The following is a 41,893-nucleotide window of genomic DNA, read 5'->3' as shown; positions in this document are numbered from 1 at the left end:
CCCACCCTGCGCGGCGGGTCGGGGGGGGGGGGGGGGCGCCCCCCCGCCCCCCCCCCCCCCGCCCCTCGCGCGTTCTTCAGGGCCGGTGTACGGCCGGGTGCGGGCTCAGCCGGCCAGGCAGGACGGGCCGAGCAGCTGCTTCAGGTCGCCGAAGAGCGCCGGGTCCGGGGTGACCCGGTGCCGGTCCAGGCGCAGGACGGTGGTCTTCCGCGGGCCCTGGAGCTTGATCCGCACCTCGGTGGAGCCGCGGTGGTGGGTGAGGACCTGGCCGAGCCGCTCGACCATCGGCGGGGTGACCTTCACGGTGGGGATGGTGATGATCACGGGCGCGTTGGTGCCGGCGTTGGACAGGTCGGGGACCATCAGCTCCATGGCGACCAGACGGGGGATGTCCTCGCGCTTGTCGAGCCGGCCCTTGACGAAGACGACGGCGTCCTCGACGAGCTGGGTGGAGACCAGCTGGTAGGTGGCGGGGAAGAACATGCAGTCGATGGAGCCGGCGAGGTCCTCGACGGTGGCGATGGCCCAGGCGTTGCCCTGCTTGGTCATCTTGCGCTGCAGGCCGGAGATGATGCCGCCGATGGTGACGATCGCGCCGTCGGCGTGCTCACCGCCGGTGAGCTGGGAGATCGCGGCGTCGGCCTTGTCGTTCAGGACGTGCTCGATGCCGAAGAGCGGGTGGTCGGAGACGTAGAGGCCGAGCATCTCGCGCTCCTGGGCGAGCAGGTAGGACTTCTCCCACTCGAGGTCGGAGAACTCCACGTCGAGCCCGAAGCCCGGCTCGCTGCTGTCCTCCTCGCCCATGCCGCCGAAGAGGTCGAACTGTCCCTCGGCCTCCTTGCGCTTGACCTGCACCACGTTGTCGATCATCGGCTCGTAGTGCGCGGTGAGGCCCTTGCGGGTGTGCCCCATCTCGTCGAAGGCGCCGGCCTTGATCAGCGATTCGACGGTGCGCTTGTTGCAGACGACGGCCTCGACCTTGTCGAGGAAGTCGGGGAAGGAGGTGTACTTCCCCTTGGACTTGCGGCAGCGGATGATCGAGTCGACGACGTTGGCGCCGACGTTGCGGACGGCGGTGAGGCCGAAGAGGATCACGTCGTCGCCCTGGGCGGCGAAGTTGGACTCCGACTCGTTGACGTTCGGCGGGAGCACCTTGATGCCCATGCGGCGGCACTCGTTGAGGTAGGTCGCGGACTTGTCCTTGTCGTCCTTGACCGAGGTCAGCAGGGCGGCCATGTACTCGGCGGGGTGGTTGGCCTTGAGGTAGGCCGTCCAGTACGAGACCAGGCCGTACGCGGCGGAGTGGGCCTTGTTGAAGGCGTAGCCGGCGAAGGGGACCAGGACGTCCCACAGGGCCTGGATGGCCTCGTCGGTGTAGCCCTTCTTGCGGGCGCCCTCCTGGAAGAGGACGAAGTTCTTCGCCAGCTCCTCGGGCTTCTTCTTGCCCATGACGCGGCGGAGGATGTCGGCCTCGCCGAGCGAGTACCCGGCGATGATCTGGGCGGCCTTCTGGACCTGCTCCTGGTAGACGATCAGGCCGTAGGTGACGGCCAGGACCTCCTCGAGGGGCTTCTCCAGCTCCGGGTGGATCGGGGTGATCTCCTGCTGCTTGTTCTTGCGCAGGGCGTAGTTCGTGTGCGAGTTCATGCCCATCGGGCCCGGCCGGTACAGGGCGGACACGGCGGAGATGTCTTCGAAGTTGTCGGGCTTCATCAGCCGCAGCAGGGACCGCATGGGCCCGCCGTCGAACTGGAAGACGCCGAGGGTGTCGCCGCGCTGGAGCAGCTCGAAGGTCGTGGGGTCGTCGAGCGGCAGGCTCAGGAGGTCGATGTCGATCCCCTTGTTGGCCTTCACCATCTTGACGGCGTCGTCCATGATCGTGAGGTTGCGCAGGCCGAGGAAGTCCATCTTCAGCAGGCCGAGCGACTCACAGCTCGGATAATCCCACTGCGTGATGGTCACGCCGTCGGAGTGGCGGACCCAGACGGGGACGTGGTCGGTGATCGTCTCGCTGGACATGATCACGCCGGCCGCGTGCACGCCCATCTGCCGGACCAGGCCCTCGACGCCCATCGCGGTGTCGATGACCTTCTTCACGTCCGGCTCGTTCTCGTACATCCCCCGGATCTCGCCGGCCTCGCTGTAGCGCGGGTGCTTGGGGTCGAGGATGCCGGAGAGCGGGATGCCCTTGCCGAGGACGTCGGCGGGCATCGCCTTGGTGAGGCGGTCGCCCATCGCGTAGGGGTAGCCCAGGACGCGGGCGGAGTCCTTGATGGCGTTCTTGGCCTTGATGGTGCCGTAGGTGCCGATCATGGCGACCTTGTCGGCGCCGTACTTCTCGGTGACGTACCGGATCACCTCGGCGCGCCTGCGCTCGTCGAAGTCGATGTCGACATCGGGCATCGAGATGCGCTCGGGGTTCAGGAACCGCTCGAAGATCAGGCCGTGCGGGATGGGGTCGAGGTCGGTGATGCCCATGGCGTACGCGACGATCGAGCCGGCCGCGGAGCCACGGCCGGGGCCGACCGCGATGCCCTGGTTCTTGGCCCACATGATGAAGTCGGCGACCACGAGGAAGTAGCCCGGGAAGCCCATCGAGATGATGGTGTCCATCTCGTACTCGACCTGCTTCATGCGGTCGTCGGGGATGCCTCCGGGGAAGCGGCGGTGCATGCCCCGCATGGTCTCCTCGCGGAACCAGGTGACCTCGGTGTAGCCCTCGGGGATGTCGAACTTGGGCATCAGGTTCCGGAACTGGAACATGCCCTCGGTGTCGATCTGCTCCGCGACCAGCTGGGTGTTGGCGCACCCCTCCTGCCAGGCGTCCGAGGCGTCGATGGCGTACATCTCGTCCGTGGACTTCAGGTAATAGCCCGAGCCGTCGAAGCGGAAGCGGTCGGGGTCGGAGAGGTTCTTGCCGGTCTGGATGCACAGCAGGGCGTCGTGGGCGGTCGCCTCGTGCGCGTAGGTGTAGTGCGAGTCGTTGGTGACCAGGGGCGGGATGCCGAGCTTCTTGCCGATCTCCAGCAGTCCGTCGCGGACCCGGCGCTCGATCTCGATGCCGTGGTCCATCAGCTCCAGGAAGTACCGGTCCTTGCCGAAGATGTCCTGGTACTCGGAGGCGGACTTCAGGGCCTCGTCGAACTGGCCGAGGCGCAGCCTGGTCTGCAGCTCGCCGGAGGGGCAGCCGGTGGAGGCGATCAGCCCCTCGGACCACTGGCTGATGGTCTCCTTGTCCATCCGGGGCCACTTGGTCAGCCAGCCCTCGGCGTAGGCGTCGGAGGACAGCCGGAAGAGGTTGTGCAGACCGGTGGCGTTGGCCGCCCAGATCGTCTTGTGGGTGTAACCACCCGAACCGGAGACGTCGTCCCGCTTCTGGTGCGGCTGGCCCCACTGGATCCTGCGCTTGTTGCGCCGGGACTCGGGGGCCACGTACGCCTCGATGCCGATGATCGGGGTGATCCCGGCCTTCTGGGCGGAGTGGAAGAAGTCGTAGGCGCCGTGGAGGTTGCCGTGGTCGGACATGGCGATGTGTGTCATGCCCATCTCATTGCAGGCATTGAACATGTCCTTGAGCCGCGCGGCACCGTCCAGCAGCGAGTACTGGGTGTGGACGTGCAGGTGCGTGAACGGCGTCTTGGCCACGGTGGACGACCTCCGGGGGATGGGGCAGCGGGTCGGCGGGGACAGCTTCGAAGGTTACCGGCCCCCACCGACAGCCGCGGGCACGCGCCGGTACCCTCACGCGTTGAGCACGACAGCACTCACGTTCGTTCCATGCCCCACCCCAGGAGGACCCCGCGATGGCGACCGAGCACGACCGGGCCACGCAGCGAGGCGAGGAGATCCTCGCCGTCTTCGACACCGCTTTCGGGGAGCTGCTCGCGGCCGACCCGGCCGCCTTCCGGGTCAAATTCCGGAAGATGGCCGCGTCCGCCTTCGCGTTCTACCGGGGCACGGCCTGCCTGTTCTACTCCGACCTGGAGCACGGGCGCGACGCCGGTCCCTACCTGGACGACCGCACGAGCCGGGTGTGGATCCACGGCGATCTGCACGCCGAGAACTTCGGCACGTACATGGACGCCAACGGCCGGCTGGTCTTCAACGTCAACGATTTCGACGAAGCCTATGTGGGCCCTTTCACCTGGGACCTCAAGCGCTTCGCGGCCTCCGTGGCCCTGCTCGGCTACACCAAGGCGCTGAGCGACGGGAAGATCGGCGAGCTGGTGCGGATCTACGCCGCCGCCTACCGCGAGCGCATCCACGCCCTGGCCACCGGCGCCAGGAGCTCCAATTTGTCTGACCTGCCGCCGTTCACCCTGGACACCGCCGGCGGCCCGCTGCTGGACGCGCTGCGCGAGGCCCGGTCGATGACCCGCTTCGGGCTGCTCGCCACGATGACGGAGATCCGGGACTTCGACCGCCGCTTCCTCCCCGACGACGGCTCCATCGAGCTCGACGCGGCCACCCGCTACAAGATCCTCGCGGCCTTCGACGGCTACCTGGAGACCCTGCCGGACACCAGCCTGGCCCGCCCCGACTCCTACCGCGTCAAGGACGTCGTCGGCCGCCGCGGCATCGGCATCGGCAGCGCCGGGCTGCCCTCGTACAACATCCTCCTGGAGGGCAACAGCGACGCCCTGGAGAACGACGTCGTCATCTACATGAAGCAGGCGCAGACCCCGGCGGTCTCCCGGCACATCACCGACCCCCGGGTGCGCGGCTACTTCCAGCACGAGGGCCACCGCACGGTCATCTCCCAGCGGGCCCTGCAGGCGCACGCCGACCCGTGGCTGGGCTGGACGGAGCTCCAGGAGGACGGCAGGAGCTACGGACAGCTGGTCGCCGAGGTCTCCCCGTACGCGGTCGACCTCGACTGGTCGGACATCGACGACCCCGCCCAGATCGCGGCCGTCGTCGCCGACCTGGGCCGCGCCACCGCCACCATGCACGCCGCGGCGGACGACCAGAGCGGCCACTCGCTGGTGCCCTTCTCCACCGAGCGGGCCATCGACGCCGTGATCGCCGCCGACGAGGAGGGCTTCGCCGAGCTCCTGGTGGACTTCGCCCACACCTACGGCGCCCGGGCCCGCGCGGACCACCAGATCTTCGTGGACCTCTTCCGCAACGGCAGGATCCCGGGCCTTTAGCCGGGGCTCACCGCACGGCATGGCAGACTCGGCCCTCATGGACATATCGGCGGCACGGCTGCGGGCACTGCGCGCGGCGCTGTTCTCAGCGCTGTGCGTCCTGCTGTCCGCCGCCTCGCATGTGCTGCTGTCCGGCCGGTCCCTGCCCGCCTCCGCCGTCGCCGCGGCCGGCGCCGCCGTCTTCGCGCTCGCCTACGCCCTGGCGGGCGAGGAGCGCGGCTACTGGCGCATCGCGGCCCTGCTGGTGCCCCTGGAGCTGGCCTCCGGGGCGCTCTTCACCACCGGCCAGGACACCTGCTACGGCTCCGGGGGGCACCCGGCCCCGGGGGCGCTGACCTGGCTGTGCAGCGGAAGCATGGGCGGCCCCCTGGCGGGGGTCGCCACCCCGGGCGCGGCCCCCTGGCTGCTGCTCGCCGGGCACGTCACGGTGGGCCTCGCGGCCGCCGCCTGGCTGCGCCGCGGCGAGGCGGCGCTCGGCAGGCTGCTGCGGGCGGCCGCCGCGTGTGCCTTCCGCCCGCTGCTGCTGGCCGCCGCCGCGCTCGGCGCGTACGCCCGCCCCGAGGGGGCGCCCGTACGGCCCCCGCGCCCCGCGCGCACGGCCCGGCCCCGCACTCCGCTTCTCCACTCCGTCGTCCGGCGCGGTCCTCCGCTTCGCCCCGCCCTCGGCTGAGCAGTAGAGAACACACCGCACAGAGCACCACGGAGAAGCATCACCATGAGCAAGCGCAACACCTGGGAGAACAAGCAGACCGCGCGCGAGCGGCTGCGTGCCGAGCGCGAGGCCCAGGCCAAGAAGGAGAAGACCCGCCGCCAGCTCGTCGTCGGCGGCGCGGTCGTCGGCATCCTCGCCATAGCCGGCGGCATCGCCTACGGCGTGAGCCAGCTGGGCGGCAGCGGCAGCAGCGGCAAGTCCACCAACGCCGCCTGGAAGGCCGCGGCGGACAGCAGCCTCGTCAAGCCCGCCAACACCGCCGGCGACAAGGGCACCGAGATCGTCATCGGCAAGAAGGACGCCAAGCACACCCTGGAGATCTACCAGGACATGCGCTGCCCGATCTGCTCGGTCTTCGAGCAGAACGTCGGCGAGACGATCGACAAGGACGTCAAGGACGGCAAGTACAAGCTGTCGTACCACGTCGGGACCTTCCTCGACCGGAACCCGCAGATCGCCGGCACCGGTTCGAAGAACGCCCTCAGCGCGCTCGGCGCCGCCCTGAACGTGAGCCCCGAGGCCTTCTCGGCCTACAACAAGGCGCTGTACTCCAAGGCCAACCACCCCGAGGAGACCAAGGACGACTACGCCGAGGACGACGCCCTGCTGAAGGTCGCCCGGCAGGTCCCCGCCCTCAAGGGCAACGCCACGTTCGAGAAGAACGTCAAGGACGGCACCTTCGACAAGTGGGCGCTGGAGGTGTCCGACTCCTTCGACAAGGCCAAGGACGTCACCGGCACCCCCACCCTGAAGGTCGACGGCAAGAAGCTCGAGGTCGAGACCGTGAACGGCAAGGGCGTCCCGATGACCCCGCAGCAGTTCACTCCGGCGATCGAGAAGATGCTGAAGTAGCCGCCCCCGCCGCCGGCGGCACCGGCGACCGTCCCCTCAACGATGCCGAATCTTGACACGACACCTCCCTGATGCCGTGGCAGACTTCGGCGTCATGGAGGGGACGGGAGTTCGGTACAGGACGCTGCGCGCAGCGCTGTTCACCGCGCTGTGCGTCACCCTGTCCTCGGCCTCCCATGTGCTGTTGTCGCGGATGCCGTTGCCGCTGTCCACGGTCGCCGTGCTGTCGGCGGCGGTCTTCGCGATCGCCTACGCGCTGGCCGGCCGCGAGCGCGGCTACTGGTCGATAGCCGCCCTGCTGGTCCCGCTGGAGCTGGCCGCGGACACCGTCTTCACCACCGGCCAGCACGCCTGTTACGGCCAGGCCGGCGGCCCCGTCGCCGGCCCGCTGCGCTCGATGGGCGTCGATCTGGTCTGCCGCGGCGGCGACTTCGGCACCCCGCTGGCCCGCATGGCCGCCCGGAGCGGCGCCGACCCGCTCGCGAGCGGCGCCGCCACCCACTCCGCCACCCCCTGGCTGCTGCTGGCCGCGCACGTCGCCGTCGGCCTGCTGGCCGCCGCCTGGCTGCGACGCGGCGAGGTGGCGCTGGGCCGGCTGCTGCGCGCGGTGGCCTCGTTCGCCTTCCGGCCCCTGCTGCTGGCCGTCGCCGCGCTCGGCGCCTGCGCCCGTCCGCACGGGGCGCGCCCGCGGCCCGTACGCGACACCCTCCCCTCCCGTGCGCTGCCCCTGCTCGTCCACTCCGTCGTCCGGCGGGGACCGCCGCTGTGCCCGGCATCCGTCTGAGCACACCACCGGTCCCTTTCCCGTACCTTCACGGAGCGACATCATGAGCAACCGCAACACTCCGCAGAACAAGGCCGCCGCACGTGAGCGGCTGCGCGCCGAGCGCGAACGCCAGGCGAAGAAGGACAAGACGCGCCGTCAGCTCCTGGTCGGCGGCGCCATCGTGGCCGTCCTCGCGATAGCCGCCGGCGCCGGCGTGGCCCTGACCAAGGCCACCGACGGCAGCAAGAACAACAAGGTCAGCAGCGAGGACTGGGAGAGCGCGGCCAAGGAGCGCGAGTTCAAGAAGCCCGCCAACTCCACCGGCGACAAGGGCGCCTCGGTCGTCCTCGGCAAGCAGGACGCGAAGAACACCCTCGAGGTCTTCGAGGACATGCGCTGCCCCGTCTGCTCGGGCTTCGAGCAGACCGTCGGCGAGACGGTGCTGAAGGACCTCAAGGACGGCAAGTACAAGGTGCAGTACCGGATGGGCACCTTCCTTGACCGCAACCCGATGATCAAGGGCTCGGGCTCGAAGAACGCGCTGAGCGCGCTCGGCGCGGCGCTCAACGTCGGCCCGCAGGCGTTCCTGGACTACAAGAAGGCCCTCTTCGACAAGAAGAACCACCCCGACGAGCGGGACGACGCCTTCTCCGACGACTCCAAGCTCCTGTCGATCGCCGGGGAGGTCAAGGAGCTCAAGGGCAACGCCGCGTTCGAGAAGGACGTCAAGGACGGCACCTACGACAAGTGGGCGCTGGAGATGTCCGCCAGCTTCGACACGTTCGTCGGCCAGGGCAAGGACCTCCAGGGCACCCCGGGCCTCAAGCTCAACGGCAAGGTCCTGGCCAACGAGCAGGGCCAGGCGCCGCGGGCCCCCGAGGAGTTCACCGCCCTGGTCGACAAGTCGCTCCAGAAGTAGGGGCCGCCGGGGCGCGTCGCCGTCACCGGGGCGACGGGCGGGCGAACACTTGGGTTTCCGCCCGCCCGCGGCCTTACCGCCGGTCGTACCGGCCAGTAAAGTGACGGCTCGTGACATCCCACGACATATCGCGACGCTCTGCCGTCTCGGCCGCCGCGGTCACCGCGACGGCCGCCCTGCTGCCGCTGGCCTCCGCGCCGGCCGCCCTGGCCGACTCCACCACTCCGACCGCCCCGGCCGGCCTCCGCCCCGCCTTCCTGCACGGCGTCGCCTCCGGCGACCCGCTGCCCGACGGCGTCCTGCTGTGGACCCGCGTCACGCCCACCCCCGACGCCGTGCCCGGCTCGGGGCGCGGGCCGGCCGTCGAGGTCACCTGGCAGGTGGCCGAGGACGCCGCCTTCGCGCGCGTCGTCGCCCACGGCACGGTCACCGCGTCCGCCGCCACCGACCACACCGTCAAGGCGGACGTGCGCGGCCTGCGCCCCGCCACCGGCTACCACTTCAGATTCTCGGTCGCCGCCGACGGCGGTGACCGCATCCACTCCCCCGCCGCCCGCACCCGCACCACGCCCGCCCACGACGCGGCCACGGCGGGCGTCCGCTTCGGCGTGGTCTCCTGCGCCAACTGGGAGTCGGGCCACTTCTCCGCCTACCGCCACCTCGCCGAACGCCGCGACCTGGACGCGGTGTTCCACCTCGGCGACTACATCTACGAGTACGCCTCCGGCGAGTACCCGAAGGCCAAGTACACCGTCCGGCCGCACGCCCCGGCGCACGAGATCGTCACCCTCGCCGACTACCGCACCCGCCACGGCCGCTACAAGACCGACCCCGCCCTGCAGGCCCTGCACCACGCGCACCCGATCGTGGCCATCTGGGACGACCACGAGTTCGCCAACGACGCCTGGACCGGCGGCGCGGAGAACCACACTCCGGGCGCCGAGGGCGACTGGGCGGCCCGCTTCGCCGCGGCCAAGCAGGCCTACTTCGAGTGGATGCCCGTGCGCCCGTCCGTCCAGGGCACCACCTACCGCCGGCTGCGCTTCGGCCGCCTGGCCGACCTCCACCTGCTGGACCTGCGGTCCTTCCGCTCGCAGCAGGTCAAGGCCGGCAGCGGCAAGGTGGACGACCCCGAGCGCACGATCACCGGCCGCGCCCAGCTGGACTGGCTCAAGGCGGGCCTGGCCTCCTCCGACACCACCTGGCGGCTGGTCGGCAACCCGGTGATGATCTCCCCCGTCGCCTTCGGCGCCCTGCCCTCCCACCTGCTGGAGCCGATAGCCGAGCTGCTGGGGCTGCCCTCGGGCGGCATCACCATCAACGCCGACCAGTGGGACGGCTACACCGACGACCGGCGTGAGCTGATCGCCCACCTCGCCGACCGGGCCATCCGCAACACCGTCTTCCTGACCGGCGACATCCACATGGCCTGGGCCAACGACGTGCCGAAGAAGGCCGCGACCTATCCGCTGTCGTCGTCGGTGGCCACGGAGTTCGTGGTCACCTCCGTCTCCTCCGACAACCTCGACGACATCCTGCACGTCGCACAGCACACGGTGTCCCTGGCCGCCGCCACCGCCATCAAGGCGGCCAACCGCCATGTGAAGTGGCTCGACATGGACTCGCACGGCTACGGCGTCCTCGACGTCACCGCCGAGCGGGCGCAGATGGACTACTACGTCCTGTCCGACAAGACCGACCCGGCCGCGACGTCGTCCTGGACCCGCTCCTACCGCACCCGTTCCGGAACCCAGCAGGTGGAGCGCGTACACAACCCGGTGTACTGACCGGCTCCCCGATCGCGGGGGTCCGGGGCGGAGCCCCGGTTCAGGCCCAGGCCTCCGCGATCTCCTCCAGGAACCCGAGCGCCACCTTCCACGTGGTCTCCGCGGCCTCCGCGTCGTAGTCCGCCAGGTCCGGGTCCGTGAAGAGGTGCCCGGCACCGGCGTAGCGGTGGACCTCCACGTCCGCACCCGCCCGCTGCATCCGCAGGTACCACGCGGTGAGCCAGTCGTGCGGCTCGAACGGGTCCGGGTCCGCCACGTGCAGCTGCACCGGCAGCTCGTCCACGGACGCGTCCTCGGCCAGGTCGGACGTGCCGTGCAGGAGCAGCAGGCCGCGCGCCTTCTCGTCGCCCAGCGCCAGGTTCTGCGCGATGGACCCGCCGAGGGAGAACCCCGCGTAGACCAGCCCCCGGTCGGACAGCGGCGCGACGGCGGTCACGGCGCGGCGCAGCAGCTCCTCATGGCCGATCTCGTCCTTGATGGCCATGCCGTCCTCGACGGTCTCGGCCGTGCGTCCCTCGTAGAGGTCCGGTACGTGCACCTCGTGCCCGGCGGCGCGCAGGCGGTCGGCGGCGGCGTGGACGGCGGGCCGCAGTCCGTAGGCCGAATGAAAAAGGACGATCGTGGTAGGGGACGCCACTGGAGGTCACTTCCTTACAGCTGTGGGGGCACCCCCGGCATCGGGCTGGGGGAGCGTGCCCCCATCGTGCCAGCTACGTTCGGAAGGAGCGGAGGTGCCCATGGAGCACATACTGCGTCCCCTCGCGGTGGTCGGCGCGGCGGTGGTGATCACACTGCTGGCGGGCTGGGTCGTGGACCAGGTGGTGCGCCGGATCGGGCAGCGCCACCCGGAGACGCCGCTGTGGGGGCTGCTGGGCCGCTGCCGGGTGCCGGTGCGGGTGGTGCTGTGCGCGGCGCTGCTGCGGGCGGGCTATCCCTCGGCGGAGCTGTCCCCGTGGCACGCGGCGGTCGCGGAGCAGGTGCTGACGCTGGTGCTCATCGGGGCCTGCGCCTGGCTGGCCGTCCGGGTGGCCACGGCCGTGGTCGAGGCCACCTACGCGCGCTACGCCGCTGGCGCCCAGGACCCGGCGCGGGTGCGACGGGTGCGGACGCAGGTCACGCTGATCCAGCGGGTGGTGGCCGCCGCCGTGATGGTGGTCGCGGTGGCCGCCATGCTGCTGACCTTCCCGGCCATGCGGACGGCGGGCGCGTCCCTGCTGGCCTCGGCCGGGGTCATCGGCATCGTCGCCGGCATCGCCGCCCAGTCGACGCTGGGCAACCTCTTCGCCGGGCTGCAGATCGCCTTCGGCGACATGGTGCGCATCGGCGACACGGTCGTGGTCGAGGGGCAGTGGGGCACCGTCGAGGAGATCACGCTGACCTATCTGGTGGTGCGCACCTGGGACGAGCGGCGCCTGACCATGCCGGTGTCGTACTTCACCAGCAAGCCGTTCGAGAACTGGTCGCGGGGCGATCCCCGGATGACGGGCACCGTCTTCTTCCACCTGGACCACGCCGCCCCCGTCGATCTGATGCGCGAACACCTGCACGACATACTCAAGGCGTCCCTCGAGTGGGACGAGCGGGCCTGGAACCTGGTGGTCACGGACACCACGCCCACCACGGTCGAGGTACGGGCGCTGCTGACGGCCTGCAACGCCGAAGACATCTGGGCCCTGCGCTGCATGGTGCGCGAGGAGATGATCGCCTGGTTGCGCCGCGAGCACCCCTACGCGCTGCCGCGGATCAGCACCGCGCCCGCGCCCGGACGCGCCGGGGTGCCCGACCGTCCGCAGGCGCTACCGGCCGCCGAGGACATGGGACCGGGCCCGGGGACGACGTGAGGGCGCCGGCCGGGAGGCCCACCGTCTCAGATCCCGCGCAGCGTGCGGTCGTCCAGGTGCCGCAGCACCCTGTCGACCACCTCGGGGTCCATTCCCGGCTCGCTGCGTGCCGCCAGCACCTCGTGCCGGGCAGCCGACAGCAGCTGCCCCTGCACCCGGTGGAGCGTCCGCAGCCGTTCCACGCGCTGCGCGTGGGCGTCGCGGCGCTCCTCGTCGACCATGTCGGGGCTGATGCGGGCGCCCATGTCGTAGGCGCGCCGGCCGAGCATCTCCATCATGTCCTCGGGGAGGTCCTCGTCCTCGACGATCTCCAGCAGGCGGTGCCGGGCCGCCTTCGCCGCCCGGGCGGCCAGCTGCCGCTCCAGTTCCCGGCTCGCGTCGGTGTCGGCGCGCACCCCCAGCAGCCGGACCAGCCAGGGCAGGGTCAGGCCCTGGACGACGAGGGTGGCGATGATGACGGCGAAGGCGATGAAGAGGATCTCGTCGCGGGCCGGGAAGGGGGTCTTGTCCTCCATGGTCAAGGGGATGGCCAGGGCGAGCGCCACGGTGGCCACGCCGCGCATCCCCGACCACCACGTCACCACCGTCTCGCGCCAGCTCAGCAGGACCTCCTCCTCGGTGTCCCGGCGCTTGTGCAGCTTCTTGGTCAGCCACGCGGCGGGCAGCAGCCACAGCAGCCGTACGCCCACCACCACGGCCACGACGGCGCCGCCGATGCCCAGCATCTCGCCCCAGCGGCCGGAGGCGGTACTGACGGCGTTGTGCAGCTCCAGGCCGACGAGGCCGAAGGCCGCGCCGGTGACGAGGGTGTCGACGACCTCCCAGAAGGTGTGGCCGGCCAGCCGGCCGAGGACGTCGTCGGGGTCATGGGCGTACTCGGCCAGGAAGAGGGCGGTGGTGAGGACCGCGAGGACGCCGGAGCCCTTGAGCTCCTCGGCCAGGACGTAGGAGACGAACGGCACCAGCAGGGTGAGGCCGATCTGGAGGGTGGCGTCCCCGAGGACGTCCATCAGCCGTTTGGTCGCCCAGCCGAGCCCGAGGCCGACGGCGACGGCCACCACAGCGGACAGCACCAGCTCGGCGAGCGCGCTGGGCAGCGAGAAGTGGCCGCTGACGGCGGCCGCGATGGCCACGTGGTAGAGCACGATGGCCGTGACGTCGTTGAAGAGCCCCTCGCCCTCCAGGATGGAGACCAGGCGGCGCGGCAGTCCGAGGGAGCCCGCGACGGCGGTGGCGGCGACCGGGTCCGGCGGGGCCACGAGCGCGCCCAGCGCCACGGCGGCGGCCAGCGAGAGACCGGGCACGATCGCATCGGCGACGGCGGCGACGGCCGCGGTGGTGACGAAGACGAGCGCGACCGCCAGCAGGAAGATCGGCCGCTTGTTGGCCGCGAACTGCCGCCACGAGGTGCGCTGGGCGGTGGCGTAGAGCAGGGGCGGCAGCACCAGCGGGAGGATGAACTCCGGCGGGATGTCCACGCTGGGCACGAACGGCAGCAGAGCGAGGACGATCCCACCGATCGTCATCAGGACCGGGGAGGGAACCCCCAGCCGGTCCCCCAGCGGAACCGTGACCAGCGCCCCCAGCAGCAGGACGAACAGCAGGGCGAGCTGGTCCACGGATTACCCCCGGGCCGGGTCGGTGCGGTGGAACTGGGCTTCCAGCCTGCCGCACCGGCCCGGAGGCCGCCTTACGAGCTCTCGGCGCGCACCGTGTCCAGGGCGTGCTGCAGGTCCTCGGGGTAGGCGCTCTCGAACTCGACCCAACGGCCGTCCGAGGGGTGCTCGAAGCCGAGCCGCATGGCGTGCAGCCACTGGCGGGTGAGCCCCAGCCGCTTGGCGAGCGTGGGGTCGGCGCCGTAGGTGAGGTCGCCGACGCAGGGGTGCCGGTGCGCGGACATGTGCACGCGGATCTGGTGCGTACGGCCGGTCTCCAGCTTGATGTCGAGGAGGCTGGCGGCGCGGAACGCCTCGATGAGGTCGTAGTGGGTCACCGACGGCTTGCCCTCGGCCGTGACCGCCCACTTGTAGTCGTGGTTGGGGTGGCGGCCGATGGGGGCGTCGATCGTGCCGCTCATCGGGTCCGGGTGGCCCTGGACCAGCGCGTGGTAGCGCTTGTCGACCGTGCGCTCGCGGAACTGCTGCTTGAGCAGGGTGTAGGCGCGCTCGGACTTGGCGACCACCATCAGGCCGGACGTGCCGACGTCGAGGCGGTGCACGATGCCCTGGCGCTCGGCGGCACCGGAGGTGGAGATGCGGTACCCGGCGGCGGCGAGCCCGCCGATGACGGTGGGGCCCGTCCAGCCGGGGCTGGGGTGGGCGGCCACGCCGACGGGCTTGACGATCACGACGATGTCGTCGTCGTCGTGGACGATCTCCATGCCCTCGACGGGCTCGGCGACGATCTGCACCGGCGCGGGCGGCGCGGGCATCTCGACCTCGAGCCAGGCGCCGCCGGTGACGCGGTCGGACTTCCCGGCCTCGGCCCCGTCGAGCTGGACCTTGCCCGCGGCCGCCAGCTCGGCCGCCTTGGTGCGGGAGAAGCCGAACATACGGGCGATCGCAGCGTCGACGCGCTCGCCCTCGAGGCCGTCGGGAACGGGCAGGGCGCGGATCTCGGGAATGGTGCTCACCCGTCGAGTATGACGGACGGCTGTGACAGGCCCGCACGCGCGGGCCCGCCGCGGCCTCCCGGGGACTGCCCCGGGTTCCCTCCCGGGTCAGTCCTCGTGGACGGTCCCGTCCGGGTCCAGGCCCCGGAAGGAGAGGATGACGATCAAGAAGCCGCCGCAGACGATCGCGGAGTCGGCGAGGTTGAAGACCGCGAAGTGAGCGGGGGCGATGAAGTCCACCACCCCGCCCTCGAAGCCGCCGGGCGCGCGGAAGAGCCGGTCGGTGAGGTTGCCGAAGGCGCCGCCCAGCAGCAGGCCGAGCGCGATCGCCCACGGCAGGCTGTAGAGCTTGCGGGCGATGCGGGCGATCGCCACGATCACGGCGGTGGCGATGACCGTGAAGACGATCGTCATCGCCTCGCCGATACCGAAGGCCGCGCCGCGGTTGCGGACGACCTCGAACTGGAGCCACTCGCCGATCACCTGGACCGGGTCGTGGTGCTCCAGCTGGGCCACGACGAGCAGCTTGCTGCCCAGGTCGAGGAGGTAGGCGAAGGCGGCCACCGCGAGCAGCACCGCGATGCGCCGCTTGCCCGCGGGCGCGCTCGCCCCGTCGGCCCCGGTGGGCTGGGCCGGGCCGGTGGGCTCGGTGGGCCGTCCGGCCTGTTCCGCCTCAGTCACGTGAGTCCCTGGATGTCGTCCCTGCTGACTGAGGACGAGGGTACGGCACGTGGTGCCGGGCCGGTCAGCGACGTTCCTGGCGCTGTTTGCACTCCACGCAGAGGGTGGCCCGGGGGAAGGCCTGCATGCGGGCCTTGCCGATGGGTTTCCCGCAGTTCTCGCAGAGGCCGTACGTTCCGGCGTCCAGGCGTTCCAGCGCCCGCTCGGTCTGCTGCAGCATCTCGCGAGCGTTGGCGGCCAGGGCCAGCTCGTGCTCCCGGGTGATGTTCTTGGTGCCGGTGTCGGCCTGGTCGTCGCCGGCGCCGTCGCCCGAGTCGCGCATCAGGCCGCTGATCGCCTCCTCGGAGGCCTGGATCTCCGCCCGCAGCCGCATCACCTCGCTCTGCAGCTCGGTGCGGGCCTCCGCCACCTCCTCCGGCGACCAGGGCTCCTCGCCCGGCCGTACGGCCAGCGCCCCCGGCCCGGCGGCGGCCGTGCGCGCTCCCGGCACCTTGTTCGCGGTCTTCTTCGCAGCCACCGTCCTGGCTCCCGTCTCCTCAGCGGGCACCGCCGTGGGGGCCGGTGCGGACTTGTTGGCCCTGGCGGCCGTATCGGCCGGGGCGGCCTTGCCTGCCGCCCCGGCCGTACCGGCCGAGGTGGCTCTCTTCCCTGAAGCGCCCTTCCCTGCGGGTGCGGTGCCCTTTCCGGCGGACGCAGCCCTCACCACGGCGGCCTCCGCCCCCACGGCATCGGCCACCGTGGCAGTCTTCCCCGCCGGCACGCTTTTCCCCGCCGATGCGGCCTTTTTGGCTGGCGCCGACTTTTTGGCCGGTGCGGTGCCCTTGGCGGGGCCGGCCTTCCCGACGCCGCCGGCCCCCTTGCCGGAGCCGGCCTCCTGGGGCGGAGCGGCCTTCTTGGCCGAGGCGGTCTTTTTGACCGGGGCGGCCTTCTTGGACGAGGCAGCCGTTGCGGCCGGGACGGCCTTCGCCGCAGGCGCAGCTTCGGCCGCGGCGGCCGAGTGCGCGGCAGCGGACTTCTTCGCGGGGGTGGTCTTCGCAGCCTTCTTCGCCGGGGCGGTCTTGGCAGTCGCCTTCTTCCCCGACCCGGCCTTCTTGGCCGGGGCGGTCCTCGCCGCAGGCGCAGCTTCGGCCGCGGCGGCCGAGTGCGCGGCAGCGGACCTCTTCGCGGGGGCGGACTTCGCCGCCTTCTTCGCCGAGGCCTGCCCCTCACCAGCGGACTTCCCCGCGGAGGCGGCTTCGGCGGCCTTGCCGGACGGCGTGGCCTTGGCCGCCGTCTTCTTCGCGGCCGCGGTCTTCTTCACGTTCGCGGACGCCGACTTCTCCGCCATGGCCGCGACCCCTTCACATTTTATGATCTTGCGCGCAAATCGTGCGGGAACGATAAATCGCCTCAGGGCACGCGGCAACGGGGCACGCCGGTCTCCACCGTTGTGCCCCGCCTCCGGCCCCGTAATCGGTGGGCCGCCGCACGCGCGGCCCCGTACACTGGGCGGCAGCGAAAGGCGTGGAAGGGACGAGTAGCGCCGCACGCAGCCATGAGCGACCCGGGGACGGTGTGAGCCCGGGGGTGTGCGCGGACGTGAAGATCAGCCCGGAGCCGCCGGAAGAACGCCCCGAGGGGTCAGTAGAGCCGGCATCGCGATCCCAATGAGGGGGCCGGAGGCGTGACACGCCTGCGGCCAAGGAGGGTGGTACCGCGGGAAGCGCAGCGGACAGCGCGTTCTCGTCCCTCCGACGGACAGCGCAATGACGTCCCGCCGGAGGAAGCCGATGACGCAGTACCGCCAGGTACCCGCACAAGTGGATCTGCCCGCCCTCGAGCACGCCGTGCTCGAATTCTGGCGCGAGAGCAAGACCTTCGCCCGCACCCTCGAACAGTCCGAGGGCCGCCCCGAGTGGGTCTTCTACGAGGGCCCCCCGACCGCCAACGGCATGCCCGGTGCGCACCACATCGAAGCGCGCGTCTTCAAGGACGTCTTCCCGCGCTTCCGCACCATGCAGGGCTACCACGTCGGCCGCAAGGCCGGCTGGGACTGCCACGGCCTGCCGGTCGAGCTCGCGGTCGAGAAGGAACTCGGCTTCAACGGCAAGCAGGACATCGAGAAGTACGGCATCGCCGAGTTCAACGCGAAGTGCCGCGAGTCCGTGACCCGCCACACCGACGCGTTCGCCGAGCTCACCACCCGCATGGGCTACTGGGTCGACCTGGACGACGCGTACCGGACCATGGACCCCGAGTACGTCCAGTCGGTCTGGTGGTCGCTGAAGGAGATCTTCAACAAGGGCCTGCTGGTCCAGGACCACCGCGTCGCCCCCTGGTGCCCCCGCTGCGGCACCGGCCTGTCCGACCACGAGCTGGCGCAGGGCTACGAGACGGTCGTCGACCCGTCCGTCTTCGTGCGCTTCCCGCTGACCTCCGGCCCGCTCGCGGGCGAGGCGGCGCTGCTGGTGTGGACGACCACCCCCTGGACGCTCGTCTCCAACACCGCCGCCGCCGCGCACCCGGACGTCACGTACGTCGTGGCCACCGACGGCAACGAGAAGCTGGTCGTCGCCGAGCCGCTGCTGGAGAAGGCCCTCGGCGAGGGCTGGACCGCGACGGGGCAGTCCTTCACCGGCCGCGAGATGGAGCGCTGGGCCTACCGCCGCCCCTTCGACCTGGTCGAGCTGGAGGGCGCCAACTTCGTCGTCAACGCCGAGTACGTCACCACCGAGGACGGCACCGGTCTGGTCCACCAGGCCCCGGCCTTCGGTGAGGACGACCTCAGGACCTGCCGCGCCTACGGCCTCCCGGTCGTCAACCCGGTCCGCCCCGACGGCACCTTCGAGGAGGGCCTCGACCTCGTCGGCGGCCAGTTCTTCAAGAAGGCCGACGAGAAGCTCGTCGCCGACCTCACCGAGCGCGGCCTGCTGTTCAAGCACATCGCGTACGAGCACAGCTACCCGCACTGCTGGCGCTGCCACACCGCACTGCTGTACTACGCACAGCCGTCCTGGTACATCCGTACCACCGCGATCAAGGACCGGCTGCTCGAGGAGAACGAGAAGACCAACTGGTTCCCCGAGTCGGTCAAGCACGGCCGCTTCGGCGACTGGCTGAACAACAACATCGACTGGGCGCTCTCCCGCAACCGCTACTGGGGCACCCCGCTGCCCATCTGGCGCTGCGAGGACAACCACCTCACCTGCGTCGGCTCACTGGCCGAGCTCTCCGAGCTGACCGGCACCGACCAGAGCGGCCTCGACCCCCACCGCCCGTACATCGACGACGTCACCTTCACCTGCACCGCCGAGGGCTGCGCCCACCCGGCCGTCCGGGTGCCCGAGGTCATCGACGCCTGGTACGACTCGGGCTCCATGCCGTTCGCCCAGTGGGGCTACCCCTACAAGAACAAGGAGCTCTTCGAGCAGCGCTACCCGGCGCAGTTCATCTCCGAGGCGATCGACCAGACGCGCGGCTGGTTCTACACCCTGATGGCCGTCGGCACGCTCGTCTTCGACAAGTCGAGTTACGAGAACGTCGTCTGCCTGGGCCACATCCTCGCCGAGGACGGCCGGAAGATGTCCAAGCACCTGGGCAACATCCTCCAGCCGATCCCCCTGATGGACCAGCACGGCGCCGACGCCGTCCGCTGGTTCATGGCCGCCGGCGGCTCCCCGTGGGCCGCGCGCCGCGTCGGCCACGGCACGATCCAGGAGGTCGTCCGCAAGACGCTCCTCACCTACTGGAACACGGTCGCCTTCCAGGCCCTGTACGCCCGGACCTCCGGCTGGGCCCCCTCGGCCGCCGACCCGGCCGCGGCCGACCGCCCGCTGATCGACCGCTGGCTGCTCAGCGAGCTGAACGCGCTGACCGACCAGGTCACGCAGGCCATGGAGGCCTACGACACCCAGCGCGCCGGCAAGCTGCTGTCGTCCTTCGTGGACGACCTGTCCAACTGGTACGTGCGCCGCTCGCGCCGCCGGTTCTGGCAGGGCGACGCGGCCGCGCTGCGCACGCTGCACGAGGTCATCGAGACCGTGACCCGGCTGATGGCGCCCCTGGTGCCGTTCATCACCGAGCGCGTGTGGCAGGACCTCGTCGTCCCGGTCGACCCGCAGGCCCCGGAGTCGGTGCACCTGGCCACCTGGCCGAAGGCCGACACCTCGCTGATCGACCCGACGCTGTCCCAGCAGATGCTGCTGGTGCGGCGCCTGGTCGAGCTGGGCCGCGCCACGCGCGCCGAGTCCGGCGTCAAGACGCGCCAGCCGCTGTCGCGCGCGCTGGTCGCGGCGGCCGGCTTCGAGGCGCTCGGCGAGGAGCTGCGCGCCCAGATCGCCGAGGAGCTCAACGTCTCCTCGCTCGCCTCCCTCTCGGAGGTCGGCGGCTCGCTGGTCGACACCACCGCCAAGGCGAACTTCCGTGCCCTGGGCAAGCGCTTCGGCAAGGGCGTCCAGGCCGTGGCCAAGGCGGTCGCCGCCGCCGACGCCGCCGCGCTGTCGCTCGCGCTGCGCGAGGGCACGGCCTCGGTGGTCGTCGACGGGGAGACCGTCACGCTCGGCCCGGACGAGGTCATCATCACCGAGACCCCGCGCGAGGGCTGGTCGGTCGCCTCCGACTCGGGTGCCACCGTGGCGCTCGACCTCGAGATCACCCCGGAGCTGCGGCGCGCGGGCCTGGCCCGCGACGCCATCCGGCTGATCCAGGAGGCCCGCAAGAACAGCGGCCTGGACGTCGCGGACCGGATCGCCCTTCGGTGGACCTCCACCGATGAGGAGACGGTGACCGCGCTGACCGAGCACGCGTCGCTCATCGCGGACGAGGTCCTGGCGACGGACTTCGCCGGCGGCGAGGGTGACGATGCGTTCGGCGCCCCCTTCACGGACGAGGGCCTCGGACTGGCGTTCCGCCTCCGTAAGGCGTAAGCAATCGGGTGATGGCCCCCGGCGCTGACGCGCCGGGGGTTTCGTCCACCCGCCGATGCGGGCGCACAAATGGGCCGGGCCCCTGGGGAATCCCAGGGGCCCGGCCCATTGATGCCGACGACTACGCGGCCGTCAGTTGTCGTCCTCGTCGATCAGGAAGCCCCGCATCGGCGAGGGAGCCTGCATCGGCTGCTGGCCCTGCGGCCGCACCGGTGCCATCGGCTGCGTCATCGCCGGCGACATCTGCTGCTGACCGCCGTACGACGGGGCACCGGTCGACGGACCGCCGTGGCCGCCCATGGACTGGTTGCCACCCATGGAGTTGCCGCCCATGGAGTGACCGCCCATGCCCGCACCGGCCGGAGCCATCGACCCGCTCATCGAGGGGGCCGGCGGCAGCGACGCGGTCGCCGGGGTCCGCGGCGGGGCCAGCGAGTCGTCCGCCTGGTTCTCCAGCTGACGCAGCTGGCTCTCCAGGTAGGACTTCAGTCGCGTGCGGTACTCGCGCTCGAAGCCGCGCAGGTCCTCGACCTTGCGCTCCAGCGTGGCGCGCGCGGACTCCAGGGAGCCCATCGCCACGCGGTGCTTCTCCTGCGCGTCCCGCTCCAGGGCGTCCGCCTTGGCACGGGCGTCCCGCTCCAGACCCTCGGCGCGGCTGCGGGCCTCGCCGACAATCTTGTTGGCCTCGGAACGGGCCTCCGCGATCGCCTGGTCGGCCGTCTGCTGCGCGAGCGAGAGAACACGGGCCGCGCTGTCACCGCCGGGACCCTGCCCCGGCTGCGGCAGCTGCGGACCACCCATGGGGCCGTTCTGCTGCATCGGGTTCTGGCCCATCGGACCGTTCTGCTGCATGGGGTTCTGCCCCATAGGTCCGTTCTGCCCCATGGGTCCGCCCATCGGGCCACCCATCGGACCGTTCTGTCCCATCGGGCCGGGACCGTGCGGACCCTGGGGACCGTGGCCGTGTCCGCCTGGGCCGGCCGGCAGCTGCGGGGCACCGCCCGGAAGCTGCGGCGGGCCACCCATCTGCTGCTGGTTCGGCGGCACCGGCTGCGGGCCGGATATGGCAGCGGGCACCGGAGCGCCGGGTCGCTGCTGCTCCTGCGGCTCGGGCTTGCGCATGGCCTGCTGCTGGTTCTGCGCGGCGGCACGCGTCGCGGCGGCCAGCTTGGCGCGCAGGTCCTCGTTCTCCCTGAGCAGGCGGGTCAGTTCGGCCTCGACCTCGTCGAGGAAGGCATCGACCTCGTCCTCGTCATAGCCTTCTCGGAGGCGGACGGTCGTGAACTGCTTGTTCCGCACGTCCTCGGGGCTCAGCGGCATCTCTTCTTCACCTCAACGTAGTCGTCGGCAATCGGCAAGACCGTATCGTTCACAGCCGCGTTCACAGCCGGCTCACGACGGTGATCAGGATGTAGACGATGATCATCAGTACGAAGAAGGACAGGTCGAGCGCCACGCCCCCGAGACGCAGCGGCGGGATGACCCGCCGCAGAAGCTTGAGTGGCGGATCGGTGACAGTGTAGGTGGCCTCCAGGACCACCACCATCGCCTTACCGGGTTGCCATGAGCGGGCGAACTGGAAGACGTAGTCCATCACCAGCCGGAAGATCAGCACGATCAGAAAGCAGTACAGCGCGATGTAGATCACCTGCTGTGCGATGCCCATCTCGCGCTTCCCTCTCCCCTTGCTCGTACTCGGCCTGACTGGCCGTTGTCCGGATTGCCCGGTGTTGCGTCTCAGCTCTGGTTGAAGAACCCACCCTCTGCGATACGGGCCTTGTCCTCCGCCGTGACATCGACGTTAGCAGGAGACAGCAGGAACACCTTCTGCGTCACCCGCTCGATGCTGCCGTGGAGTCCGAAGACCAGACCCGCCGCGAAGTCGACAAGGCGCTTCGCGTCGGTGTCGTCCATCTCGGTGAGATTCATGATCACCGGAGTACCTTCGCGGAAGTGTTCCCCGATGGTACGGGCCTCGTTGTAGGTCCGGGGGTGCAATGTCGTGATGCGGTAGGGCTCCCGCTCGGACACAACCTTGGGCATGATCACCGGTGCGTTCTTCTCCAGAGAGTGGCGTTCGGGTGTGATGGACGACACGGGGGCGATTCGGGCGGGTCGTCCCGGTTCCGCTACGAGCGGAGCGGGTTCGCGCTGCGCGGGCGGCTGGGCGACTCGAACCGGTTCGTCCGATTGCGTCTGTTGTGCTTGATGTGTCTGGTGCTGCCGGCGCCGGTCCGGCTCGGGCTCGGGCTCGAACTCGTCGTCGGGGTCGAACCCCGGGCCGTCATACCCATCGTCCTCCACGAGGCCGAGGTAGACCGCCATCTTGCGCATCGCGCCGGCCATTCTCTGCGTCCTCCGCTCTGTGGTGGATCGGCTCCGTCAACGGCGCCCGGATCCACGTGGTCCGCCCGCCTTTTGACGGGAATGACCATATTTTCTGCTGTGGTCCGACTTCTTGGCGACGTTACCCGAGCCGGGGTCGGACTCCGAGTACCGCTGAGCCGACACGTACATGTGTCGCACCGGCCGCAACCGCGTCCTCGAGGTCCGCGCTCATCCCTGCTGACACCATGTTCGCAGCCGGATGGGCCGCGCGCAGGTCCGTTGCGATTTCCATCAGCCGGTCGAATGCGGCCCGAGGCCTTCCCGCGTAAGGCCCCTCGAGCGGAGCGACCGTCATGAGACCGGCGGGCCGCAGCCCTTCCGCCTCCGCGATCGCGTCCGCCAGGGCCACCACCGCGTCGGGCGCGACGCCGCCCCTCTCTCCCCGGGCTCCGGACTCCGCGTCAAGGGCCACCTGGATCAGGCAGTCCAGCTCCCGGCCGGCCCGGACGGCCGCGGTCGACAACGCCGTGACCAGTCTGTTCCGGTCAACGGAGTGCACCAGACCGGCGTAATTCACCACCGACCGGACCTTGTTTGTCTGCAACTGACCGACGAAGTGCCAGGTAAGGGGCAGATCCGAGCACTCGGCGGCCTTGGGGGCGGCGTCCTGGTCGCGGTTCTCCGCGACATGACGCACCCCCAGCTCCGCGAGGAGGCGGACGTCGCTCGCCGGGTAGGTCTTGGTGACCACGATGAGCGTCACCTCCTCCCGCTTGCGCCCCGCCGCGGCGCATGCGGCGGAGATACGTTCCTCCACCTGGGCGAGGTTGTCCGCCAACTGGGTTCTACGGTCCGTCACAGCTCAGCCGTCCAGCCACACGTAGCTTGCGAGCCGCCCGGTGGTGCGCTCGCGCCGGTAGGAGAAGTGGTCCGCCGACTCCAGCGTGCAGATGTGAGATTTGCCGCTGACGGTGACACCCATGCGGTCCAGCTGCGCCGCGACCCCTGCCGCGACGTCCACGGCCGGGGTGCCCTGGCGGGTGGTGGCCCAGGACTCGGGCACCGCCGCGGCGACCTCGGCACGCATGGCCTCGGGCACCTCGTAGCACAGGCCGCAGACCGAAGGGCCGATGTGGGCGAGGATCCGGGCCGGGTCGGCGCCCAGCCGGAGCATCTCCCCGACGACCGCGGGGACGACCCCGGCCAGCAGCCCGGGCCGCCCGGCGTGGGCGGCGCCCGCGATCCCGGCGACCGGGTCGGCGAGCAGAACCGGGGTGCAGTCCGCGGTCAGCACCGCGAGGGCCAGGCCGCGACGGGTCGTCACCACGGCGTCGACCGCCGGGATCTCACCCGTTCGCCCGGCTTGCCAGGGTTCGTCCACCACGGCGACGTCCTTGCCGTGCACCTGGTTCATCCAGACGACCGCGGCCGGGTCGAGGCCGAGCGCGCCGGCCGCCCGTTCCCGGTTGGCCAGTACGGCGGCCGGGTCGTCGCCGACCGCGCCGCCGAGGTTGAGCTCCGCATACGGAGCGGCGCTCACCCCGCCCCACCTGTCGGTGAAGGCGAAGTGCGCGCCGCTCGCGTGTGCCACGTGCTCTACGGGAGGCACTGTGTGCTGTTGCCCTATCACTGGGAGCCGCTCACCGGTTCCTTGAGGTCACTTCAGGAAGTCGGGAACGTCCAGTTCCTCGGCGGTCGAGTCCTGGTAGGGACGCGCCGGCGGGACCTGGGGGGAGGCGACCGGGGGCGGCGGGACCTCGGCGACGGGCGACGGGTCCGGCACGGGCTCCTCGGTGCGCGGGGTCACGCTGCCGAGGCTGCCGAAGGACGGCCGGGACGGCTCGGACGGAGCGGCCGGACGGCTCGCGGCCGAACCGGCCGAGCCGCTCTCCTCACGGCCGGAGCCGTAGGAGGAGGAGCCGCCGAGCACCTTGTCGCGGCTGCCCTTCGCCGGCGGCTGGCCGCCGTCGAAGCCGGCCGCGATGACCGTGACCCGGACCTCGTCACCGAGGGCGTCGTCGATGACGGCACCGAAGATGATGTTGGCCTCGGGGTGGGCCGCCTCGCTGACCAGCTGCGCCGCCTCGTTGATCTCGAAGAGACCGAGGTCGGAGCCGCCGGAGATGGAGAGCAGGACGCCACGGGCGCCGTCGATGGACGCCTCCAGCAGCGGCGAGGAGATCGCCATCTCGGCGGCGGCCACCGCGCGGTCGTCGCCGCGGGCCGAGCCGATGCCCATGAGGGCCGAGCCCGCCTCGGACATCACGGACTTGACGTCGGCGAAGTCGAGGTTGATCAGGCCCGGGGTGGTGATGAGGTCGGTGATGCCCTGGACGCCGGACAGCAGTACCTGGTCGGCCGACTTGAACGCGTCGAGCACGCTCACCTGGCGGTCCGAGATGGACAGCAGCCGGTCGTTGGGGATGACGATGAGGGTGTCGACCTCGTCGCGCAGACCCGCGATGCCGTCCTCCGCCTGGTTCGCGCGGCGGCGACCCTCGAAGGTGAACGGGCGGGTGACCACACCGATCGTCAGGGCGCCCAGCGAGCGGGCGATGTTGGCCACGACGGGCGCGCCGCCGGTGCCGGTGCCGCCGCCCTCGCCGGCGGTGACGAAGACCATGTCGGCCCCCTTGAGGACCTCCTCGATCTCCTCGCGGTGGTCCTCGGCGGCCTTGCGGCCGACGTCGGGGTTGGCGCCGGCGCCGAGGCCGCGGGTGAGCTCACGGCCGACGTCGAGCTTGACGTCGGCGTCGCTCATCAGCAGGGCCTGCGCATCGGTGTTGATCGCGATGAACTCGACGCCCTTGAGACCGACCTCGATCATCCGGTTGATGGCGTTCACGCCACCGCCGCCGATACCGACGACCTTGATGACTGCGAGGTAGTTCTGCGGTGCTGCCACGTCGAAGGCCTCTCGCCTCGAGTTACGTATGCCTGGGGGCGGTTCTCAATGCCGACCCGAACCCTAACGTTGAAGTTTAGGGTTACCGGTGTCACTGTTCCGTGGGTTCTCTGAAGCAGGACACTAAGTCGACAAGCGGCGCGGCTTCAACGAACACGCCGAACCTCCCGTTTTTCTTTTCACCCTATGTGATCACCCATAGCCGTAGCCAACCAGGGTGCTGGCAGGCCGGGAAGGACGTCAACTCCCGGACACCGCCGGGGCGCCCGGGGCGCTCACGTCGTAGCGCTTCGCGCCCCCCGCCGCCTTGAGCAGCGCGGTGAGCGTACGGGCCTTCGCGTCGCTCCGCTCACCACTGCCCCAGACGATGGTCCGACCGCCCGTCAGTTCCACGGTGATGGAGTCGTATGAGCGTACGCGGATGACGTGGGTGTCCCCCCGAACGGGTGGGGGCAGCGCCGCCGCCACCCGGACCGCCTCGCGTTCGAGCTGTTCGGTGCCGAAGCGCCGGTGGCTGGGCGAGCCGTCGGGCTCCACCACGAGCCGGGGCACCCCCTGGAGCGGGTGATCGACTGTGGCGAACCGCACGCCCGCGCCATCGATTTCGATAAATTTCCCACCCTTTTCGAGCAGGGCTTTGGGCTGTCGTTCGGTCACTTTCAGACCGATTCCGTGCGGCCAGGATCGTTCGACGTCCACCGCCTCGATCCGCCGCAGCCGGTTGCGCAGCCGCTCGGCGATGGCGTCGGTGTCCACGGAGGCGAGGGGGTCGCCGAGCGGGACCTCGGCCGCCTCGCGCACCTCCTCGGGCGTCAGCACGGTGGTGCCGCTGACGTCCACTCGGGTGACGCGCAGCCAGGTGGAGCCGTAGAGGGCCCACCAGACGGCCGTGCCGAGGAGCACGGCCGCCAGCGACCCCAGGAGCAGCCTGCGCCGTCGCAGGGACCGGGGACGGGGCCTGGAGCCGCGTGGGGCGCCCTTGCGGGGCTTGCCGCCCCGCCGGGGCGGGCGGGGCGGCAGCAGGGCGGCCCGGGACCGCTTGGGCGACCTGGCCGAGCCGGCCGCCTTGGACTTGGTGTTCTTCTGACCACCGCGCCGGGCGGTCGTCGGTCCGGCCACGCTCCCCAGCCTCCTGCTCCTACGGGCCGTCAGCCCGCTCTGCGTGCGGCAATCGCCTCGTACACCATGCCGACGAGCAGTTCGTCGGCGTCGCGCCGGCCGAACTCGGCGGCCGAACGGGACATCTCGTACAGCCGGTGCGGGTTGGAGAGCACCGGGACCACCTGGCTGAGCACCCACTCGGGAGTGAGCTCGGCGTCGTCGACCAGCAGGCCGCCGCCCGCCTTGACCACGGGCTGGGCGTTGAGCCGCTGCTCGCCGTTGCCGATGGGCAGCGGGACGTAGGCCGCCGGGAGGCCGACGGCGGAGAGTTCGGCGACGGTCATCGCGCCCGCGCGGCAGAGCATCATGTCGGCCGCGGCGTACGCGAGGTCCATCCGGTCTACATACGATACCGGGATATAGGGCGGCATTCCGGGCATGTTGTCCGCATGCGGCAGTTCGTTCTTCGGACCGACCGCGTGCAGGATCTGGATGCCGGAGCGCTGCAGCGCCGGGGCGACGGCCTGGACGACCTCGTTGAGCCGGCGGGCGCCCTGCGAACCGCCGGAGACCAGCAGCGTCGGCAGGTTGGGGTCGAGCCCGAAGGCGGCCCGCGCCTCGGGGCGGACGGCCGCCCGGTCCAGCGTGGCGATGGTGCGGCGCAGCGGGATGCCGACGTAGCGGGCGTTGCGCAGCTTGCTGTCCGGGGTGGACACCGCGACCCCGGCGGCGTAGCGCGAGCCGATCTTGTTGGCCAGGCCGGGGCGCGCGTTGGCCTCGTGGACGATGATCGGCACGCCGAGCCGCTTGGCGGCCAGGTAGCCGGGCAGCGCCACGTAGCCGCCGAAGCCGACCACGCAATCCGCCTTGGTGCGCTCCAGGATCTGCTCGGCGGCCTTGATGGTGCCGCGCAGCCGTCCGGGGACGGTGATCAGTTCCGGGGTGGGCTTGCGGGGCAGCGGTACGGCCGGGATCAGCCCCAGCTCATAGCCCCGCTCGGGCACGAGCCGGGTCTCCAGACCCCGCTCCGTGCCGAGCGCCGTGATCCCCACGGTCGGGTCCTGCCTGCGCAGGGCGTCCGCGAGGGCGAGCGCGGGCTCGATGTGGCCGGCGGTCCCCCCGCCGGCGAGTACGACATGCACCGAAATTCACCGCTCTCCGGACGGTCGCTTCTTGACGCGCCGTCTCATCGTCTTCCATCTCACCCCAGGCTGCCGCATGGCCAGCGCCGCCCGTGCACCGGGTTCGTCGCGCGCGAAGGCGATCAGGAGCCCGATGGCGAACATGGTCGGCAGCAGGGCGGACCCTCCGTAGGAGAACAGCGGGAGCGGGACACCGGCGATCGGCAGCAGGCCGAGCACCGCACCGATGTTGACCACGGCCTGGGCCGTGATCCAGGTGGTCACACCTCCCGCGGCGTACCTCACGAAGGGGTCCTCCGTGCGTCCGGCCACGCGGATACCCGCATAGCCTAGAGCCGCGAACAGGGCGAGTACCGACAGCGTCCCCGCCAGACCCAGTTCCTCGCCGGTGATGGCGAAGATGAAGTCGGTGTGGGGTTCGGGGAGTTCGCCCCATTTCTCCACACTGGCTCCGAGACCGGCACCGAACCATCCGCCGTTGGCCAGCGCGTAGATGCCGTGCACGGCCTGCCAGCACTGGTCGTTCGCACCGGGGTCGGTGGCGCCGATGCACTCCAGTCGGGACATGCGGTTGGCGCTGGTCTTGATGAAGAGTATGGCCAGGGCGGCCGTGACGCCGAACACTCCGGAGAAGAGCCTGGTGGGGGCGCCCGCCACCCACAGCAGGCCGAGCAGCACGGCGGTCAGGACGACGGTGGTGCCCATGTCGCCGCCCAGCATGATCAGGCCGAGCAGCAGGAAGCTCACCGGCACCAGCGGCACCAGCAGGTGCTTCCACTGGGTGAGCAGCTTCTTGGACTGCTTGCGGGCCAGCAGGTCGGCGCCCCACAGGACGAGCGCGAGCTTGCCGAACTCGCTGGGCTGGAGCTGGAAGGGGCCGCCCAGGGAGATCCAGTTGGTGTTGCCGTTGATGGTCTCGCCGACGCCGGGCACCTGGACCATGCAGAGCAGGAAGACCGAGACCGCGAGCAGCGGGTAGGCCAGGGCGCGCAGCAGCCTGACCGGGGTGCGGGCCGCCGCGAGCAGCAGCACGGTGCCGATGGCGGCGGCAAGCAGCTGCTTGCGGAAGAAGTAGCTGGGCGCCAGGCCGTTCTGCAGCGCCTTGATCTGGGAGGCGGAGTAGACCATCACCAGGCCGAGGACGGTGATCAGCAGGGAGCCGCCGAGGACCAGGTAGTACGCGGTCAGCGGGCGGTCCCAGGCGCGCCTGGCGCGGGCGTGCAGTCCCCGCAGGCCGCCGGGGCCGCCCCGGGGGCGCCGCGGGCCGCCGGGGGCGGCTCGCGGGGCCGGACGGGGCGCCCGGGCGGGCCGGGTGCGCGCGGTGGGGCCCCGCAGGGCCGTCCACGCGCCGCTCGCGGCGGTGTCGTCGGCGTGCATCCGGGGTGTCCCCTCCGCTGGTGTCCCACGCCGCCGGCCCGCGCCGTGGGGACCAGCGGCTACTTCTGTGCGTCGCGGCCGTCGGCCAGGGCCCGTACCGCCTCGGCGAAGGCCTCGCCGCGCTCGTTGTAGTTGGTGAACATGTCCATCGACGCACACGCCGGGGCCATGAGGACGGTGTCCCCCGGACCGGCGATCCGGGCCGCCTCGCGCACCGCCGCGGCCATCGCCCCAGTGTCGGTCCGCTCGAGGTCCACCACCGGGACATCCGGGGCGTGTCGCGCCAGTGCTTCCCTGATCAGCGCCCGGTCGGCCCCGATGAGGACGACGCCGCGCAGCCGCTTCGCCGAGGCGGTGACCAGCTCGTCGAACGTGGCGCCCTTGGCCAGGCCGCCCGCGATCCACACGATCGACTCGTACGCCGCCAGCGACGCCCGGGCGGCGTGGGTGTTGGTGGCCTTGGAGTCGTCCACGTAGGCGACGCCGTCGACGTCGGCGACGTGGGCGATGCGGTGGGCGTCGGGCCGGAAGGCGCGCAGCCCGTCGCGTACCGCCGCGGCCTCCACGCCGAAGGCGCGGGCGAGGGCGGCGGCGGCGAGGGCGTTGGCGATGTTGTGCGGGGCCGCCGGCTTGATGTCGGAGACCTCGGCGAGCTCCTGCGCCTGCTGGTGGCGGTTCTCCACGAAGGCCCGGTCGACGAGCAGTCCGTCGACCACGCCGAGCATGGACGGGCCGGGGGCGCCGAGGGTGAAGCCGATGGCCCGGCAGCCCTCCTCGACGTCGGCCTCGCGGACCAGGTGTTCGGTGCGCGGGTCCTCGACGTTGTAGACGCAGGCGACCTGGTTGCCCTCGTAGATGCGGCCCTTGTCGGTGGCGTACGCCGCCATGGAGCCGTGCCAGTCGAGGTGGTCGGGCGCGAGGTTGAGGACGGCCGCGGAGTGGGCGCGCAGCGAGGGCGCCCAGTGCAGCTGGTAGCTGGAGAGCTCGACGGCGAGCACGTCGTAGGGCTCGTCGCCCAGCACCACGTCGATGATCGGGGTGCCGATGTTGCCGACGGCGGCGGTGCGCAGCCCGGCGGCCTCCAGGATGGAGGCCAGCATCTGGACGGTGGTGGTCTTGCCGTTGGTGCCGGTGATCGCCAGCCACGGCGCGGAGGTCTCGTCGCGCAGCTGCCAGGCGATCTCGACGTCGCCCACCACGTCCACGCCCGCCTCGGCGGCGGCCGCGAAGAGCGGGCTGTCCGGCTTCCAGCCCGGCGAGGTGACGACCAGGTCGGTGCCCTCGGGCAGGGTGGCGGCGTCGGCCAGGCGCACCGCGATGCCCTGGGCCTCGAGGCCGGCGGCGCGCTCGCGCAGCGCCGGGCCGTCGCCGCCGTCGACCACGGTGACCCGCGCGCCGAGGCCGGCCAGGGCGCGAGCGGCGCTGATGCCGCTCACGCCGAGACCGGCGACGGTGATGTGCTTGCCGTTGTAGCTCGTGCGGCTCACTTGATGGCCAACCATCCGGCGTAGAAGATTCCGAGTCCGACGGCCACGCACAGGCCCTGGATGATCCAGAACCGGACCACCACAAGGACCTCGCTCCACCCCTTGAGTTCGAAGTGGTGCTGCAGCGGGGCCATCCGGAAGACGCGCTTCCCGGTGAGGCGGAAGGAGCCGACCTGGATGACCACGGACATGGTGATCAGGACGAACAGGCCGCCGAGGAGGGCGATCAGCAGCTCGGTGCGCGAGCAGATGGCCAGACCCGCCAGCGCGCCGCCGAGGGCCAGCGAGCCGGTGTCACCCATGAAGATCTTGGCCGGGGAGGTGTTCCACCACAGGAAGCCGAAGCAGGAGCCCATCAGCGCCGAGGCGACCACGGCGAGGTCGAGCGGGTCCCGTACCTCGTAGCAGGCGGCGCCCGCGGTCAGCGGGTTGGCGCAGGACTGGCCGTGCTGCCAGGTGCCGATGAAGACGTACGCGCCGAAGACCATCACGGAGGCGCCGGTGGCGAGGCCGTCGAGGCCGTCGGTGAGGTTCACGCCGTTCGACATCGCGAGGATCATGAACAGCGCCCAGACCACGAAGATCACGGGGCCGACGGACCAGCCGAAGTCCTGGGTGAAGGACAGCCGCATGGAGGCCGGGGTCTGGCCCCGGGTGTCGGCGAACTGCAGCGCGAGGACGGCGAAGGCGATGCCGACGATCAGCTGGCCGGCCATCTTCGCCTTGGCGCGCAGGCCCAGGCTCCGCTGCTTGACGATCTTGATGTAGTCGTCGAGGAAGCCGACCAGGCCCATGCCGGCGGTCAGGAACAGCACCAGCAGGCCCGAGGTCGTCGGCTCCTTGCTGGTGATCACCTTCGTCACGGCGTACGCGATGAGCGTGGCCAGGATGAAGGCGATGCCGCCCATGGTGGGCGTGCCCTTCTTCCCGGCGTGGCCGCGGGGGCCGTCGTCGCGGATGAACTGGCCGTAGCCCTTGCGGGCCAGGAACTTGATCAGCAGCGGGGTGCCGATGAGGGTCAGGAACAGACCGATGACACCCGCGAAGAGGATCTGGTTCATCAGCCGGCGACCTCACCGTCGACCGCGAGCAGCGCTTCGGCCACCCGTTCCAGCCCCACCGACCGGGACGCCTTCACCAGCACGACGTCACCCGGGCGCAGCTCGCTGCGCAACAGGTCGACCGCCGCCTGCGCGTCGGACACGTGCACCGACTCCTCACCCCACGAACCCTCGTTATAGGCGCCCATCTGCAGCCAGGCCGCTTCCCTGCCCCCGACTGCCACGAGCTTGCTGACGTTGAGCCGGACGGCGAGCCGTCCGACAGCGTCGTGCTCGGCGAGTGACTCCCCGCCGAGCTCGGCCATCTGACCGAGTACTGCCCACGTACGTCCGCCCCTAGCCCGTGCGGCTTCGCCCATCGCGGCCAGCGCGCGCAGCGCGGCTCGCATGGACTCGGGGTTCGCGTTGTAGGCGTCGTTGACGATCGTCACGCCGTCCGTGCGCTCGGTGACCTCCATCCGCCAGCGGGAGAGCTGGCCCGCACCGGAGAGCGCGTCGGCGATCCCGGACACAGGCATGCCCAGCTCATGGGCGACGGCGGCGGCGGCGAGCGCGTTCGACACGTGGTGCTCACCGTACAGCCGCATGGTCACGTCGGCGCACCCGGTGGGTGTGTGGAGCGTGAAGCAGGGCTGCCCGGTCCCGGTGAGGCGGACGTTCTCGGCGCGGATCTGCGCGTCGGGGGCCTCGCCGAACAGGACCGTACGGGCCTTGGTGCGCGCGCTCATGGCGCGGACCAGGGGGTCGTCGGCGTTGAGCACCGCGATGCCGCCCTCGGCGGCGGCGGGCAGCGCCTCGACCAGCTCGCCCTTGGCCTGGGCGATCTGCTCGCGGCCGCCGAACTCGCCGATGTGCGCGGTGCCGACGTTGAGGACGACGCCGATGCGCGGCGGGGTGAGCTCGGTGAGGTAGCGGATGTGGCCGATGCCGCGGGCGCCCATCTCCAGGACGAGGTTGGCGGTGCCGGCGTCGGCGCGCAGCGCGGTCAGCGGCAGGCCGATCTCGTTGTTCAGGGAGCCGGGGGTCCACACCGTGGGGGCGAGCCGCTGCAGGAGCTGAGCGATCAGGTCCTTGGTGCTGGTCTTGCCGGCCGAGCCGGTGAGGGCGACGACGGTGGTGCCCAGCCGCTCCACGACGGCCCGGGCGAGGGCGCCCAGGGCGCGCTCGACGTCGTCGACCACGATGGCGGGGACGCCCACGGGGCGGGCGGCCAGCACGGCTGCCGCGCCCGCCTCGACGGCGCGCTGCGCGTAGTCGTGGCCGTCGACGTGTTCGCCGGCGAAGGCGGCGAAGAGGCTGCCCGGCTTCACCTCACGGGAGTCGATGACGACCGGACCGCCGACGGTTGCCAGCGGGTCCGGTATGTCGTGCTGCTGCCCGCCGGTGATGGCGGCGATCTCGGCGAGGGTCAGTGCGATCACCGGTGGTCACCTCCTGCCGTTCGGGAGAGCTGCCGGGGGGAGGGTTGTACGCGCATGGCGGTCTGTCATCCCTGGTCGTTCCGGTGCTTGGTGGCCGCGTGACGGTGCTCGATGGCCTCGCGCAGCACCCGGCGGTCGTCGAAGGGGCGTACCACTCCGGCGATGTCCTGGCCCTGTTCGTGGCCCTTGCCCAGCACCAGGACGGTGTCGCCGGGTTCGGCGCGGGCGACGGCGGCGGCGATGGCCGCGGCGCGGTCCTCCAGCAGGAGGACGGTGCCGCGCTCGGCGGCGGGCACCTCGGCGGCGCCCGCGAGCATGGTGGCGAGGATCGCGAGGGGGTCCTCGGAGCGGGGGTTGTCGGAGGTCAGTACGGCCGTGTCGGCACCGCGGGCGAGCGCGGCGCCCATGGGGGCGCGCTTGGTGGTGTCGCGGTCGCCGCCGCAGCCGAGGACGGCGTGGATGCGGCCCGTGCCGACCTTGCGCAGGGCGCGGAGAACCGATTCGACGGCATCCGTCTTGTGCGCGTAGTCGACGACCGCGAGGTAGGGCTGGCCCGCGTCCACGCGCTCCAGGCGGCCGGGGACGCCGGGCACGGCCGCGACGCCGTCGGCGGCGGTCTGCGGGTCGGCGCCGGCGGCGACGAGCGCGACGATGGCGGCGAGCGCGTTGGCGACGTTGAACGGGCCGGCGAGCGGCGCTCTGGCGGTCACGGACCGGCCCTCGGGGCCCAGGACCGTGAAGGTGGAGTCGAACGGGCCGATCTCCACGTCGACCGCGCGCCAGTCGGCGTCCTCGCGGCCCTCGGCGGAGAAGGTGATCACCGGGACCTCGGACTCGCCGCGGGCGAGGCGGCGCCCGTACTCGTCGTCGGCGTTGACCACGCCGACGCGGCTGCGCTGCTTGGTGAACAGCTCCGCCTTGGCGGCGAAGTAGTCCTCCATGCCCGTGTGGAACTCCATGTGCTCCGGGCTGAGGTTGTTGAAGACGGCGACGTCGAAGACGCAGCCGTCGACGCGGCCGAGGCGCAGGGCGTGGCTGGAGACCTCCATGGCCACCGAGCGCACGCCGCGCTCGCGCATGACCGCGAAGAGCGCCTGCAGGTCCGTGGCCTCGGGGGTGGTGCGCTCGGACTTGACCCGCTCGTCGCCGATGCGGGACTCCACCGTGCCGATCAGGCCCGTCGGGCCGCCCAGGGCCCGCAGCCCGCCCTCGATGAGGTAGGCGGTGGTGGTCTTGCCGGAGGTGCCGGTGATGCCGATCTGCAGCAGGTCGCCGCCGGGCTCGCCGTAGATCGTGGCGGCCAGGGCGCCCATGCGGGCGCGCGGGTCCTCGACGCCGAGGACCGGCAGGCCCGTGGCGGCGGCGCGCTCCGCGCCCGCCGGGTCGGTCAGCACGGCCACCGCGCCCAGGCCCGCGGCCTGGGCGGCGAAGTCCGCGCCGTGGAAGCGGGCGCCGGGCAGGGCGGCGTAGACGTCGCCCGGGCGCACGGCCCGCGAGTCGTGGGTGATGCCGGTGGCCTCGACGGCCTCCGCGCCCGCGGGGACGGGAATGCCCAGCTGACCGGCCAGCTCCGCGAGGGGCACGGGGCGGACCTGGGTGGGGCGGGGCGCTCCCGGGGCCATGGCGGGGGCGTCCTGGTGCGTGGTGTGGGACTGATCAGCGTGGGGCACGGCGGTGAGCGTACCGGGCGACCCCGCCTCGTCGCGAAGCGAGGGGCGCACCGGGCCGCGGTTCCCCGGATCGGGAGTGATCGTCGTCACGGCCGGCCCGGCTCACTGCTCGTCGTAGCTCACCGGCAGCCGGGGCGGCTGCGAGCCCGACGGCGGCACCTGGAGGGTCTTCAGGGCGAACTCCATGACCTGCTTGAAGACCGGACCGCAGATCTGCCCGCCGAAGTAACTGCCCTTGGTGGGGTTCTGGATGGCGCAGTAGACCGTCAGCCGGGGCTGGTCCGCGGGGGCGAAGCCGGCGAAGGAGGCGGTGTAGCCGTGGTAGCGGCCGGTGAGCGGGTCCACCCGGTTGGACGTGCCGGTCTTACCGGCGACGCGGTAGCCGGGGATCTTGGCCTTGGTGCCGGTGCCCTCCTGGTCGTCGACCACCGACTCCAGCATCGCGGAGAGCTCCTTGGCGGTCTTCTCGCTGATCACGCGGGTGCGCGGCGGGGCCTGGGCGGGCTCGAAGCGGCCGTCGGGGCCCTTGGCGCCGCGGACCAGCGAGGGCTGTACGCGCTCGCCGCCGCCGGCGATGGTGGAGTACACCGAGGCGGCCTGGACGGCGTTGAGGGACAGGCCCTGGCCGAAGGGGATGGTGAAGGGCCGGGAGGACTTCCAGTCCTTGGGCTTGGCGAGGATGCCGGGGGTCTCGCCGGGGAAGTTCAGGCCGGTGGGGCGGCCGACGCCGAACTTCCGGAGATAGGTGTAGAGGACCTGGTTGGCCTCCTCGCGGCTCTTGCCGAGCTGCTCGCTGGCCAGGATGGTGCCGATGTTGCTGGACTTGGCGAGGACGCCGTTGAGGGTCAGGTGCCAGGTGGGGTGGTCGACGTCGTCGGCGAAGGCCCGGTCGGCGCGCGGCAGCCGGTTGGGCACCTCGACGTGCGTGGCGGGCGTGGCGACGCCCTCCTCCAGGACCGCGGCCATGGTCATGACCTTGCTGACGCTGCCCGGTTCGTAGGCGTCCTGCAGCGCGAAGTTGCCCAGGGCGGCCCGGTCGGCCTTGTCGAGCTCATTGGGGTTGTAGCCGGGGGCGTTGGCCATGGCCAGGACCTCGCCGGTGCGGGTGTCCTGGACGACGACGTAGCCGCGGTCCGCCTGCGAGTCCTTCACCTGGCGGGCGATGGCGCTCTGGGCCGCCCACTGGATGTCGCGGTCGATGGTCAGCTCGACGTCGGAGCCGGGCACGGCGGCCTGCTCCTTGACGTCCCCGGTGGGCACCTGGCGGCCGCCGGACTGGGCGTACACGCGCCGGCCGTTCTTGCCCGCGAGGGTCTCGTTGAGCTGGGCCTCCAGGCCCCCGGCGCCCTGGCCGTCGCTGTTGACGAAGCCCAGCATGCCGGCGGCGAGCTCGCCGTTGGGGTAAACGCGCTTGCTGTGGGACTCGCGGTTGACGCCCGCGAGGACGTTCGCGCCCCTGCCGCGGGCGGCCCGGTCGGCCTGCGTCTTCTTCAGCTCGGTGATCTTCTTCCAGACCTGGGGGCTCTGGCGCCGGGCGAGGACGACGTACTTCGACTTGGGGTTGGCGGTGAGCTTCTCCTCCAGCACGTCGCTCTCCTCGTGCAGCACGGGTGCCAGGAGCTCGGCGGCCAGCCGGGCGGCGCCCTCGGCCTTGATCCGCTCGGGGGTGAGCAGGTCGGGGGCGGCGGTGATGTCGTAGGCGTCGACGGTGGTGGCCAGGGCCACGCCGCCGCGGTCGGTGATGGACCCGCGCTCGGCGGCCAGCGTGACCGGGATGTAGCGGTTGACGTTGGCCCGGGCCGCGTAGGCGTCGGCGTCGACGGCCTGCACCTGCAGCAGCCGCACGGTGAAGACGAGCAGGACGAGCGTGAGCCCGACCCCGATCATGCGCAGCCGGGGCCGGGGGCTGCCCAGCCGCAGGGCCTGGGAGCCCGGGCGGGGGCGTGCCGGTCGCGCGGCGGGGCGCGCGGGCCCGGGAACCGGGCGGCGGGGCTGCCTGGGCGCCGTCACGACCTCACCTACCTGATCTGTCGGAGGTTCCCCGCCGCGGTGGGCAGCGGGAGCGCCGGTTCGGGGAGCGCCGGCGCGGGGGCGTCGGCCGGGGCGGTGGGCCCCTGGTTGCGTACGGGCGGGAGCCCGGCGGGGGGCTGCGCGGCCGCGTCCCGCCCGGCCGGCGGCCGGTCCTGCGGGGGCAGGGCGGCCGGGGGCGGCTTGGCGGCGGGCGCCTCGGGCGCCGGGGGCAGGGGCGCGGGGGCCACGTAGGACGCGGGGGTGGCGGGGTCCTCGGAGCCGGCGGGGACGGGGACGCCGCTGACGGTGCCGTCGGGGTTGAGGAAGGCGGGGCTGCCGCCGGGAATCATGCCCAGCTCGCGGGCGCGGCGCTCGAGCGCGTCGGGCGCGGCGAGCTGGTCGACCTCCTGCTGGAGGGCCTGCTGCTCGTCGGTGAGCTCGGTGGTCTTGCGCTGGAGCCGGCTGAGGTCGAAGGAGCCCTGGTTGAGGGAGGAGTTCAGCAGCAGCAGCGAGATGAGGCCGGAGCCGAGCAGCACGACGACCAGGAGGACGAAGGGGGTGCGCTTGGCTCCGGCGGCGCCGGCCGGCAGCAGCCGGCCCAGGCGGGCGCCCCGGCGGGCGGCCGGGGTCACGGGATGTCCTCGCGGATGCGCTCGGCGCCGCGCAGCCGGGCGGGGGCCGCCCGCCGGTTCTCCGCGATCTCCTCCTCGGTGGGCAGCTCGGCGCCGCGCGTGAGCAGCTTCAGCCGGGGCTGGTAGCGCTCGGGCACGACCGGCAGCCCGGGCGGCGCGGTGGTGGCGGCGCCCGCCGCGAAGACGCCCTTGACGATGCGGTCCTCCAGCGACTGGTACGACAGCACGGCGATCCGGCCGCCGACCGCGAGCGAGGCGACGGCGGCGGGGATGGCGGCCTCCACGCTGGCCAGCTCGGCGTTGACCTCGATGCGCAGGGCCTGGAAGGTGCGCTTGGCGGGGTTGCCGCCGGTGCGCTTGGCAGCCTGCGGCAGGGCGTCGCGGATGAGCTCGACGAGCCGGGCGCTGTTGGAGAAGGGCTCCTTCTCGCGCTCGCGGACGATGGCCGAGACGATCCGCTTGGCCTGCTTCTCCTCGCCGTACGCGCGCAGGATCCGCACCAGCTCGCCGGGCGGATAGGTGTTGAGGACCTCGGCGGCGCTTATTCCGCTCGTCTGGTCCATCCGCATGTCCAGCGGCGCGTCCTGCGCGTAGGCGAAGCCGCGGTCGGCCTCGTCGAGCTGCATGGAGGAGACGCCGAGGTCGAAGAGGACGCCCTGGACCTTGGGGATGCCGAGCCGCTTCAGGACGTCGGGCAGCTCGTGGTAGACGGCGCGCACCAGCGTGGCGCGGTCGCCGAAGGGCGCGAGGCGCTCCCCGGCGAGCGCCAGGGCCGTGGGGTCCCGGTCGAGGGCGACGAGCCGCGCCTCGGGGAAGCGGGTGAGCAGCGCCTCGCTGTGGCCGCCGGCGCCGAGCGTGCAGTCGACGACGACGGCACCGGGCTCGGTGAGGGCGGGGGCGAGCATGTCCAGGCAGCGCTGGAGCATGACGGGGACGTGTCGCGCGTTGCTGCTCATGCGCCCTTCTGAAGTACGGGGAGGCGCGGGGCGCACGCACCACCGGGTCCCCGCCCGCTCGAAGGGGAAGCGGCCGTTCTGACGCCGGGGAAGCGCCGTCAGGGCGACCGGGAGCGGGAGGAGGCCGAGGGGTACGTAAGCGCACCGCGCGCACGTGGTGGTTCTTCGGATCCAAGGGGAGCGTCACGCCTCCCACTTCGCGCCACTTTAGTCCACTCGTCCCCTCGGTCAACCAACTGGCCAGCGCGTCACTCCGCGCGTGCGCCGCGGCCGGGCGCCGACTACCTTCATCCCTATGTCGATATCCGCGTCTCAGCCGCAAAAGCCCAGCTCCGGCGCCGGGCCCGTCTCCGGGACGGTCACCGACCGTCTGGTGGAGGCCAACGCGAAGTACGCCTCCGCGTTCACCGACCCGGGCATGGACGCCCGCCCTGTCCTGAAAGTCGCGGTCGTCGCCTGCATGGACGCCCGTCTCGACCTCCACGCCGCGCTGGGCCTGGAGCTCGGCGACTGCCACACCATCCGCAACGCGGGCGGCGTGGTCACCGATGACATCATCCGCTCGCTCACCATCAGCCAGCGCGCGCTGGGCACCCGGTCGGTCGTACTGATCCACCACACCGGCTGCGGCCTGCTGAACCTCACCGAGGACTTCCGGCACGAGATCGAGGCCGAGGTCGGCCAGCGGCCGGCGTGGGCGGTGGAGGCGTTCAAGGACCTCGACCAGGACGTGCGCCAGTCGATGCAGCGCGTGCGCACCTCCCCCTTCCTCCCCCACCGCGACGATGTGCGCGGCTTCGTCTTCGACGTCTCGACGGGTCTGCTGCGGGAGATCGACCCCCGGCCCTGACCGCGATGCGGCGAGTTATCCACAGGCGGTGACGGGACACCGCGCGGGCGGCAAGAATGCCTACGGGCGCCGCCTCCGCCGATGCGTGCGGGCGCGGTGTCCGTGCTGCGGGGTGGGCCGGTCCGTACCGTCGGGCCCCGGCCCTGGAAATGGGCCGAGGAGGGCCGGGTGACGACCTATGACGATCGAGCGAGCCTGAGCGATCTGACCACGACGGCGGAGCGCGTCCGCAGGTCGGTGGAGGGTGTGATCGAGGGCAAGCCGGAGGTCGTACGGCTCTCGCTGACCGTGCTGCTGGCCGAGGGCCATCTGCTGATCGAGGACGTGCCGGGGGTGGGCAAGACCATGCTCGCCAAGGCGCTGGCGCGCTCCATCGACTGCTCGGTGCGGCGCATCCAGTTCACGCCGGACCTGTTGCCGTCCGACATCACCGGCGTGAGCGTCTACGACCAGCAGCGCCGCGACTTCGAGTTCAAACCGGGGGCGATCTTCGCGCAGATCGTGATCGGCGACGAGATCAACCGCGCCTCCCCCAAGACCCAGTCGGCGCTGCTGGAGTCGATGGAGGAGCGCCAGGTCACCATCGACGGGCACACCTACGAGCTGCCGAGCCCGTTCATGGTGGTGGCCACGCAGAACCCCGTCGAGATGGAGGGCACGTATCCGCTGCCGGAGGCGCAGCGCGACCGCTTCATGGCCCGCGTGTCGATCGGCTACCCCAGCCCGGAGGCCGAGCTGCGGATGCTGGACGTGCACGGGGGCCTCTCCCCGCTGGACGACCTGCAGCCCGTCGCGCACGCGCACGAGATCGTCAAGCTGGTCGACGCGGTCCGCACGGTCCACGTCGCCGACTCGGTGCGGCGATACGCGGTCGACGTGGTCGGCGCGACCCGCAGCCACCCCGAGCTCAGACTGGGCGCGTCGCCGCGGGCGACGCTGCATCTGCTGCGGGCTGCGAAGGCCGCGGCGGCGCTGGCCGGCCGCGACTTCGCCCTGCCGGACGACGTGCGGGCGCTGGCGGTGCCGGTCCTCGCGCACCGGCTGCTGCCGACCGCGCAGGCGCAGCTCGGCCGGCGCACGGCCGAGCAGGTCGTCCTGGACATCCTGCAGCGCACCCCGGTGCCCGACCCGTTCGGCCGGCAGCCGCCGGGCGCCGGGCGGCTGTGATGCGGCGGCCCACGGGCGCACGGGAGGCCGGGGGCGGTCTGGGAGCGGCGCTGGGCGGGCTGACCACCCGGGGCCGCTCGTTCCTGGCGGCCGGGGTGGCCGCGGCCGGGTGCTCCTACGTCCTGGGCCAGGAGGACCTGCTGCGGGTGGGGCTGCTCCTGACCGTGCTGCCCCTGGTGTGCGTGGTCGTGCTGCACCGCACCCGGCACCGGGTCACGGGCAGCAGACGGCTCGCGCCCGCGCGGGTGACCGCCTCGGCGGAGGCCCGGGTGAGCCTGCGCGTCGACAATGTCTCGCGGCTGCCCACGGGCGTGCTGATGCTCCAGGACCGGGTGCCCTACGTGCTGGGGCCGCGCCCGCGCTTCGTCCTGGCCCGCATGGAGCCGGGCGGGCGGCGCGAGGTGTCCTACCGGGTCCGCTCGGATCTGCGCGGCCGCTATCCGCTGGGCCCCCTGGAGCTACGGCTCGCGGACCCGTTCGGGATGTGCGAGCTGACCCGGGGCTTCGGGGCCCACGACACGCTGACGGTCGTGCCGCGCGTCGAGGCGCTGCCGCCGGTGCGGCTGGGCGGCCGGAGCGCGGGCTACGGCGACGGGCGGCACGGCGCGCTCGCCCTGGCCGGCGAGGACGACATCATCCCGCGCGGCTACCGCCACGGCGACGACATGCGCCGGGTGCACTGGCGCTCCACGGCCCGGTACGGCGAGCTGATGGTGCGCCGCGAGGAGCAGCCGCAGCGGGCCCGGTGCACGGTGCTGCTGGACACCCGCGCCGTCGCCTACGCGGGGGCGGGGCCGCACTCACCCTTCGAGTGGGCGGTGGCGGGGGCGGCCTCCGTCGCGGTGCATCTGCTGGAGCGGGGCCTGGCGGTGCGGCTGCTGACCGACACGGGCAGCTCGGTGCCGGGCCCGGAGGGCACGGGCGGCGCCGGCTCCCCGCACGGCTCGGCGGACCTCGCCGGGCTGATGCTGGACACCCTCGCCGTGCTGGACCACTCCGAGGGCACCGGCCTCTCCCCCGCCCATGACGCGCTGCGCGGGGGCGACGGGGGGCTGCTGGTCGCGTTCTTCGGCGAGCTGGACGAACAGCAGGCGATGACCGCCGCGCGGATGCGCCGGCGCAGCGGCGCGGCGGTGGCCTTCGTCCTGGACGGCGCCTCCTGGGCGGGCGCGCCGCAGGGCGCGGACCGTGGGGGCGCACAGGAGCGGCTGCGCGTGCTGCGCGAGGCGGGGTGGACGGCGCTGCCGGTCGCCCCGGGCGCGGCGCTGCCCGATCTGTGGCGGCTCGCGGGCGCGCCGGACGGCCTGGCGGACGCCCGCCGGGACGGCGTGGCGGGAGGCAGGTCATGAGCGGGTCGGTGCGCTCGGCGGTGTGCGCGGCGGTGGCCACGCTCGCGGCGGCCGGCGCGATGCTGCCGCTGATCGACCGGTCCACGTGGCTGCTGCAGGCCGCCCTGCTGCTGACCGTCCAGACGGCGGTCGGCGCGGTGGCCCGCAGGGTGCCGCTGGCGAGGTGGCTGACGGTCGTGGTGCAGGCGCTGACAGGGCTGTTGCTGCTCACCGT

34 protein-coding genes (1 of these 34 running past the window's edge) are annotated in these 41,893 nt (G+C 71.9%); 12 read left to right on the top strand and 22 right to left on the bottom strand.

The window, feature by feature from the left end; all coding sequences use genetic code 11:
* Positions 1–105: 105 nt before the first annotated feature.
* Complete coding sequence (gene dnaE / locus AB0G59_RS14920; RefSeq protein ID WP_360911559.1) at positions 106–3,645, bottom strand: DNA polymerase III subunit alpha; 3,540 nt, start codon at positions 3,643–3,645, stop codon at positions 106–108.
* Between the two features lie 158 nt (positions 3,646–3,803).
* On the opposite strand from dnaE, the gene AB0G59_RS14915 reads away from it, so the two are divergent.
* The 6 genes from AB0G59_RS14915 to AB0G59_RS14890 all read left to right on the top strand — a co-directional run bounded on the left by AB0G59_RS14915 (position 3,804) and on the right by AB0G59_RS14890 (position 10,186).
* The gene (locus AB0G59_RS14915) at positions 3,804–5,150 is read left to right on the top strand and encodes a DUF2252 domain-containing protein (RefSeq protein WP_360911557.1); all 1,347 of its coding nucleotides are present in this window, start codon (positions 3,804–3,806) and stop codon (positions 5,148–5,150) included.
* Between the two features lie 19 nt (positions 5,151–5,169).
* Positions 5,170–5,820, top strand: coding sequence for a hypothetical protein (locus AB0G59_RS14910; protein ID WP_360911555.1), 651 nt, complete (start codon positions 5,170–5,172; stop codon positions 5,818–5,820).
* A 45-nt stretch (positions 5,821–5,865) separates the two neighbouring features.
* A complete protein-coding gene (locus tag AB0G59_RS14905; protein WP_360911553.1) occupies positions 5,866–6,714 on the top strand; it encodes a thioredoxin domain-containing protein in 849 nt (282 codons plus the stop codon).
* A gap of 94 nt (positions 6,715–6,808) precedes the next feature.
* Positions 6,809–7,498 (top strand): hypothetical protein, encoded by a 690-nt coding sequence (locus tag AB0G59_RS14900; protein ID WP_360911579.1) that lies wholly within the window; start codon positions 6,809–6,811, stop codon positions 7,496–7,498.
* Between the two features lie 43 nt (positions 7,499–7,541).
* The gene (locus tag AB0G59_RS14895; RefSeq protein WP_360911551.1) at positions 7,542–8,399 is read left to right on the top strand and encodes a thioredoxin domain-containing protein; all 858 of its coding nucleotides are present in this window, start codon (positions 7,542–7,544) and stop codon (positions 8,397–8,399) included.
* A gap of 110 nt (positions 8,400–8,509) precedes the next feature.
* Positions 8,510–10,186, top strand: a complete 1,677-nt coding sequence (locus AB0G59_RS14890; protein ID WP_360911549.1) for an alkaline phosphatase D family protein — start codon at positions 8,510–8,512, stop codon at positions 10,184–10,186.
* A 40-nt stretch (positions 10,187–10,226) separates the two neighbouring features.
* On the opposite strand, the gene AB0G59_RS14885 is transcribed toward AB0G59_RS14890, so the two are convergent.
* Positions 10,227–10,823 carry a dienelactone hydrolase family protein gene (locus AB0G59_RS14885; RefSeq protein ID WP_360911547.1) on the bottom strand — a complete coding sequence of 199 codons (597 nt, stop codon included), beginning with the start codon at positions 10,821–10,823 and terminating at the stop codon, positions 10,227–10,229.
* A gap of 100 nt (positions 10,824–10,923) precedes the next feature.
* Between AB0G59_RS14885 and AB0G59_RS14880 the strand changes: the two genes are divergently transcribed.
* Positions 10,924–12,027: a mechanosensitive ion channel domain-containing protein gene (locus AB0G59_RS14880; RefSeq protein WP_360911545.1), complete on the top strand. Its 1,104-nt coding sequence runs from the start codon at positions 10,924–10,926 to the stop codon at positions 12,025–12,027.
* Between the two features lie 26 nt (positions 12,028–12,053).
* On the opposite strand, the gene AB0G59_RS14875 is transcribed toward AB0G59_RS14880, so the two are convergent.
* The 4 genes from AB0G59_RS14875 to AB0G59_RS14860 all read right to left on the bottom strand — a co-directional run bounded on the left by AB0G59_RS14875 (position 12,054) and on the right by AB0G59_RS14860 (position 16,646).
* Positions 12,054–13,646, bottom strand: coding sequence for a Na+/H+ antiporter (locus AB0G59_RS14875; RefSeq protein WP_360911543.1), 1,593 nt, complete (start codon positions 13,644–13,646; stop codon positions 12,054–12,056).
* 71 nt (positions 13,647–13,717) lie between these two features.
* Entirely contained in the window at positions 13,718–14,659 is a 942-nt protein-coding gene (locus AB0G59_RS14870; RefSeq protein WP_071963490.1) for an RluA family pseudouridine synthase, read from the bottom strand.
* An 87-nt stretch (positions 14,660–14,746) separates the two neighbouring features.
* Positions 14,747–15,319 carry a signal peptidase II gene (gene lspA / locus AB0G59_RS14865; protein WP_360911541.1) on the bottom strand — a complete coding sequence of 191 codons (573 nt, stop codon included), beginning with the start codon at positions 15,317–15,319 and terminating at the stop codon, positions 14,747–14,749.
* Between the two features lie 64 nt (positions 15,320–15,383).
* Positions 15,384–16,646 carry a TraR/DksA family transcriptional regulator gene (locus AB0G59_RS14860; protein ID WP_360911539.1) on the bottom strand — a complete coding sequence of 421 codons (1,263 nt, stop codon included), beginning with the start codon at positions 16,644–16,646 and terminating at the stop codon, positions 15,384–15,386.
* 442 nt (positions 16,647–17,088) lie between these two features.
* On the opposite strand from AB0G59_RS14860, the gene ileS reads away from it, so the two are divergent.
* Complete coding sequence (ileS, locus tag AB0G59_RS14855; protein ID WP_360911537.1) at positions 17,089–20,223, top strand: isoleucine--tRNA ligase; 3,135 nt, start codon at positions 17,089–17,091, stop codon at positions 20,221–20,223.
* Positions 20,224–20,355: 132 nt separating this feature from the next.
* On the opposite strand, the gene AB0G59_RS14850 is transcribed toward ileS, so the two are convergent.
* From AB0G59_RS14850 to rsmH, 16 genes are all read right to left on the bottom strand, one after another.
* Positions 20,356–21,543 (bottom strand): DivIVA domain-containing protein, encoded by a 1,188-nt coding sequence (locus AB0G59_RS14850; protein WP_071963488.1) that lies wholly within the window; start codon positions 21,541–21,543, stop codon positions 20,356–20,358.
* Between the two features lie 61 nt (positions 21,544–21,604).
* A complete protein-coding gene (locus AB0G59_RS14845) occupies positions 21,605–21,889 on the bottom strand; it encodes a YggT family protein (RefSeq protein WP_099197393.1) in 285 nt (94 codons plus the stop codon).
* Positions 21,890–21,960: 71 nt separating this feature from the next.
* Positions 21,961–22,569: a cell division protein SepF gene (sepF, locus tag AB0G59_RS14840; protein WP_360911534.1), complete on the bottom strand. Its 609-nt coding sequence runs from the start codon at positions 22,567–22,569 to the stop codon at positions 21,961–21,963.
* Positions 22,570–22,690: 121 nt separating this feature from the next.
* Positions 22,691–23,410, bottom strand: a complete 720-nt coding sequence (locus AB0G59_RS14835) for a YggS family pyridoxal phosphate-dependent enzyme (protein ID WP_360911532.1) — start codon at positions 23,408–23,410, stop codon at positions 22,691–22,693.
* A gap of 3 nt (positions 23,411–23,413) precedes the next feature.
* Complete coding sequence (pgeF, locus tag AB0G59_RS14830; RefSeq protein ID WP_360911530.1) at positions 23,414–24,142, bottom strand: peptidoglycan editing factor PgeF; 729 nt, start codon at positions 24,140–24,142, stop codon at positions 23,414–23,416.
* A gap of 66 nt (positions 24,143–24,208) precedes the next feature.
* The gene (ftsZ, locus tag AB0G59_RS14825; protein ID WP_360911528.1) at positions 24,209–25,456 is read right to left on the bottom strand and encodes a cell division protein FtsZ; all 1,248 of its coding nucleotides are present in this window, start codon (positions 25,454–25,456) and stop codon (positions 24,209–24,211) included.
* 240 nt (positions 25,457–25,696) lie between these two features.
* Positions 25,697–26,479, bottom strand: a complete 783-nt coding sequence (locus AB0G59_RS14820) for an FtsQ-type POTRA domain-containing protein (protein ID WP_360911577.1) — start codon at positions 26,477–26,479, stop codon at positions 25,697–25,699.
* A gap of 125 nt (positions 26,480–26,604) precedes the next feature.
* Positions 26,605–27,699 carry an undecaprenyldiphospho-muramoylpentapeptide beta-N-acetylglucosaminyltransferase gene (gene murG, locus AB0G59_RS14815; protein ID WP_071963485.1) on the bottom strand — a complete coding sequence of 365 codons (1,095 nt, stop codon included), beginning with the start codon at positions 27,697–27,699 and terminating at the stop codon, positions 26,605–26,607.
* A gap of 6 nt (positions 27,700–27,705) precedes the next feature.
* A complete protein-coding gene (ftsW, locus tag AB0G59_RS14810) occupies positions 27,706–29,076 on the bottom strand; it encodes a putative lipid II flippase FtsW (protein WP_360911526.1) in 1,371 nt (456 codons plus the stop codon).
* 59 nt (positions 29,077–29,135) lie between these two features.
* On the bottom strand, positions 29,136–30,563 hold the full coding sequence (gene murD, locus AB0G59_RS14805; protein ID WP_360911524.1) for a UDP-N-acetylmuramoyl-L-alanine--D-glutamate ligase: 1,428 nt from the start codon (positions 30,561–30,563) through the stop codon (positions 29,136–29,138).
* Complete coding sequence (gene mraY / locus AB0G59_RS14800) at positions 30,560–31,624, bottom strand: phospho-N-acetylmuramoyl-pentapeptide-transferase (RefSeq protein WP_071963482.1); 1,065 nt, start codon at positions 31,622–31,624, stop codon at positions 30,560–30,562. The genes murD and mraY overlap by 4 nt, the downstream gene beginning before the upstream one ends.
* Positions 31,624–33,045 carry a UDP-N-acetylmuramoyl-tripeptide--D-alanyl-D-alanine ligase gene (gene murF / locus AB0G59_RS14795; RefSeq protein WP_360911522.1) on the bottom strand — a complete coding sequence of 474 codons (1,422 nt, stop codon included), beginning with the start codon at positions 33,043–33,045 and terminating at the stop codon, positions 31,624–31,626. Before murF ends, mraY begins: the two co-directional genes overlap by 1 nt.
* Before the next feature lie 65 nt (positions 33,046–33,110).
* Entirely contained in the window at positions 33,111–34,805 is a 1,695-nt protein-coding gene (locus AB0G59_RS14790; RefSeq protein ID WP_360911520.1) for a UDP-N-acetylmuramoyl-L-alanyl-D-glutamate--2,6-diaminopimelate ligase, read from the bottom strand.
* 12 nt (positions 34,806–34,817) lie between these two features.
* Positions 34,818–36,725 carry a penicillin-binding protein 2 gene (locus AB0G59_RS14785; protein ID WP_360911518.1) on the bottom strand — a complete coding sequence of 636 codons (1,908 nt, stop codon included), beginning with the start codon at positions 36,723–36,725 and terminating at the stop codon, positions 34,818–34,820.
* Positions 36,726–36,733: 8 nt separating this feature from the next.
* Positions 36,734–37,357 (bottom strand): septum formation initiator family protein, encoded by a 624-nt coding sequence (locus AB0G59_RS14780; RefSeq protein WP_360911516.1) that lies wholly within the window; start codon positions 37,355–37,357, stop codon positions 36,734–36,736.
* Positions 37,354–38,313 (bottom strand): 16S rRNA (cytosine(1402)-N(4))-methyltransferase RsmH, encoded by a 960-nt coding sequence (rsmH, locus tag AB0G59_RS14775; RefSeq protein WP_071965998.1) that lies wholly within the window; start codon positions 38,311–38,313, stop codon positions 37,354–37,356. The genes AB0G59_RS14780 and rsmH overlap by 4 nt, the downstream gene beginning before the upstream one ends.
* A 295-nt stretch (positions 38,314–38,608) precedes the next feature.
* Here rsmH and AB0G59_RS14770 point away from each other — a divergent pair, with 295 nt between their 5' ends.
* The 4 genes from AB0G59_RS14770 to AB0G59_RS14755 all read left to right on the top strand — a co-directional run.
* Complete coding sequence (locus tag AB0G59_RS14770) at positions 38,609–39,163, top strand: carbonic anhydrase (RefSeq protein WP_360911513.1); 555 nt, start codon at positions 38,609–38,611, stop codon at positions 39,161–39,163.
* Positions 39,164–39,331: 168 nt separating this feature from the next.
* Positions 39,332–40,330 carry a MoxR family ATPase gene (locus AB0G59_RS14765; protein WP_360911511.1) on the top strand — a complete coding sequence of 333 codons (999 nt, stop codon included), beginning with the start codon at positions 39,332–39,334 and terminating at the stop codon, positions 40,328–40,330.
* On the top strand, positions 40,330–41,679 hold the full coding sequence (locus AB0G59_RS14760; protein ID WP_360911509.1) for a DUF58 domain-containing protein: 1,350 nt from the start codon (positions 40,330–40,332) through the stop codon (positions 41,677–41,679). The genes AB0G59_RS14765 and AB0G59_RS14760 overlap by 1 nt, the downstream gene beginning before the upstream one ends.
* A protein-coding gene (locus tag AB0G59_RS14755; protein ID WP_360911507.1) for a DUF3488 and transglutaminase-like domain-containing protein crosses the window boundary here: on the top strand, positions 41,676–41,893 show its 5' portion. The gene runs 2,185 nt beyond the window's last position; only the first 218 of its 2,403 coding nucleotides appear in the window; the start codon lies at positions 41,676–41,678; the stop codon falls past the right edge of the window. Before AB0G59_RS14760 ends, AB0G59_RS14755 begins: the two co-directional genes overlap by 4 nt.

Source organism: Streptomyces sp. NPDC021096, assembly GCF_040641275.1.
Taxonomy (GTDB): domain Bacteria; phylum Actinomycetota; class Actinomycetes; order Streptomycetales; family Streptomycetaceae; genus Streptomyces.
This window is presented reverse-complemented; position numbering and strand designations above follow the sequence as displayed.

Coding starts and splice junctions, on each gene's coding strand:
- AB0G59_RS14915 (WP_360911557.1), top strand. CDS start 3,804: ATGGCGACCGAGCACGACCGGGCCACGCAGCGAGGCGAGGAGATCCTC.
- AB0G59_RS14845 (WP_099197393.1), bottom strand. CDS start 21,889: ATGGGCATCGCACAGCAGGTGATCTACATCGCGCTGTACTGCTTTCTG.
- AB0G59_RS14910 (WP_360911555.1), top strand. CDS start 5,170: ATGGCAGACTCGGCCCTCATGGACATATCGGCGGCACGGCTGCGGGCA.
- AB0G59_RS14760 (WP_360911509.1), top strand. CDS start 40,330: ATGCGGCGGCCCACGGGCGCACGGGAGGCCGGGGGCGGTCTGGGAGCG.
- AB0G59_RS14850 (WP_071963488.1), bottom strand. CDS start 21,543: ATGCCGCTGAGCCCCGAGGACGTGCGGAACAAGCAGTTCACGACCGTC.
- ileS (WP_360911537.1), top strand. CDS start 17,089: ATGACGCAGTACCGCCAGGTACCCGCACAAGTGGATCTGCCCGCCCTC.
- sepF (WP_360911534.1), bottom strand. CDS start 22,569: ATGGCCGGCGCGATGCGCAAGATGGCGGTCTACCTCGGCCTCGTGGAG.
- AB0G59_RS14770 (WP_360911513.1), top strand. CDS start 38,609: ATGTCGATATCCGCGTCTCAGCCGCAAAAGCCCAGCTCCGGCGCCGGG.
- AB0G59_RS14900 (WP_360911579.1), top strand. CDS start 6,809: ATGGAGGGGACGGGAGTTCGGTACAGGACGCTGCGCGCAGCGCTGTTC.
- AB0G59_RS14860 (WP_360911539.1), bottom strand. CDS start 16,646: ATGGCGGAGAAGTCGGCGTCCGCGAACGTGAAGAAGACCGCGGCCGCG.
- rsmH (WP_071965998.1), bottom strand. CDS start 38,313: ATGAGCAGCAACGCGCGACACGTCCCCGTCATGCTCCAGCGCTGCCTG.
- AB0G59_RS14895 (WP_360911551.1), top strand. CDS start 7,542: ATGAGCAACCGCAACACTCCGCAGAACAAGGCCGCCGCACGTGAGCGG.
- ftsW (WP_360911526.1), bottom strand. CDS start 29,076: ATGCACGCCGACGACACCGCCGCGAGCGGCGCGTGGACGGCCCTGCGG.
- mraY (WP_071963482.1), bottom strand. CDS start 31,624: ATGAACCAGATCCTCTTCGCGGGTGTCATCGGTCTGTTCCTGACCCTC.
- AB0G59_RS14905 (WP_360911553.1), top strand. CDS start 5,866: ATGAGCAAGCGCAACACCTGGGAGAACAAGCAGACCGCGCGCGAGCGG.
- AB0G59_RS14880 (WP_360911545.1), top strand. CDS start 10,924: ATGGAGCACATACTGCGTCCCCTCGCGGTGGTCGGCGCGGCGGTGGTG.